This is a genomic window from Prevotella amnii CRIS 21A-A (assembly GCF_000177355.1).
GTDB classification, from domain to species: domain Bacteria; phylum Bacteroidota; class Bacteroidia; order Bacteroidales; family Bacteroidaceae; genus Prevotella; species Prevotella amnii.
Genome location: NZ_ADFQ01000027.1, coordinates 1 through 57,671, shown reverse-complemented (window position 1 = coordinate 57,671; position 57,671 = coordinate 1). Strand labels below are relative to the sequence as shown.

Sequence of the window (57,671 nt, the reverse complement as noted above, 5' to 3'; positions counted from 1 at the left end):
TGAGCAAAACTTGGCATAGTATCTTCCCAGCCAAATGCGCGATAAAGAAGCACATGCAATGGCGCACTGGGCAACCACTCTTCACCACGAATAACATGGGAAATATCCATCAAATGATCATCTACTATATTTGCAAGATGGTAAGTAGGTAATTCATCTGCACTTTTATAAAGAACCTTATCATCTAAGATGTCTGTTTTAATGCAGACATCACCACGAATCATATCTTTAACATGAACCTCTTCACCCGGATCTACCTTAAAACGTACCACATACTGTTTACCGTCATCTATTAAAGCCTTTACTTCTGCCTCTGAAAGGGTAAGAGAATTGCGCATCTTTCCACGAGTATGTGCATCATACTGGAAATTTTCTATCTCAGCACGCTTTGCCTCTAACTCCTCTGGAGTATCAAAAGCTATATACGCTTTACCATTAGAGAGCAATTCATCAACATATTTTTTATATATATCACGACGCTCGCTCTGACGATAAGGGCCTTTATCTCCTCCAAAACTAACGCCCTCATCAAACTGTATTCCAAGCCATTTAAACGACTCTATAATATATTCTTCTGCACCATTTACAAAACGATGTGAATCAGTATCTTCTATACGGAACACTAACTTTCCGCCATTTTGTTTTGCAAAAAGATAATTAAACAAAGCTGTACGCACACCACCAATGTGCAAAGCACCTGTTGGACTAGGTGCAAAACGTACTCTTACTTTTCTTTCAGACATTGTTTTTCTATTAATAGTTTGTGCAAAATTAGTGTTTTTTTTCGATGATACACTATTTTTTTCGTATTTTCGCATATTATTAGAATAACAGCAAACACAAAAATATATGATTCAATTCAACTATAAAAAGAATAACTATTGGCGTAACTTAATTGTAATGATACTACTAATCATAGTAGTTACTGCTATTATTTCTTTCTTTTTACCTAAAAATAAAGGCAAGTTCTTTCACTACGAAGAGGGAAAACCATGGCTTTATGGGCAATTAATTGCTAAATTCGACTTTCCTATATTTAAAACAGAAGAAACTATAAAACAGGAACGCGACTCTATCTTAAACAATTTCCAGCCTTATTATCATAAACAAAAAAATGTAGAAACAAAAAATATAAAGGCTTTTGAAGATGCCTACAAAGCTGGTATTCCTGGTCTACCTACCTATTATAATAATATTATTATAAAACGTTTTCATAAGATTTACTCCGTAGGTATAATGGATCCGCAGCAATATAATAATATTGCAAAAGATACAAATGCACTTATCAGAATAGTAACAGATAAACAAGCTGTAAGCACACCTTTGAAAAATGTATACTCAACAGCTGCGGCTTATGAACAGATTTTCATGGATCCACAGCTATCTCCTTACAGGGCAACACTACAACAATGTAACCTAAATGACTATATAGAGCCAAATCTTATATACGATAAAGACAGAAGTGATGCAGAAGCAAATGATATGTTAAGCCTTTTACCACAAGCTTCGGGCATGGTTTTAGAGGGACAAAGCATAATAGACAGAGGTGATATTATAGATGCCAAAACTTATAGAATACTTAATTCCTTTGAACAAGCTATGGAAAAACGTAATGCTTCACAAAATGAAGTATTATCAACCATTATAGGACAAACACTTTATGTATTCATTTTAATGGTACTTTTCACTTTTTATCTAAACCTTTTTAGGAAAGATTACCTTAAAAAACCTCGTACTTTAGGACTGCTTTATGCTACTATTGCCCTTTTTTCTATCATTACCTCAATAATGATAGAGCATGCTATGCTTAGTATATATATAATACCTTTTGCTATGGCAGCAATATTTACGCGCGTTTTTACCGATTCACGTACAGCCTTTATCACCTACGTTACAATGATATTAATATCTGCTGCAGCCGTAAAATATCAATACGAATTTATTGCTCTACAGCTTACTGCTGGGTTAATAGCCATTTACTCTTTGCGCGAATTGGCTAAGAGAAGTCAGATTTTTGTTACTGCTATAGTCGTTACTCTCGGCTCTGGGGCTATGTATTTAGCACTACAACTTACACAAGTCAGCAACTTCTCTCAACTCAATCATTCCATTTATCTTTACCTTATCATAAATGGTATTTTCCTTTTGTTTACATATCCATTAATGTTAATTATAGAAAAAACTTTCGGCTTCATATCCACCGTTACAATGTTTGAGCTTTCTAACACTAACAACCAGCTTCTTAGACAGCTTAGCGAGACAGCTCCGGGCACCTTTCAGCATTCTATTACTGTAGGAAACCTTGCAGTAGAAATAGCTAATAAAATAGGTGCTAAAGCACAGCTATTACGTACTGGTGCTTTATATCATGACATTGGAAAAATGATAAATCCTGTGTTCTTTACAGAAAATCAAGCAGGCGTTAATCCACACGACAAGCTAACAGACATTGAAAGTGCACGTATCATTATAAGTCATGTTACATATGGATTAAAACTTGCAGAACAAAACAGACTACCCGCTATGATAAAAGATTTTATATCTACACATCATGGTGCAGGAATAGTTAAATATTTCTATATTCATTATCAAAATGAGCACCCTGATGAAGAGGTTGATGTTACACCTTTTCGCTATCCTGGTCCTAACCCTTTTACACGTGAACAAGCTATCTTGATGATGAGCGATAGCGTAGAAGCTGCCTCTCATTCGCTAACAGAATACTCTGAAGAGGCTATAAGTAACCTTGTTAATAGGATTATAGATGAACAAGTAGAACAAGGAAGTTTTAACGATGCTCCTATAACCTTTCTTGATATTACTACTGCAAAAAGTGTTTTAATAGAGCGATTAAAAGCTATTTATCATACACGAATACAATATCCTAAACTTAAAAGTGAAATTTTACAAAGCAAGTAAATATAAAAAACGGTCTTTTTAATTATTTATAAATAAGTTGTTTATAAAGGTTTTAAGAGAAAAAGAAATAACATCTTAATAAAGAAAACGTTATAAAACAATAGAAAAGTTTGGATATTTAGGACAAACAGAATACCTTTGCACCTGTATTTTAGGTAACAACTTAATTAAAAAAGTTAAAAAAATTATGAAGACTAAAGTTTTTGCAACGATTGGTTTATTAGCAACAACGCTTACTGCTAATGCAGGTGGGCTTCTAACAAATACCAATCAGAGCATTCCTTACTTACGTTCTTTGGCAAGAACTGGTGCTATTGGTGTAGATGGAGTTTATTTTAATCCTGCTGGTGTAGCATTTTTATCCGATGGATTTCATCTTAGTTTAGGTGTTCAGAATATATACCAAACTCGTACAGTACTATCAGGTATAAATATAAAAGGCTTAGAAAATACTCCTTTTTATCAGCCTTTCAAACTTAATGGTGGTGATAAAAATGGTGCAAAAGAATATATTGCCAAGGCTTCTGTACCTATTTTCCCAACTATTCAGGCTGCTTATAATAAAGGAAAATGGAGCTTCCAAATGGGCTTTGGCTTAACCGGTGGAGGCGGAAAAGCTACATTTAATAATGGCTTAGGTAGCTTTGAGCGCACTATATCATTGCTACCAATATATCTTAAAAGTAAGGGGTTAGGCTCAAAGACCCCAAGATATAATGCCGATTTGTTTATGCAAGGGCAGCAATATGTCTTTGGTTTACAATTAGGAACATCTTATAAGATAAACAATAAGTTAGCTGTTTACGGTGGTACACGTTTTAATTATATCTACAATGAGTACCAAGGGCACATCAAAAATATCACAGCTAACATCAATGGCACTGATGAAAATCTTCATAATTATTTTAAAGCACAAGCAGATGAATATAGCAACAAAGCTGCACAGCTTAACGGTTTATCTGCTACAGCTACAGAGCCTGCTAAAAAGAAGACATATACCGAAATGGCAAAAAAGGCAGAAATAGCATCTGCTACTTTCAGAAAAGGTCAGGAAATGGTATCTGATAAACAACTTGACTGCACTCAGCGTGGATGGGGTATAACTCCTATTATTGGCATTGACTTCAAATCTGGGAAATGGAATCTTGCTGCACGCTATGAGCTTCCTACCAAAATAAATTTAGAAAACGAAACAAAAGTAGACGATACAGGAAAGTTTAAAAATGGAGTAAACACACCAAACGATCTTCCTGGTTTGCTTTCTGCAGGAGCACAATTTGAAGCAACAAAGAAAGTTCGTTTATTAGGAAGTGTAAATTACTACTTTGATAAGGACGCTAAAATGGATAAGGACAAGCAGAAACTACTTGCAGGTAATACCTTTGAGCTTCTTGGTGGTACTGAATGGGATATAACAAAGGCTGTTACAGTTAGTGCTGGAGCACAATTTACCCACTACTCTCTTGGCAATGGTGAGTATCTACAAGATATGAGTTTTGTAACAAGTAGTGTAAGCTTTGGGTTTGGTGCAAAGATAAAAGTAGCTAAAAATGCCAGTTTAAACATAGCTTACTTCCTAACAAAATACAGTCATTTCAAAAAGAACTCAGAAGAAACTATCAATGTAGGCGAACAAAAAGTACCGGTGAATAATACTGACGACTTTACTCGTTCTAATAAAGTATTCGGTTTAGGATTAGATATTAACTTTTAATCAAACAAATAATTAATAAAAATATTTATACATTTCTTATAAACAAGTATGCGACTTACACTGCTGTGAAGCAGATAAAGTCGCTTTTTTTGTTTTATATATCTTTAATCTATATTTCTACTATTACAAATAAAGCCTAATAAAATATTATTCCCATTTACTTTTTACTGAGGATCTACATCATAATATATTATCAAAGCACCATAACGTTTATCATGTAACATAGAAGTTTGCACCTCCCTAAGTGATTGCTTCACTCTAATAAAGTCTATTCCATTTTCAAGTTTAAGCACTATTTTACGAATACTAAGCGTTTTTATGCGTGATACTGTTGGTTTATCCGGACCTAAAACACGATCTCCAAAAATTTCTCGTAAGCGTGTTCCAAGCTCATATCCTGCTGTTTCTACAATACTTTCTTCACGATGCTTTAAGTATACATAAATTAAGCGATAAAAAGGAGGGTAATGAAAAGCTCTTCTCTCTTCTAAAACATCACGATAAAAACTTTTATAATCGTTATGCACCACTTGCTGAATAACACTTAAATCTTCACTTCCTGTTTGCAAAATAACCAATCCTTGCTTACCTCTTCGCCCCGCGCGTCCACTTACTTGACACATCATCATAAAAGCTTCTTCATAGGCTCTGAAGTCGGGATAGTTTAACATAGAGTCGGCATCTAATATCCCTACAACGGAAACATTGTCAAAGTCGAGTCCTTTTGTCACCATCTGCGTACCAATAAGCAAATTAGTCTTACCTAAAGAGAAATCGGTAATAATACGATCATATGCATTATGTGTTCGCGTAGTATCTAAATCCATTCGTGCTATCTTAGCTTTAGGTAATATTTTACTAATTTCATCTTCTACTTTCTCTGTACCATACCCACGACTACGAATATCTTTTGCATGACAACATGGACACTCTACTGGAATTTTATTAGCATATCCACAATAATGGCAAGTAAGTATATTCATTTTCTTATGTAGTGTTAGCGATACATCGCAATTTGGACACTTTGGTATCCAACCACACTCCCTACACTCTAACATAGGTGCAAATCCACGACGGTTCTGAAAAAGAATAACCTGCTCGCCTCTTTCTAATGAGTCTTGCACTACTCTAAGTAATCGAGGAGAGAAAGGTCCACATAACATTTTACGTCTGCGCAAATCTTTTATATTAACTATTTCCACTTTAGGAAGCTGTATATCCTTATATCTTCGCGACAATTCTACAAAACCAAACTTCCCTTTTTGCGCATTATAATAAGTTTCTATTGATGGAGTAGCTGTCCCTAAAAGTACTTTTGCCTTATGTATACTGGCTAAAATAATAGCTGCTGAACGTGCATGATAACGAGGAGAAGGGTCTTGCTGCTTAAAGCTTTGCTCATGCTCTTCATCTACAATTACTAATCCTAATTGCTGAAATGGTAAAAATATAGCACTCCTCACTCCTAATATCACGCTATATGGACTATTAGAAAGCTGCTTTTTCCATATTTCTACACGCTCTGCATCACTGTATTTGCTATGATAAATACCTAATCTGTTTCCAAAAACAGTCTGCAGTCTGCTCGTCATTTGCACCGTCAAAGCTATCTCTGGTACTAAATAGAGTACCTGCTTATGTTCCTCTATAGCTTTCTGAATAAGGTGTATATATATTTCTGTCTTTCCAGAAGAGGTAACTCCATGTAATAAAGTTACCCTATGCGTCATCATCTGAAGTAAAATATTATTATACGCATTACTTTGTGCTTCATTTAATGTTTTTATCTTTTCATAGTGTGTAGCAAGACCGCTCTGCAAACGCCCCACCTCTTTTTCATATGTACATAACACCTTTCGCTCTACAAGAGCATGAATAATAGATATATTACAATGGCTTTCATTAAGAAGCTCTTCACGCGTAACCTCTTTTAATAATGTACTCGCAGATAGATGCTTTACCTTATCTACTTCGGCTAACTGCAAATATTTTAACAATACTACCTCTTGCTTCTTTGCTCTTCCAAAATTATGTAGCAATTCGCTTAAAGCATTATTGTCTTTATAATAATCAGTAAGAGTTATATAAAGCTCTACTCGTGGTTTATACTTATCTTCCGTTTTTAAGCCTAAAGGGAAAGCTGCCTTATATACATCACCTATTGGAGCCATATAATAACTGCCTATCCATTGCCATAACTCAAGTTGGGTAGGCAAAACAACTGGAGTTGGTTCAAATATAGATAATATTTCTTTAAAAGATATTTTATCACCCTTCTTGTCAGTAATTTCATTAGGAGCAGGGGCAGGAAACAAACTTACAATTCCTATGTATGTCTTTGTTTTACCAAAGGGTACCAATACACGCATTCCTACTGCAATCTTTTCAGAAAGAGATTCTGGAACAATATAAGAAAACTGTGTCTCTAAAGGCACTGGAAGAATAATATTAGCATATAGCATTAGATACTTTCCTTTTTTTATGCTTGTGTTATTATGACCTATTAAAAAATAAAACTATACCTATCTGCCACGAGTTATTATTTTTCTTTGCCTTGATTATATTGTTAGTTATATTTTCAAAAGTAACATCTCTCGACTTACCACAAGCTATATTGTAACTGCCTCTTATCTGAAAATTACTAAAGACATTTATTCCTAAACCTACATTTATACTAAAAGTACTATTATTAAGTAAATAACTTTTAATTTTATTCCACTCAAACTCATTACTTATTATATTAATATTCCACTGTGGACCTGCAAAAAAAGATATACTTGCTATATCACCTAAACCCACTGAATAGTTTAAATTTATAGGAATAGCTATCTGTTGATACTTTATTGTCATATTTTCGCCAATAGTGTTTTTTATATTTACAGAATGGCAGTCATACAATGTAGAAATATCAACACCAAGACCTGTTGGCGGTAAAGAGAACTTCGCTGTAGGACCTACAAACCAGCCCTTATAGCTTTTCTCTTCTATAATATTGCTACTAAAGCTAATCTCACTAACATCTAAACCTGCTCTCACTCCAAATTGTACCTTTTGAGCATTTATCTTGTGTGAATATAATATAGATAAAACGGTGAAAACTAAATATAACAACTTTCTCATAAAAGTAAATTATTGAAAAAGGTTGCTCGCATGAAATGCAAACAACCCCTAATATTATTTTAAATTTTACTTTATCTTATAGAATTAATACTCATCTTCATTCCATAAGAAATCATCTTTTGATGGGTAATCTGGCCAAATGTCTTCTATACTATCATAGACATCGCCTTCATCTTCTATTTCCTGTAAATTTTCTAGTACCTCTAAAGGGGCTCCAGAACGCATAGCATAGTCTATCAACTCATCTTTGGTAGCAGGCCATGGTGCATCTTCTAATTTAGAGGCTAACTCTAATGTCCAATACATAATATTATAAGTTAAATAATTATTTTATAGCTGCAAAAGTAATATTTTTATTTCTATTTACAAGTTATTTGCCACTTTTTTTTATATACTTTTTCTATTATTTATATAGCTATCTTTCTTACAGAAAAAAGTAATTATTACTAACTTTATAATTTCAGATAAAATCAAGGTTTTTACTTTCACAAATAATCTTATATCTTCTTTTTAGCTTTACGATTAAAAGTTGATAATATAATTTTGCTTATACATTTTTGTGTTCAGAAAAAGCACACCACAGTAATAAAGATCGAACGATACTCCTATCCTACTGTCTGCTATAATCTGTTCCCAATAATGTGTAGTATATTTATCTTTATGAATATGCTCAAGTATAATTACAGAAGTTGCTGATAAACTGGATAAAATATTATTTATAAACTCTTCATAATAACCCTCTAAAGTAATACGCACAAGAACTGTTTTGGCTGTTAGCTCTTTTATAAATAAGTGGAGCTGCTCCTTACTTGTTCGGTTACTCACTAATAAATAAGGTTTTTTATGAGAACTTGCCATAAAATAAGCCTTATAAGCTGTACTATCTGGATAAAAATCTATTATATGGTTTGGGTTAATAAACCTTGCCATTCTATAATAAAATCTACACAACTTGCGTTTACGCTTATCTAAACCAAATACTTGTTGCTTCAATGTATCATATTTGTTGTAGTGTGTATGATTATTGATTACCTCACGAACAAACTTATATGCCCATGGAGATTGCACCCCAAAGCCACGTGAGTAACGCATACGGCGTAACCAAACAAAACATCGCTTCAATATATAAAACATAATAAATATAGATTATAAGAATGCAAATATACTATTTTTTGATATTATACATACATTTTATATCTATTTTTTTATGTTTGCTTTGTTTTTAAATATAATTTCTATCATTATACCTTTATTCTTATGTTATATCTTTCACATAACATTAACCTGCTACAAATTTTTATTTTAACCTCACCATAAACACATCTTCCTTTTAGCTATGCTGCTACAGCCTTTAAAGAGCTTATCCTAAACTTTTAAACATTAAATAACACTTATGCCAGAAACACAAGAAAAAACGCCAAAGCTCTCTATCGAGTTTTGGCGTTTTGCGTATGTTTAATACTTTAAAAGTTCTTTTTTAAAAAGGGAGCCTCACGGTTGCCTTTGTTATTCCTGAACAATCTATTAAACATTTACCTAAATAAAATAACTAAAAACCTAAATTTATTATTACTAACCTAAACAATCTATTAACCTTTTGATGATGCAAAGGTATGCAGAACTTTATAGTACAACAAAGAAATTACAAAGTTTTTTATCAAAAAGCCATACTTTCTTGACACAAGTCAAACACCTTTGTGTGCGAAAACACTAAACAGTTACACTCTTATACCCCACTCTATATTATATCAAACATAACTATTAATAAGCTAATTCCATTTTTTATAAAAATTCTTTTTTATACTATTACTCCTTAAAATGAAATACAAACAACCTTTATCTATAAAAAAGAAGTTGCATAGAAACTATTATCTCTATGCAATATCTTTATTTCTGTTATGTTTTTATTAAATACAACACACTTAATTCCTTATTTTTATAAATCTACTCATATTACCACCAGTTGTTTACATGATAAATCACCTTAGGCTGATTCTTTGCCCATGCCGTACCAATAGCTCTTATAGCAGAGATACGATACTTTTCTAATGCATATTCATTACGCTGTTCTTGCAAGGTATATTTCCATTCTCTTGCGTCAATGGCAGCTATCCTTTTCTTTATAGAAGCAAAAAGTATTTTAGCTTTTTCATATGCAGCCGATTGAGGATTAATTTGAGAAAGTAGTTCTCCAGCTTGCATAGCAGCTTCTTTGTCTTGAGAAGCATTCCATATTGCAGTTGCTTTTGCCAACATTCTTTCACCTTCTTGATTCAGCATCTTTTTATATATACTCTGCATAAAATTATTAGCTTGTGTATATAAATCTTCACATACTGAAGGAATAGTTTCTAATTCGCATATTGCAGCTTCAAATTCTTGTCTATCAGCCAGCATTTTAGCATGTTGCAATATAGATGCACCCTTTAATTGATAGTACAATAAAATCTTAGCTTTAGCTTTCTCAACAAAATCTTTCAGCTCTGCATTGCGACCATTTAGCATACTAAAAGCCTGTATAAAAGCTTTACTTTTTGATACTCCAACACCTTTAACCTCTACATTTTTAGATGAGAAAAGTGTGCCAGCAACTCCATCACCAATACACAAATTGATATTTAAAGTATAAGCAAACATCACTGGAGCCGTATCAGTTATATCCTCTGTTACTACACTTACTTTTGGAACAAGTACAAAACGCTGGTTAAATGCATTTGCAAAGCCGCAGGACGTAATTATACTTCCCAACCTACTATACACTACACTTTCAACAGAGTTTGGTATACCACTTGCTTCATCTATATATGGAGATATACTTATCTGCTGCGTATTCTGTGCATGACTTGTTAAAGTAAATACGCCAAGTATCATTAACCCAACACCTTTTATTATATTCATGACTTCCCTCCTAAAATGATATTTATCTCACCTAATCCTACTACGTCAATCTTACACTTTACACCAGTAATTCCTTCTATGTATTTTTTCAACTCCGTACCAAACCAATCTGCAGTAGAACCTCTTGTTTGACCTGTATTAGTAGTATAAATCATTGGTATACGAACCTCATCAAAGAATACTTCGTTCTCGGTTTTATTATCTATATTGTAATTTCCTTTCATGGCATGCGCTGCAACCCAATCTTCTATCAGTTCGCTGAGTTCCTTATCTTGATATTCCTTCTCATAATTAATATCGCAATTGTTGGCTAATGTCAAACGTACAACAATATGCCTACCAGACTCAAACAATCTTTGATAATAGCTATCCATATCAGCAATAAACTTGTCTTTAAAGCTCAATACTGCTTCTTCTAACTGATTAACAAGCTCTGTGCTATTAGCAGAAGTACCTCTACCTATATTACCTTGCGATATAGGTTCACCACTATAAGCATCTGTGGCACCTACATTAAACTCTACATATTTATATGGACCATCTTTCTTAATAGTATAATATAGCTCTACATTGATATCAGCTTTTGCTGTTTTATTGAGCAAATCAAGAGCTGACTGTTGCAAGCCACCACCAGCAGTAGTCATGTTGTCGCGTGCTGATCGAGACTTTATCTTTGCTAATATAGTCTTTAAATCCGCAACCTTATAATTCTCTTTAATCATAAAGTCTTGCATAGCACTGATCACCATACTAATGTCAGGATTCTCATCAAATGCCTTTTGATAGTCTGGCTCTGTTATTTGCTGTCCTTCAAAATTAGTGTAAGTCTTCATAAATTTATTCTGAGTACACCATGATCTTGAAGGTATAATCATTAGTTTAGGCTTTTTAGCTTGACCATAGCTTATTATAGAAACAAAGCACATTAAAAATAAAACATAATACTTTTTCATTATTACTTAATAATTATTTTATTAACACCTATATTTATATATAAAAAGAAAAAGCAACCTACCGCAACTTTCGTATGCGATAGATTGCTTTATATGAAAGAATATTAATAAGAGAATCCTGAAGAGCCTTGCTTTAAAATGCCATCTCTTTTCATCTTTTCTCTTAGATTATCGTACATTACTTGCACATACAGCCCTACCTTATATCCTTTTTTTACTTCTCTACGATCTTGCCCTGAAGGAACACCATCTGTAGTAATATTGATAAAAGACAAATACTCTTTCGCATCCTCAAAGAAATTGTAGAAATACTCAAAGTTATCTATCGCTACCTGTCCGTTACCTTGGTTTGAGAATATTGCAGGAGTAGCCCGAGCATTAGCTGAACCGGGTATTCCTCTGAACAAACAAGCATGCACCGCATTCTTCTTGGCTTGCTCTATTGCCTTGTCGACATTCTTGCCAAATCCCCACACCTTGAGGTGCTTGGTGCCATTCTGTCCCACTGCAACAGTAGAAACCTCATAGTTTGCCCATTCTACAAGATATTTTTTCTTATCTATTTTTTTACATCTCCCTTCTATAGGTATAAATAGTAATGCTACAAGAGAGAGTAATAATATTTTTTTTACTTTACACATATACGTTTATAAATTAACCTTAACACCTGCACCTATAGACAATTTTCCAAATCGGTTAGGTGTGTCAACATACCATTCACCTTGGCTAAACTTGTATGAATAGTCAGCACGCACGAACAACTGTACAGGATAGAACACCTGCAAGCCTACTTTCACGCCACCATGTGCGAAATATGCTATACGCTTACTATAAGAAGAATTGTCATTGTCTGAACTTGTGTCGCCCAACAATCTGCAATAATCGCCACCTATACCAACATTAGGCATAATCTCAAGAATACGGATTGGGTGGATAGCCACAGCACCATTCAATGAGAACGGAATGTAATGAGGACGCAACAACTCATCAGCTGCACCCGAACCTGTTTCTACAATCTTTTTTCCCATATGGTAACCTATAGATATACCTGTAAAATACATCATGCCGAGTGTATTCTTAGTTTTTAAAAGATAGTCTATATCCACTTGAGCATAGTTGTATCCTCCAAGCACACCAGAGACACTGACAGAGAGTTTCAAGTCTTTCTTCTCTTTCAAGAACATACCCTCTTTCATAGTCTTGCCAGATATCTTATAAAACTTACTGCAATCGGTCTCGCCCATTGCGTCGGTTCTGTTATCAAAGACTTCAGTAGCGCGTACGAAACCTACCTTCTTATATTCTAAGTTACCATTCTCGTCCTCAACTACCTTAAACACACGGTAACGGTCAGAGTTGCGCAAACCTTCCTTATATCCTATTTTTGCCGCAACAGGATTAACCTCAAATATAGTACTGGTTACCTGCCACTTGTCTATCTTACGCTCCAAAGCATCTAATGCACTGTTCAATGTAGCCACTGGGTCTATGTCATCAGGAGAAACTTCCTTGTTTCCTTTAGAGAACAAACCTTTAAGCTTAGTGGCTTTATTGTCATTCTTTGATTCGTATGCGTTGTTTACAGCATACACAAACTCTAAATCCACCTTTAGGTTATCATAAAAGCTCTTATTTGCGGCAGAAGCATCTTTATCGAGCCAGTTATTCCATACCTCTGTTAAAACAGTGTCATTAAGAACAGCCTTAAACACATATGTATCTACACTTTTACCATCAGCATTATCACTCAAAACGACAACATAAGAGTTGCCTATCAGTTTTTTGTCTGCTGCATTTAAGGTATTTACCTTATCTACGTTAGCATTCAACACATCAGCGTCTGTTTTGTTGTAACGTGTACGCTTTGCGAGCAAAGATGAATTGAACACGTTGCCATCGTATTGCAACCAATAATCCAACACTTGCTTACCCACATTCTTTGCCAACAGATCTTTACGTATCTCTTCTGCTTTTTCTTTAAGCACCTGCTTCTTCTTGCCAACAATCTCATTACCTACCACGCCGATTTGCGTACATGGTATTTTGTTAATGTCGAATTTGCCCGACATAAACTCACAGCTGTCAATACCTTGTGTAAAAGCTCCACCACCCATAGAGATTACAGAGATGGCACAACGGTTATAGTCAAATGTTTCCTGTGTAGGCACCTTTGACGCTTCTTGTGCATAAGAAACAACACTTCCAAAAAGAAGTGCTACAAAAAGTAACTTTTTTCTCATTTTTACAGAAATTTGATTAATACTATTATATTTAAAATATTTGATTTTCTTTAAGATATTTAGCTAATGCAATTCTATCTACCATAACATTCATAATAACCCCGCGTCGCGCTTGTGGCTTAAACTTGTCTTTTTCTAACCGTAGTTCGTATGCAAATTTCAGATAATCGCCACCAGTAGAGAAAAAAGCATCAAAAAAGTCAGAATACTGCTGCTCTATCAATGGATTAGAAATAATGGGGTGTATCATTTTATGTTCACCATAAGAGCTGCTGACGTTCTTGAAAATGACGTCGTACACAGCCTTGCGTACAGCATCAACCTTAGCTTGATGATATGTTTGCCCAACACCTTGCACACGTAAAACATACTTTCCCATTCCCTTATTAGCTATCGCAGTAGTGGAAAACGTACTATAATAAATATTTTTGGGTGTACAGGCATTAAAAAATACTACAAAAAGTATCAAAAATAAAATATCCTTTACTCTCATTACTCTATGGTTTTATTAAGTAATATTTAAATAAATTTGTTTCTTTTGCAAATTTAAAACAACCAATATAAAGAAAACATTTTTATAGTATTGTTTTTTTTTAACCATATTCGTTGTTTTGAAAACAGTTATTAACGTTTTTAAAAGCTTTTTGCCCTATGCTGCCTCTTTTTTATGATTATTATCTTTAAACATTGTAAGCACTACCTCCTCTATTCTTTCTAAAAATTAAGATAAACAGCCTAACAAAAATGTCTTTTTTTACATTAAACACATATAATAACTTTGTTAGGTTCGCTCTTTTTATGTAAGTTTGCACCTAATTATAATAACATATTAACAGGCAATAGCTACATCAATTAAAACTATATAGCATTATGCGCATTCTTATTGTAAACACAAGCGAACAAACAGGTGGTGCCGCTGTAGCATCTAACCGCCTTCTCAAAGCCTTAAACAAGATGGGTGTGGAAGCAAAAATGCTTGTAAGAGAAAAAGAAACCGATAATGCAAACGTGATAAAACTTCACAAACACTACCTACAAAAAATCTACTTTCTTTTTGAACGACTTTGTATTTTCTTTAACCTACATTTTAGAAAAAAACATCTTTTCGAAATAGATATAGCCAATTCAGGTAATGATATTACTTCCCTTTCTGTATTTAAAAAATCCGATGTAATACACTTAGCTTGGATAAATCAGGGAATGTTATCGCTAAATAGCATAAAAAAAATCATAACTTCGGATAAAGCTGTCGTATGGACAATGCACGACCTCTGGCCTGCTACCTCTATTTGCCACTACCCTAAGAGGTGTAAACGCTACGAAAGTAGCTGCCAACATTGCCCTATACTGCCAGCTAACGGGTCGGAAAAGGATCTTTCTGCAAAGATTTGGGCAAAAAAAAACAAAGTGTACAATTCAGGGCACATATACTTTGTAACCTGTAGCAAGTGGCTATGTAAAGAGGCTAAGCATAGCAGTCTGCTAAAAGAACATACTATACAAAGCATACCTAACCCCATTGACACCCATTTTTTCAAACCATTAGATAAGCATGAAGCTCGAAAGAAACTAAACCTGCCTAACGACAAAAATATTATTCTATTTGTATCACAACGTGTTACTGATAACAGAAAAGGCATGGATCTTTTTATAGAAGCTATAAACCACATAGCTAAAGAGTATCCGGAAATTAAAAAAAACAGCTGCATAGCTATACTCGGTGGACACGCTGAAGAGATAGCCAACCAACTTAGCTTGCCAACATATCCGCTTGGGTATGTATCAGACAAAGAAAATATTAGAGACGTTTACAATGCTGCAAATGTCTTTGTGCTACCTACACGGGAAGACAACCTGCCTAACACTATAATGGAAGCTATGGCGTGTGGTGTGCCATGTGTAAGCTTTAAAGTGGGTGGAATACCTGAAATGATAGACCATTTACATAATGGTTATGTAGCAAAGGAACACAACCCTCAAGATCTTGCACAAGGCATTAAGTGGGTGCTTAACAATGCTAATTACACACAGCTCTCTACTGCTGCAATAGAAAAGGTTATACATACCTATTCGGAACGTAATGTAGCAGAACAGTATATCAACCTATATTATGAAGCTTTAGCTTATAAAAACTATAAATTATGATAACATTCTCTGTTGTAACCATAACATATAATGCTGAGAAAGTTTTGCAACCTACTTTAGACAGTGTTCTTATGCAAAACTATTCACACATAGAACATATCATCATAGATGGTGCTTCTAAGGACAACACCTTACAAATAGCACTCAACTATCAGAAGCTCTCTAACAAAGCCGACAATGGACACACCATAATCATACAGAGCGAACCAGATAAAGGACTTTATGATGCTATGAATAAAGGACTGCAAAAAGCTACAGGCGATTATATCATATTCCTAAACGCTGGCGATAGATTTCCTAAAGTGGAGACACTTAAAAAAGTGGCTATAATTGCTGAGCCGGGAGATGGTGAAGAGATGCCTGCAGTATTATATGGCAATACGGACATCATTGATAAAGATGGCATCTTTCTGTATCATCGTCAGAAAGAACCACCTGAAGACCTTACATGGAAATCGTTTAAAGAAGGTATGCTTGTTTGTCATCAAGCCTTTTATGCACGAACAGATATTGCCAAAGCCCTGCCTTATAATACTAAATATCATTATTCTGCAGATATTGATTGGTGTATTAATGTTATGAAAGAAGGGGAGCGCTGCGGCTTATTGATAAAAAACGTACATACTGTGGTAGCTAATTATCTAAAAGAAGGACAAACAACATTACACCATAGAGCATCATTAATAGAACGATATAAAATAATGTGCAAACACTATGGCACTTTTAAAACATCATTACACCATCTTAGATTCTTAATACATCATTTTATAAAATAAATAAAAACAAATAGATACACATAAATATAAAAAATATACACAATAAAATAATAAAAAAAACATGAACATATTAAAGACTTCCCTCATCATAGCTCTAACTACCATAAGTATGTATACTTATGCACAAAGCCAAAACAATAGTGCTAAAAGCAATGCCACACAAATAGCAAAAAACAATAACAGTACTACAAAATCTGCAAAAAAAGTAACAAACACAGCAACTACTACATACAAAACAGTATGCACAAAAAGATTATCTACACCAAAGCCGGCAAAAACTGATAAGTATAAAGATATTAATACAGGAAAGCAACAAATAAAACGCGGACTAAAAGAGTTTGGGAAAGGTGTAGGTAAAATAGCTAAAAGCGAGTGGAAAGATGCCAGCAAAGCTGGGAAAGAAATAAAAAAAGGAGGGAAAATGTTCTTTAAAAAATTAGGAAAAAGCATTTCAGACTCCTTTAAGGAAGATAGTATCAAAACAAAATAAAATATTTTACTATCACTATCAACTAAAATTAAAATAGATAAAACACCTTGTGGGATAGCCTGTTTAAAAGGCTATCCCACATTTTTTTATTATAAATGACACCAAACTTAACGAAAACAATACAATTGTTAGTAACCTATTTACACAAATAAGAATAATCTTCTATACTATAAAAAGCACACTACACTATATAAAAAAATAATATTTTAGGTGAAAATATATAGTGCAAACATACTAAAAATAACTTATTTTTGATATAAAAATAGATTAAAAAAGGACTAGAAATAACTTATTTTTAGTCCTTATGTCTTATCTTTTACTAAACAAAATACCTTCTTCAAACAATAAAAAGCTATACTTTTAAATTCTTACCAACTACTATTACAGGCTATATTAAAAAAGTATCACTAAATGGAGAGTGGGTAAATAGCATAACAAAAAGCTTTACACACTATCTCTCTTATATAAATAAGGCTTCTTATTTACTAATCTTTAGCAACTCACCTACAGCGATATGAGTAAACTTTTTCAAACCATTAGCACGGCGAATCTGCTCTACTGAAACTCCATGTAGCTCAGCTATAGAAGCTAAAGTTTCTCCCTCTGCTACCTTGTGATAAAACAAGCGCTCACTTGCGTTGCTATAAGTAGCTTGCGGGGTTCTGCTGGCATAATCTGTATTATACTCCTCTGCTTTCGTTTTGGCATAAGCCTTTGGACGAGTGCGGTAATTGCCATTGCCTTGAATGTTCTGTCTGCTATAAGGTAAGCTGGAATTAGTACCACGTAAAGCTGTGGCGCGAGCCGACTCGCTTGAGATATTGCCACGACGGAACACATAATAATCTCCCGTTACATCTTGATTTGCAAAATCGAAAAACAAAGCTGGGTTTAAAGCTACACCACAAAGACGTGTTTCAAAGTGTAAATGAGAACCTGTGGAACGCCCCGTATTCCCTCCTAAACCAATAGGCTGACCAGCTTGCACATACTGGTCTTCACGTACCAACTGGCGCGAAAGGTGCCCATAAATAGTTTCTAAACCGTTATTATGACGAATAACTACATACTTACCATAACCATTAGCATTATATTTTACCATACGAACACGCCCTGAAAAAGCAGAACGGATAGTATCGCCAATATAGACCTTTATATCTAAACCTCTATGATTACGACCCCATCGACGACCAAAGTTACTTGTAATAACACGGCTTGGAGTAGGCATTACAAAACCTCTAAGATCTATCTTATATACTTCAGGCAGAGTAGTAGGACGATGTGCATAGGTATTATCCCAACTATCATAAAGTTCAGAAGCTGGTGCATCAAATTCTTCTGTTTCCTTTAAACGGTTTATAACAAGTGTGTCAAGTGGGTTTACACGACGATCTATAGGTGCTTGCATTGCTAATTTATCTTGTGCCTTTATCGATTGGCTCGAAAAAACCAATAAAAAGCACAAGGATGTGGACTTGATAATATTCTTTATCTTCATAAAAATTGCTTAGTTAAAATACTATTTTTATTTATCAAAGGGTACTGATCCTTCAGTAAAGTTATAAGGTTAATATAAAAAACACACCTATATAAGACATTACCTTGTAAAAGTCAGCTTTGCAAAGATAAAAAAAAATGAATGGATTCTCTTACAGCTTAACAGTTTTTATGATGCTTTTAACACACTACCAACACATTATAAACAGCTTTAAAACATATACAAACATAGGTATTAAAAGCATTTCACAAGAAAAGAACCTATATTTACTAAGATATTGCAGCCCAGTTGATATTATTTTTCCTTAACATTTTTAATCTATCCCACAACATCTTATACTCTTCTTTAGAGCATTCAGGGTCTGATTCTATTATTTTCTGAGCCTCATCACGTGCCAGCTGCACAAGCTGTCCGTCACGAGCTATGTCAGCTATTTTAAGATCAAAGGCAATGCCACTTTGCTGAGTACCTTCCAAATCGCCAGGACCTCTGAGCTTCAAGTCGGCTTCAGATATAGCAAACCCATCATTAGTATCGCAAATAACATTAATGCGCTTCTTGGTTTCCTTGGTCAGCTTACGATTAGTAACAAGAACACAATAGCTTTGATCGGCACCACGCCCTACTCTTCCACGCAACTGATGTAACTGTGAAAGCCCAAAACGCTGCGCATCAAGGATTATCATAACACTCGCATTAGGCACATTTACGCCCACTTCTATCACGGTAGTTGCTACAAGAATCTGAGTTTGTCCAAGAACAAACTTCTGCATTTCCTCCTCCTTCTCTTTATCTTTCATCTTACCATGTATCTTGCTTAGGTGGTAATCAGGAAACACTTCAAGCAAAGTATTAAAGCCTTCTTCTAAGTTTTTAAGATCGCTCTTCTCACTTTCCTTAATAAGAGGAAACACTATATACACCTGCCTGCCTTTACTAACCTGCTGCCTTATGCCATGATAAAGACTTGTCATTTGGTCATCATATCTATGAATAGTCTCTATAGGTTTACGTCCAGGGGGTAATTCGTCAATGACACTAACATCTAAATCTCCATAAATAGTCATAGCCAATGTACGTGGTATAGGGGTAGCTGTCATCACTAATATGTGAGGAGGCTGTTTGCTCTTTGCCCAAAGCTGCGCACGCTGTGCCACTCCAAAGCGGTGCTGCTCATCAATAACAGCTATTCCTAATTTCTGAAAATGTACATTATCCTCAAAGATAGCATGCGTTCCTACAAGTATATTTATAGTTCCGTTTACTAACCCCTCTAAGACCGACTTACGCCTCTTACCCTTTACAATACCTGTGAGCAGCTCCACATTAAGATTCATATCATGTAAAAACTCACGTATAGTCTGTAAATGTTGCTCTGCTAATATCTCTGTAGGAGCCACAAAACAAGCCTGAAAACCATTATCTATACCTATAAGCATTGACATAAAAGCTACAAGCGTTTTACCAGAGCCAACATCTCCCTGTAGAAGACGATTCATCTGCCTACCACTTCCCATATCGGCACGAATCTCTTTAATAACTCTTTTTTGTGCATTGGTTAATGCAAATGGTAAGTTATTATGATAAAACCAATTAAACTGCTCACCTATTCGCCTAAATTCATATCCTCTATATTTACGACGATGCTCACTGGCATAACGCATAATATTAAGCTGTACATAAAACAACTCTTCAAACTTAAGACGCATTCTTGCACGTTGCGTATCGTTTACTGTCTTTGGATAATGTATTTTTCTAAAAGCCTCATCACGAGATATAAGGTTAAGATGGCTTATAATAAAAGGAGGTAAGGTTTCTTCTAACGGAGAAACAAGCTTAGAAATAAGTGTTTTGGTTAGTTTTTCTATAGCTCGCGAACTAAGCGAAGCATTCTTCATTTTCTCTGTTGTAACATAAAAAGGCTGCATACCCATATCGTTTAACTGCAATTGTGATGCATCATCAATATCAGGATGTGTAAACTGAAAACGACCATTATAAAACCCTGGCTTACCAAAAACTATATACTCTTTGCCTATTTTATAATTTTTATATATATACTGTATGCCATTAAACCATACCAAATCGCACACACCATGACCATCAGAAAAGTGTGCTACTATGCGTTTCTTTCGTTTTCCCATATCATACTCTTCAAAACTAAGAATCTTACCTCTGAGCTGCACAAAAGGCATATCTAACGACAACTCCGAAGTAAGATATACCTTTGTACGGTCAATATACTTATATGGATAATATTCTAACAAATCACGATAAGTATTTATACCAAGTTCTTTACTTAGTATATCCTTTCGCCGAGGCCCTACACCGGGCAAATACATAATGTCTTGATCGAGTATGTCTAACAAAATATTTATACTACTTTTATATATTTATTATTTATCGTAGCAAAGCTTTTCAGCTATCTTAAGATCGAAAGGTGTAGTCAACTTAATATTCTCCCTATTTCCTTCTACCATTTTAACCCTTTGCCCAATACTTTCCACTACGCTTGCATCGTCAGTAAACCTGCTATCTTCGTCCTGACAATAGGCCTTCTTAACAACAGATATATCAAAAACCTGTGGGGTCTGCACCAAACAATAGCTACTTCTTGGTACAGTTTCTGAACTACCATCTACCGAAACATATCGTAAAGTATCTGTAACTTTCAACACAGGAATAACTGCTTTATAAGTAAGGGCTGCTTTAAAACATCTCAAAATAGTTTCTTTAGAAACAAAAGGACGCACCCCATCATGAATAGCTACATAGCCTTTAGCAGCATCAGGGATAAGATCTAAACCATTCTTAGACGACTGAAAACGAGTAGATCCACCTGTAGCTAATTCATAATAATCTGAAAAATTATATTTCAAACATAAGTCATGCCAATATTCTTGCTGCTCTTTGGGCAAGACAAGGATTACCTTTATTTGTGGATCATATTCGCGAAAACACCGTATAGTACGCATTAAAACAGGTAAACCTGCCACGGGTAGAAATTGCTTTGGCACTTCCATACCCATGCGCAGACCTTTCCCACCTGCTACTATAATAGCATATTTTTCCATAAAAGCTATTTTGTGCCAGCTAACACTCTGTCATATAACATAGCTTTCTTAACCTTTTCCACCTCTTCTTTGGGTAAAAGATGGCTCAACAGCTCATAGGTATAAGGTAAAACAGCTACAGGACCAGCCCCTGTTATAACATTTCCATCTACCTGAACCAATGTTCTCGTTGGCTCTGCACCATTAATAAGACTATCTTCCATACCTGGGAAGATTGTTGCCTTCTTACCTTTTAATATGCCAATAGAAGCAAATACTAAAGGAGCTGCACACACTGCACCTAAAAATCTTCCACTTTCAAACTGCTTAAGCAATATTTTACGTACCTCCTTATGCTCTTTTAAGTTGTTAGCACCTAAAACACCCCCAGGCAAAAGCAACATATCTACATCATCAAAGCTCGCTATTTCCTCTAACAAAACATCTGCCTCTATACCTACACCACGTGCAGATTTTACCACCTTACTACCTGTAACACTTACCATAGATATCTCAACACCACTACGACGAAAAACATCTACAGGCACAATAGCTTCCATTTCTTCGAAGCCTGTTGCTAAAAACTCATAAACTTTTGCCATAATATTTATTTTTTAATATTAAACTTTCAATAAAAAATTATACTTTTGTACATAATATCTCTTGCAAATATACTAAATATTCATGATTTAGGGGTATTAGCAAGTCTAAAGATTTATAAAATAACAGCTTTTTATGACAGATAAAAAACTTACTTTCGCTATATTCGGCAGCAAGTCTGGAGCTTCTAATCCTACAAGGATAAATCAGTTGATAGAGAAGCTCATTTCCTATAATGCTATCATATACATTGAAAAGCAATACCTTAACTTCATTGATTACAGCTTAAATACAAAAATAAAGAATAAGGTTCTACCTTTCGACTTAATTAACTTTAAAGCTGATTTTATAATATCTTTAGGTGGTGACGGAACCTTCTTAAAAGCTGCTGGACGCGTAGGAAACCTTCAAATACCTATAATTGGAGTAAATATGGGACGCTTAGGGTTTCTTGCTAACATATCACAAGAAAAGCTAAACAGCACTATTGACAGTATTTACGCTAACAACTTTATAATAGAAGAACGGTCTGTAATAAGACTAAAATGCAATGAAAAAGACGTTATCTTTAATCCTTTTGCATTAAACGACATAGCTATATTAAAACGCGATATAGCTTCTATGATATCTATTCATGTAGAAATAAATGGAGAATTTCTTACATCTTACCTCGCTGATGGATTAGTAATTAGCACCCCTACAGGATCTACAGCTTACTCACTATCTATAGGCGGACCTATTATGGTACCACAAACTAACACGCTAAGCATAACTCCCGTAGCACCACATAGCTTAAATATGCGTCCTATAGTAGTTAGTGATGGATCGAAAATAAGATTAGATGTAGAAAGCAGAAGTCATAATTTTTTGGTAGCTGTTGATGGACGATCTGTTAAAATGAAAGAAGGAACAACGCTAACCATACAGAAAGCTAACCATAAAGTAAAAATAATTAAGACCGAAAACAATACTTTCTTTAATACTTTACGTGAAAAACTAATGTGGGGAGCTGATACAAGACAATTATACAGTAAATCTTTAAAAGAAAAAAATATTAATGATTGAACTACGTTTCATTAACTAAAATAGTATCGCACATATTCCTCCAAGATGAAAGAAAAGATAAAAAGTTTGTTTAAAATACCAAAAACAAAATATTCTACCAAAGATATTTACGCATGGTTGTGGGTTGCTTGGAAAGGAAACCGCAAGCAAGCTATTATAAATGCAGCAATAGGATTATCTGAAGTTATTATATCACTATCTATAGTTTGGGCTATGCAACACGCTATAGACGTATCTTCGCATGTAAAAAAAGGTAGCATAGCTTTAGCTGTTATTACCTTAGGACTACTCTTTTTATCTAATTTCGGATTAAACATAGCATCACTTTGGGTAAGAAACCTATTAGGTATAAAAGCACAAAACAAAATGCAGCAACAGTTATTAGATAGAATGTTGCGATCAGAATGGAAAGGAAAAGACTGTCATCATAGTGGAGATGTGCTAAATAGGTTAGAATTTGATGTAACTAACGTCGTTACATTTCTTACTGAAACTATACCTAATTCTTTATCAACACTAACTCTTTTTATCGGAGCTTTTATATATTTAGCACTTATGGACTGGCGTTTAGCAAGCACTATAGTGTTTATGATACCATTATTTGTTTTACTTAGTAGGATATATGTAAGACAGATGCGACTCTTAGTGAGCGATGTTAGAATATCCGATTCTAAGGTTCAAAGCGTTTTACAAGAAAGTGTTCAAAATCGAATATTGATAAAAACATTAGAAGGAGATGATTTTATTATCAATCGCTTAGAAACTACACAAAGCGAATTACGCAATAAAGTTATAAAAAAAACAAAGTTTTCAATATTCTCTAGCACAATTCTACAATTTGGTTTTGTATTAGGTTATCTCTTTGCTTTTGCATGTGCAGCCTTACGTTTGTATGAAGGTACACTCACTTTTGGTGGCATGACAGCATTCTTACAGTTAGTAAACAAAATACAATCTCCTGCAAGACAACTTATGCGCCTTATACCTTCTTTTGTTTCTGTGCTAACTGCTGCTGAACGTTTAATAGAGTTAGAAGAAGTACCTCTTGAAAAACAAGGTAATAGTATTGAGCTAAAAGCCCCTTGCGGTATAAGACTTAACAATATCTCATATCAATTCTTCGATGCTGATACACCTGTTATAAAAAAACTTTCTTTCGATTTTAAACCATGTTCTTGTACTGCCATATTAGGAGAAACAGGAGCAGGAAAGACTACACTCACAAGAATGCTTTTAGCTCTACTAACCCCTACCGAAGGCTCAATAGAACTATATAATAAAAAAGAATGCTTACAACTTAGCCCATTAATGCGCACTAATTTTGTATATGTGCCTCAAGGCAACACACTTATGAGCGGAACAATTCGTGAAAACCTTGAATTGGGCAAAGAAAATGCAACAGAAGAAGAAATTATATATGCATTAAAAACAAGTTGCGCAGACTTTGTTTTCGATCTACCTAAAGGTATTGACACTGTATGCTCCGAAAATGGTGGTGGATTAAGTGAAGGACAAGCACAACGAATAGCTATAGCAAGGTCATTATTAAGGAACAAAAGCATTATGATTTTTGATGAAGCAACATCAGCTCTTGACCCAGAAACCGAACAACAGTTACTTAAAAACATTCTAACTAATCACAATAAAACGATAATTTTTATTACTCACCGACTTGCAGTAGTAGATTATTGTGATCAAACACTTACTATTGAGAAAATATAAAGACGCCTCTTGTTTTATTGGGAATAAGATAGTATATTTGCAAACAATATGATTTTCAAATTATTATATACATATTATAAAACGAAAACAAAGATTTAACAATATGAAACAAAGTTTATTAGCCATAGTAAGTATTCTTATATTATGTTTTGGGAGAACAAACGCACAAACCAATACTAATATACAACATACAAAAAACGATGCTATTTATACAAAAGACCTACTTAAAGTAGGCACAATGGCTCCAAATTTTAGCTTAAAAACATACGATAATCGCACTATAAGATTAAGCGACTTTAGAGGAAGATACCTTGTTATAGACTTTTGGGCTAGCTGGTGTTCTGACTGTAGGAAAGATATACCTGCTATAAAAGAGCTTTACAATAAATATTCCACGCAAGGAGTAGACTTTCTTGGAATATCTTTTGATACTGATAAAGAGCAGTGGGCAAAGACATATTGGAACACTTACCAGATGCCATGGACACAAGTAAGCGAACTAAAGAAATGGAAAAAGAATACACATATTGATAAACTTTATAATGTAAAGTGGATCCCGACAATGTACCTCATTAACCCTCATGGGAAAATTGTTTTCGCTACTACTGATATAAACCATCTAAAAGAAGCATTGGAAAGTATCAATCCCTCTAAAAGACTTAACACTAACACCCCAAAAGCACAATTTAAAGGTGGGCAAAAAGCCTTTGAAGACTTTATAAAGAAAAACCTTATAGGCGTGCATAGCAATAAAAATGCAAATGTAAGGGCTGATGTTGTAGTGCAATTTACAGTGATGTTTGACGGTCAAGTAATAGGTGCGCATGTTATAGAAGTAAATAATATTAAAGCAAACGGTCCAAAATACGACAAAATGTCTATAACAAAACAGCAGGAATTTATACAAAAAAAGATAGCGAAATATAAGGCTGAAGCTGTTAGATTTATGAGTACAAAATCACAATTATATATCAATATAGAGCAAAAACCACTTTCTCAAATGCCTAATTGGGAACCAGCGACTATAGGAGGAAGACCTGTTCAAACAAGTCAAACTGTTACATTAAGTTTTGGTTGCATATAAAACTTAAACCACTTAATATAAATAAAAACATAATAAGGTTGTCTTTTGATATTATAAAGACAACCTTCATTATATGAAAAAGAAGTTCTTTTTTTACTAAAGACATATTATTCTTAGGGATAAATACTGATAACTGCTTATATAAAGAATAACTTCTTAAATATTCTTACTACTTTACTTCTCTATTAAGCACACAGCATAAGCAGCAATACCTTCTTCTCTTCCTACAAAACCCATCTTTTCTGAAGTGGTAGCTTTAATGGATATAACATCAATATCGCAACCTATTACAGAAGCCATACATTCTTTCATTGCAGGAATATACGGATTAATTTTAGGTCGCTCAGCACAAATAGTAGCATCTATATTACCCAAACGGTATCCATGTTGATGAAGTAAACTAATGGTTTTATTAAGGATAATCTTTGAATCCATATCAAGAGTTGCATCAGATGTATCTGGAAAATGATATCCTATGTCACGTAAATTGGCAGCACCAAGCAAAGCATCACAGATAGCATGTATTAAAACATCAGCATCGCTATGACCTAATAAACCTAAGCTATGGTCTATTTGTATTCCTCCTAAGAAAAGTTTGCGTCCCTCTACTAAACGATGGACATCATATCCCATTCCTACCCTTATCATATACAGTAATATTATAATATTTTTTATTAGTTATAAATACCAAAAAAGATTATTTATTTACAATTGAAATCTAATACCTTATTATCTTCTATATACCCTTCTAAATGGTCATTAATAATAGCTACTCTTCCTGTTGACGGACTACCTGTAAAGAGAATATCTCCCGTTTTAAGTGTAAAATACCTACTAATATAACTTATTAATGCATCTATCTTATATAACATTTCATTAGTACTTCCTTCATAAATAGTTTTACCATTAACATCTAAATGGAAATGAAGTCGTTGAACATCAAGAAACTTATCCTTTGGTATCCATTCACCTATTACTGTTGCTCCATCAAAACTCTTAGAAAGCTCCCATGGTAATCCTTTGCTCTTTAATTTTTCTTGCAGTTCTCTGGCTGTAAAATCAACACCAAGAGTTACCGCATCATAATAGCGAGGTGAAAAACGTTCTGGTATAGTCTTGCCTAACTTATTTATTCGTACAACCAATTCTGCCTCATACTCTATGCTTCCAAGATTATCTGGGATAAAAAAAGGCTTATTATCCTTTAATAAAGACGAGTCGGCTTTTAAAAAAATAACAGGACTATCTACCTTTATTATATCATCATGCGATATATTATTATTATGTAAATAATTATCTTCGACTGCAAAAATCTTCATACTTTAAAGTAATAATAAACAAAAAAGGAGCTATAGGAACTTACGATAACGTCCTATAACTCCGTATGTTTTAATCTCAACAGAGATTCTGTTACGTTATTTATGCTATATACTAAAAATTAATCAGCAGCAAGAGAGAAACGTTTATAACCTAAGATCTTCAAGCCCTTAGCTTGTGCTTCAAGCCAATTGCCTACGCTGATCTTATCACCTTCTGCAAACTGAAATTCCTGATCTACCAAACAGTTTTCTTTAAAGAACTTAGCTAAACGCCCCTTAGCAATGTTTTCTATCATCGTAGCATTAAGGTTAGCTGCTTTTTCTGCTCCTACTGTCTTACGAATTTCTATTGCCTTGTCAGCCTCTTCACGTGTTAACCAGCCTTTATTTATATTTGACTCAATGTGATCATCACTATCTACCAAGTTAGCATTAATACCTGCTTTCTTAATAGCAGCTACTACAGCTTTTTCTACCTGCTCTTCCTTAGTTTTCTCTACAGCAATACGATATTCCTCGTCTTTTTGTGCCTGCGAAACAGAAGCCTCATCAAGTGCTACTGGTTTCATTGCAGCTACCTGCATAGCAACCTTGTGCCCAGCCTCTTCATTAGCGTCATTTAGCTGTACCATAGTGGCAAGAGTATGCTTGTTCATATGGTCATAAATAGACACATTAGCACCTTCCATATAGTTATAACCATCAAGCTCCATCTTCTCTCCTGTTACACCAGAACGCTGCTGAACAGCAGTTGCTGCATCTTCGCCATTAGCAAGTTTTAGAGCTTTCACTTCATCAAGGCTCTTAGCTTTTGCAGCTACTGCAGCATCAAGTATTTCTTGTACAAGTGCTACAAAGTCGGCTCCATTAGCAACAAAATCAGTTTCACACTTAACGGCTACCATTGCTGCGAAATCGCCATCTTGCTTAACAAGCACACAACCGTTAGATGTTTCGCGGTCAGAACGCTTAGCTGCTATAGCTAAACCACGCTCACGAAGTAACTCCTTAGCCTTATCAAAATCGCCTTCTGCCTCTGTTAATGCTTTTTTTACATCAGCAAGACCAGCTCCTGTCATTGCACGGAGCTTCTTAATATCATCAATAGATACTGCCATTTTGTATTTTCTCCTTTTTTATATTTTACAAAAATGGGCATTGGTGAATGATAATACAGCTATAATACTTACTGTAAAGCACTCACCAGTACCCATATATATATTATTATTATTCTGCAGCTGGTGCCTCTTCTTCTTTTGTCTTACGAGCAGCACGTTTTGGCTTTGCCTCTGCAGCAAGCTCAGCTTGCTCTGCAGCAGCTTTCTCATCAGCCTTCTCAGCCTTACGCTCTTCAAGCCCTTCTGCTATAGCACTACAGCAAGCTGTTAAGATAACGTCTACAGAATCTTTAGCGTCATCATTAGCAGGGATAACATAATCGATGTTCTTAGGATCAGAATTTGTGTCTACAATAGCAAACACAGGGATACCAAGACGATTAGCTTCCTTAACAGCAATGTGCTCTTTCATTACATCAATAACGAATAATGCAGCAGGTAAACGAGTTAAATCTGATATAGAACCTAAGTTCTTTTCAAGCTTAGCACGCTGACGTGAAATCTGCAAAAGCTCGCGTTTTGACAAATTAGAGAAGGTACCATCGTTCATCAACTTGTCGATATTCGTCATTTTCTTTACGGCCTTACGAATAGTAGGGAAATTAGTTAGCATACCGCCAGCCCAACGCTCATTAACGTATGGCATATTAACAGATGCTGCTTTATCTGCTACTACCTCTTTAGATTGTTTTTTAGTAGCGACGAATAAAATCTTCTTACCGCTCTTAGCAATACCTTTTAGAGCTTCTGCAGCTTCATCTATTTTAGCTACAGTCTTATGAAGATCTATAATATGAATACCGTTACGCTCCATAAATATATAAGGAGCCATAGCTGGATTCCACTTACGACGAAGGTGCCCGAAATGACAACCTGCCTGCAATAGTTGGTCAAAATTTGTTCTTGACATGTTTATTTTTATTTCTTTGTTTACATTCTGTTTAATTCTTTCGTGGTAAATAAGCTTTACCAAGCTTTGTTAGAATCAATCGATGGGTAGTCGCTTAAAAAAGGAATCGCATCGATTTAGATACTAAACCTAAACGTTTTTATTAACAGACTAAAAGCCTGTAAAATATTAACGCTTGCTGAACTGGAAGTGAGCACGAGCCTTTGGCTGACCTGGCTTCTTACGTTCTACCTCACGGCTATCACGAGTTAGGAAGCCCTGATCTTTCAATGCCTTCTTATCCTCTGCATTTACCTTTACTAAAGCACGAGCAATAGCAAGGCGAAGAGCTTGACTCTGACCTGTAAAGCCACCACCGTTAAGGTTTACTTTAATATCATACTGCCCCTCAACACCAAGCAATGCCAATGGCTGCTTTACTACATACTGCAAAATAGCTGATGGGAAGAACTCTGTTATATCTTTCTTATTAATTGTGATCTTACCGGTACCTTCTGAAAGGTAAACTCGAGCTACTGCACTCTTACGGCGACCAATTGCGTTTATTACGTCCATCTTTCTCCTATATTATTTATACTGGTTAATATCGATAGCCTTAGGCTTCTGAGCCTCTAAACCGTTTAATTCAGTACCCTTGATAACATAAAGATTGTTAAGCAAGTGGCGACCTAAAATACCCTTAGGAAGCATACCCTTCACTGCATGACGGAGAATCTTATCAATACCGTTATCACGCTTACGAAGCTGCTCAGGAGTATTAAAACGCTGACCACCTGGATAACCAGTGTAACGTGTGTAAACCTTGTCGGTTTCTTTCTTACCAGTGAAAACCACCTTCTCTGCATTAATGATAATAACATTGTCTCCACAATCTACATGAGGAGTAAAAGTGGGCTTGTACTTACCGCGAAGCAATTTAGCTACCTTAGAGCAAAGGCGACCTACTACCTGATCGGTAGCATCTACTACAACCCACTCTTTCTTAGCTGTTTCCTTATTCACGGAAATAGTCTTGTAACTTAAAGTGTTCATTTTTTTAATTAAATTTACTACTAAAAAACGTTTTTATTAATTCACGCACATGCTTTACCTAACCACACAGCTCGGCCAAAAACCATGCTATTAACATGTTACGTACGGGATTCTAAGAAAATCCCCATAATAATCGGACTACAAAGGTACTAATTTAAATGATGTGAAAACACAACTACAGCACCAATCCTTCCATTTTTTATAATTAATTAACTATTAACATTAAAACTCTACAACGCTTAATACACAAAGAACAACTGTTTTCTTACCTTCCTACCGCCACAAACACTATTGCCACAGATAAATAAATATATAAAATTAAGAAAACTGTTACAAGACTAAACACTGCTTGTTTAATAGCAAAAAACAACATCTAACACAGTATAACATAACAATTTATACATTTATACATAAGTTCCTGTTTTGAAAAATAGATTATTTTTGTTTTATTTTTAATCTATTTTTGCTATAAAAATAGACTATTTTTCAAACTATTCTGTTACTTATTTATATATAAACAATAACCCACTCCTACTATAAAGCATAGCTTTACTTAAAAAAAAGATAACCCAGCTATAAGCCATGTTCCTCTCTATAGCGGATATTACGCGGATGATGATTAAGTATTTCTTGTCGTAAGGAAGTAGTATCAAGGTGAGTATAAAGCTCTGTAGTTACAATACTTTCATGACCTAACATGGCTTGAATAGAACGAAGGTCTGCCCCTCCTTCCAGTAATGCAGTAGCGAAAGAATGACGAAGAGTGTGAGGAGATATTGTTTTTTTTATGCCAGCAGCATAAGCATAACGCTTTAACATTATAAGAATCATTGTGCGTGTAAGGTGGCTACCGCGCCTATTTAGAAAAACATAATCATCTTCTCCTTCCTTTATTTTCATTTGGCTTCGATCTAAAAACCAATAATTAAGTTCTTCTATTGCGCGAGGAGATATTGGAACCAATCGCTCTTTAGAGCCCTTTCCCATTATCCTGACATACTGCTCTTGAAAATATAAATTAGAAATTTTTAAAGATGTTAGTTCCGATACACGCAATCCGCACGAAAACAACACTTCTATAATAGCTTTATTACGCTGCCCTTCCCACTTAGTTAAATCTATACTGTTAAGAATAATATCTACTTCCGCCGTAGAAAGCACCTCAGGAAGATGTTTTGGCTGTTTGGGAGACTCAAGCAATTCTGTAGGATCTATCTCTAAATATCCATCTAAAATAAGGAAACGATAGAAGTGGCGTATTCCACTAAGCACACGTGATAACGACCTTGCCCCTATACCTAACTCAGACATACAGGCTGTAAAACGCTCCAAGTCTTCTAATCTTACATCTAATACATCTATTTTTTCTGCTTCAAGGAAAGAAGATAGCTTCTCAATATCTCGCATATAAGCATCTATAGTATGTTCAGAATATCCCTTTTCCAATTTTAAATAGCGACGAAACTTGCTGGCAATATTGCTTATCTTTTTTTTGTTGATATCCATTTTAATTACTATTTTTGCAAAATATACTATTATTTTTAGTAAATACAAAGATACTATTAAAATGCCAAAAACTACTTTAAATAAAGGTTTCTTCTATTTCTTAACACAACTTATATCTGCCCTTTCTCAATAATATCTACTAAAGAGATAACTCATATATATATGTATAAGAAGAAAAAATACTTTTATAAAACTATTATCAATAAGAAAGATTTACATAAAACACTATGCGCATACTTATAATAAATGGTCCCAACTTAAATTTGATAGGCAAACGAGAGCCAGAAATATATGGCAAAGAGTCGATGGAAGATTTTCTCCCACGACTACAGAAGAGGTTTCCAGAAGTGGATCTATACTATTATCAAAGCAATATAGAGGGCAAACTTATTGACAAATTACAAGAAGTAGGCTTTTCTTTTGACGGAATAATACTTAATGCCGGAGCTTATACACATACAAGTATAGCTCTATCCGACTGTATTAAAGCCATTACCACCCCTGTAATAGAAGTGCATATAAGTAATATAAACAGCCGAGAAGAGTATCGCAGATTATCTATGATAGCACCATCGTGTAAAGGCACTATACAAGGATTTGGCTTAGATAGTTACCGGTTAGCCATAGAAGCATTATTAAAATAAAGATGATAGACGCTTTAGACAAATACATTAATAGGCATATAGACGCTGAGGGCGATTACCTACATAGTCTTTACCGTGCTACAAACATACACACACTGCATGGACGTATGGCAAGCGGGCATCTGCAAGGAAGACTATTAAAGCTACTTGTACGCATGATTCGCCCTAAGAGAATCATAGAAGTGGGAACTTTCAGCGGCTACTCTGCCCTCTGCATGGCAGAAGGTTTAGAAGAAGGAAGCAAGATTATAACATTTGAAATAAACGACGAAATGGAGGATTTTACGCGTCCATGGATAGAAAATTCTGCCTATGCTGATAAAATAGACTTCAGAATAGGAAATGCAATAGCAGAAGCTCCTCTATTAGGCGTAATGTTTGATATGGCTTTTATTGATGGAGATAAACGCACTTATATAGAAACATATCGTGCACTATTCCCTATAATAAATAGTGGTGGATATATCATTGCTGATAATACTCTATGGAATGGACATGTCATTGACCATGCCTACGATCACGATAAGCAAACTATAGGTATACGAGAATTTAACGATATGATAGCAAAAGATGAACGTATAGAAAAGGTTATCCTACCAATAAGAGATGGATTAACAGTGATAAGAAAGAAATAATTTCTAAAATAAATAATAATTAAGTAACTTTGCAATAATGAGTTCCACACTAATATAAATAATAGAAAAGGAACATCTTTATTATAAACAACCTTTTAAAAAATGCAAGAAACAAGACAAAACCGCATATCACGCTTGCTCCAAAAGGAGTTGGCAAGCATATTCCAGTCGCAAACACGCCTTTTGCATGGCGTTTTGGTTAGTGTTACACGTGTAAGAATAAGTCCAGACCTTAGTATATGTACTGCTTATTTAAGTATTTTCCCATCTGAGAAAACAGAAGAACTAATTAAAAATATCAATACAAATGAGAAAACAATTCGATATGAATTAGGTAAACGTACACATAACCAGCTACGTATCATTCCAGAATTGAGATTCTTTGTAGATGATTCTTTAGATTATCTTGAACACATTGAGCATCTATTGAAAGATAAAAAATGAATTTTTCCTTTTACATAGCACGCCGTTATATATTCTCTAAAAAGAGTACTCATGCCATTAACGTCATCAGCCTTATCTCTGTAATTGGTGTAGCAGTGGCAACAATGGCTTTGGTAGTAGTCATGAGTGGCTTTAATGGTTTTGCAGACTTAGTAGCTTCTTTCTTTACAGGGTTTGATCCTCAAATAAAAATAGAGGCAGCCACAGGTAAAGCCATGCCTGCAGACGATCCTTTGCTAAAGAAAGTAAAGCATCTTAAAGAAGTTGCTGTATCCACAGAATGTGTAGAAGATCAGGCTTTAGCTGTTTATCACGGTAATCAAAAAATGATAATGATAAAAGGAATGGAAGCTAACCTCGACTCGCTAACACACATTAGCAATATATGCTATGGTGATGGCGACCTAAACTTAGAAACAGCCAATCTGCAATATGGGCTTTTGGGTGTTCGTGTAGCTCAAGACTTAGGTACTGGAGTGTTTTGGCGCGACTACCTATATATATATGCCCCACAACGTGAAGGACAATACGATCCTACTGACCCCACACAAAGTTTTGTAAAAGACTCCCTAATATCACCAGGATTAGTTTTCCAAGTAAAACAAAATAAATATGATGGTGGATACATTATAACCTCACTTAACTTTGCTAGACGATTGTTCAATAGACAAGGGCAAATAACATCACTAGAGCTTAGAATGAAAGAGGGGGTAGACATCAATAAAATACAAGAAAAAATTAAATCTATTGTTGGGTCAAAATACACAGTAAAAAACAGATATGAACAACAAGCTGATACCTTTAATATCATGAAGATAGAAAAGCTATTTGCATATATTTTCTTAAGTTTCATATTAATGGTAGCTTGCTTTAACATCATCGGTTCACTGTCTATGTTAATGATAGATAAGAAAAATGATGTGCAAACACTTCGATGTCTGGGAGCTTCTGAAAAGCTTATAGTTCGTATTTTCCTTTTTGAAGGACGTATGATTTCACTCTTTGGAGCTATAATAGGTATATCTATAGGGCTATTACTATGCTGGCTACAACAAGTTTATGGAATAGTAAAGTTAGGTGATGCAAATAGCAACTTCGTTGTTAATGCTTACCCTGTCAGTGTACACCCCACTGATATAGTTATCATTTTCTTTACTGTTATTATAGTTGGGTGGGTAGCAGTATGGTATCCTGTAAGACACATGAGCAAGAAACTTATCAAAGAATAGTTAATCTTACTTTGTTATACAGACATAACTAAAATTTAATCTCGTAAATATTAAATTTTGTTTTATCATAAAAGTAAGCCCCTTCCTTTATACATAAAAGCATAAAGAAAGGGGCTTTCTTATGTAAATAATTCTTCTTATTTCAGTTTATAGATATTATCCTATCCATTTAACATACGCAAAGTCTTGACGATGTGGTAATTTACTATTCTTAGGATACATACGAACACCATACTTATAAGACCCTGCAACGTTAGGATTATATTCCACTTCAAAGGTATAACAATTCCCTTCTGACTTCACCATCTTAAATGGTACTACCTCGAATACATTAACATCATCAACAGGAGTGTTATATAATATAACTAACTCTAACCCAACAGCGTTCTTTAAGCCTTGCTCATCAATAGTAAAGCTTAACTTTGCCTTCTTTCCTGTAGTAACATCATGTAGAGCATCAACATTCTTAGCTACAACATTTATTGCGTCCCACTTCTCAGCTACCTGCTCTTTCCATGCAGCAAGCTCCTTTGCAAGTTTATTATCCTTAGAGCATAACTCTGCAAAACGTTTAGCCTGACGGTTATAAAACTTATCAAAGTAATCGTCTAATTGACGCTTCATAGTATAATGAGGAGCTATTGTTGCTATAGAATTCTTTACTACTTGTATCCACTCCTTTGAATAACCTGTCTTAGCGTCCTTATTAAAGAAAAGTGGAGCTATCTCGTTTTCAAGCAAACTATATATTGTAGCAGCATCAAGCTGATCCTGATAATTCTGATCTTTATAGGTGCGCTTCTCTGGTAAAGCCCAACCTGCACCTTTACGATAACCCTCTACATACCAGCCATCAAGAACAGAAAGATTAACAACACCATTCAGCTCTGCCTTTTCACCTGATGTTCCACTTGCCTCAAGTGGACGTGTAGGAGTATTCATCCATATATCTACACCCGAAACCAAACGACGAGCCAACTGCATATCGTAATCTTCCAAGAAGATTATCTTACCCAAGAATTGTGGCATTCTTGATATTTCAAAAATCTTCTTAATAAGTCCTTGACCAGCACCATCAGCTGGATGAGCTTTACCTGAGAAGAAAAATAACACAGGACGTTCAGGGTTATTAACTATCTTATCAAGACGCTCTAAGTCTGTAAATAACAAATGAGCACGCTTATAAGTAGCAAAACGGCGACAGAAACCTATCATCAAAGCATTAGGATTAATCTTTTCTAATACCTGTACCACCTTTGCAGGATCGCCTTGGTTACGCAACCATTGTTGAGTAAACTTATCTTTTATATACTTTATAAGCTTTACTTTCAAAGCCATACGTGTTTCCCAAATCTCTGCATCTGGCACATTATATATAGCATGCCAAATGTCTTCGTTACTTTGGTCGCTCATAAAGCTCTTATCATAATACTTATCATATAGCTTACGCCACTCTGTAGCCGTCCATGTAGGAAGATGTACACCATTAGTAACATAACCTACACTGTTTTCTTCAGCAAAATAACCCTTCCAAAGTGGGGCAAACATTTTCTGACTTACCCAGCCATGCAGTTTAGATACACCATTTATTTCCTGACAAGTGTTACATGCAAAAGTACTCATACAAAAACGTTCTGAGTGATCATCAGGATTGGTACGTCCCATTCCTATAAACTCGTCCCATGATATACCTAACTTATTAGCATATGAACCCATATACTTTCCAAAAAGTTCTTCATCGAAATAGTCGTGACCTGCTGGTACTGGAGTGTGAACTGTGTATAAACCTGATGCACGTACAAGCTCCATTGCTTCATTAAAGCTCAAACCTTCTTCACGATAATCACATAAACGTTGCAAATTACAAAGTGCGGCATGACCTTCATTACAATGGTAAACATCTTTCTTTATACCTAATTTCTTCAATGTAAGCATACCACCTATACCAAGAAGAATCTCCTGTTTTAGACGATTTTCCCAATCACCACCATATAATGCATAAGTTATAGGACGATCATACTCCGAATTAAAATCATTATCTGTATCTAAAAGATAAAGCTTTATACGACCTACATTAACACGCCAAACAAGAGCTTTTACTATATAATCACGATAAGGAACCTCTACTACAAGCTGATTTCCGTCCTTATCGTACTCTCGCTCTATAGGTAAAGAATTGAATTGCTGAGCATCATACTTAGCTATCTGCTGGCCATCCATAGATAAGCTCTGACGGAAATATCCATAACGATAAAGAAAACCTACAGCGCAGAGGTCTACATTAGAATCAGATGCTTCCTTTAAATAATCACCTGCTAACATTCCAAGACCACCAGAATAAATTTTCAACACCTGATTAAGCCCATATTCCATAGAGAAATAAGCCACTGAAGCACGCTTAGCATTAGGCTTAACATCCATATATGCACGAAACATCTTATACACTTCATCTACGTGTTTCATCAATGTCTTATCCTTAACAATAGCTTCCAAACGCTCAAGACTTAAACGTTCAAGGAGCAAAACAGGATTATGTCCAACCTGCTCATACAAGTCCTCATCAAGACTCTTAAATAAATTACGTGCCTGATATGTCCATGCCCACCACATATTATGAGCAATTTCATTAAGACATACTAACTCTTTGGGAAGAGTTGATTTAACGTTTAACTCAGTCCACTGAGGTTCGTTAGTGTAATCTGACTTAATCTTCATTTTAGTTTTTGTTTATTATTTTATTATTCTATTATTTCTAATGCTGCCAAACGATCGTGTCCCTTACGCAAAGCATAATCATAAGCTACATCGTAATACTTTATAAATTTGCTCCAAAGAGCTTTTTTCGACAATTTATAAGCTGCATTCCTGCATTTATTAGCCTCTTTACTATCCATTGCAGCATATTTAACTATCGCTGATTTAATCTCCTCTATAACTTCATTATAGTTATAATCAGTACGATACACTACCTCTACACCGTCTTCTATCGTACTTTTACCATTATTCTCCTTATTTGCCCATAAGCCAAAACCTGCGAGATTAGTGGTTATACAAGGCACTTTAAAAGCAACAGACTCTAACGGTGTATATCCCCACGGCTCATAATAAGATGGATATACACAAAGATCATTACCTATAATAAGGTCGTAATAATCCATATTAAACACGCCATCATTACCTGTTAGATAACACGGTATAAAGATAATCTTCACCTTACTATCTCCTCCATTAGATATATTCAGAGAACGAAACTTGTTTAATATACTATCTTCTTCTCCATTATTCAGCCAATGGGTAATATAAGGAGCATCTAAAGGATTGGTATATTTATCTCCACTTTGCAACCTTTCTATTAGATCTTGTCGAGGACTATTAACCCAAGCAGGTACTTCTATAAATGCCACAACTTCTCTATCGAAATAAGAATCTTTACTAAGACTGTTGAGAGAATCTATAAAAACATCTATTCCTTTATTACGAAACTCATACCTACCCGATGTAGATATTATAAGCGTATCATTCCCAAGACGAGTTCCTAAAAGAGCATTTGCAACTTCCAATAACCTCTTCCGTGCTAAAGAACGATGCTTTACAAAAGCACTTCCCTTTGGTACAAACCCATCTTCAAACCCATTTGGTAGTACCACATCTACAGGTTTATCAAGCAACTCTGCACATTCCTTTGCAGTAATATCGCTCACTGTTGTAAAACAATCTACATTATGAGCTGTACTTTTTTCAATGGAATGCTTACTTTCCATATTCAATTCACGAGCCATTTGGTCGCCATTATAAGCCCAAAGATAATCATAAAGAGGCTTATTATTACCTGCAATACTACGCCCAATACAAGTAGCATGAGTTGTAAAGATGGTCGCTACTTCGGGTAGAGACTGCTGAAGTAATAGAGCAGCAAAACCCGTTTGCCACTCATTAGCATGAAAAACCACCTTATTTTCTTTAGATAAATAAAAACGATAGAAGCTTTCTACTACCTGAGATACTGCCAAAGAAAACAGTGCCGATTCGTCATAATCGCCATAAGCATGCAGACTATCTACCTGATATGTATTCCATAACTGGGTAAAAAAATCGTTTTTTATACTATTTAAATGATTATAAGCTACCAAAAAAGCAACTGGACGACCTGGAATATCCCAACGTCCAACCTTTACTTTAAGCCCTTCTTCCTTAGCTTTCTTCTGCCAAGAAACATAAAGAGTATCATCTTCTTTAAAATATAATGAATTATCTCCTCCACTAAAATCAGGACCTATAAATATCAAATTATCTTTTAATCTTTCTTGCAACGTCTTAGAACGTGTTGAAAGAACAGTATAAATACCGCCTACTTTATTACATACTTCCCAACTAGTTTCAAAGATAAAATCCGGAAATAACATTTTTATAACCTATATTATTACTAAATACTTTGGGGTACAAAGATACCATAAATAAAAAGAAAGCGCAATTTTAAACCTTTTATTTTGTGAAACCTTATATAATTACTTGATTTAAAATAGTATCTTTGCAAAAAATAAGCGAAAAAGTTATGAAAAAAGCAAAAATAATATCTATAATAACACTCATCTCTTTATCATTAACGATAAAAGCACAAACGGTAGATAATAAACAAAACAACCAATCATCAGCACTTACTACTGGAGTAAATCCTTTTAAAGCTCATTTGGTAAACGATGAATATCAGGTATGGCTGGATATTGATTTTATAAAAAACAGCATCAAAATACCTGGTCAGGAGATATTAGGAAACCTACCTGGATATTTTGGTGCAAAGCGTGATACACGCAAATGGATAATTTCAGAAGCCACAATAAAGGGAAATACAGCCAAACTTATCATCATAAACGATTATGGTTCAGAAGATTTAACAGCCGAATTACGTATTAACAAGAATGGCACATACTCTCTAAAGCAGCTTTCTGGCAGTACTATAAAGATAGTAGTAAACAACAAATGGCTAAAAATACCTAAAGAAATAGTATTCATTAGAAAGTAAGCTATACTATTATAGCTATAATATAATAATATGCTTACTTACATTAAGACTATCATATAAACATAGCTTTAATAATGATCTTTTAATAAAGCTCTTATCGTTTCTATATTTTCAGCTTACTGCTTCCTGTTGCTTTCAGGCTCATGTCTAAGCACTTTACGCTATGCGTTAATGCTCCAAAGGAAATGAAATCAACTCCAGCCTTAGCATATGGTATCATATTTTCATAAGTTATACCTCCACTCGACTCTGTTTCACATCTTCCATTTACTATCTTTACCGCTTTTGCAGTTTCTTCTGGTGTGAAATTGTCAAACATTATCCTATCACACCCTTCCAATAGAGCCTCTTCTAATTCTTTAAAATCACGAACTTCACACTCTATCTTTAAGTCTTTCCCTTTATCTTTGCAATATTTCTTTGCTTTTGATATAGCGTTATGTACACCTCCACAGAAGTCTATATGATTATCTTTTAGTAGTATCATATCAAATAAGCCTATTCGGTGATTCATTCCTCCACCTATTTTTACAGCTTCCTTTTCTAACATTCTCATGCCCGGTGTAGTCTTCCTTGTATCCAGAACTCGTGTCTTTGTTCCTGCATCTATCAAAGCTTGTTGATACTTATGCGTCATTGTTGCAATACCACTCATTCTTTGAAGAACATTTAAAAGAAGTCTTTCCGTTTGCAATATACTTTGAACTTTACCTTTTACAGATAGTACAATATCGCCCGGCTTAACTTTTTCGCCATCGTTAATAAAGACTACTACCTCAAGCTCTGGATCAAACATGTGAAATATTTCTTTTGCAATGTTTATACCTGCAAATATTCCTTCTTCTTTTATTAACAACTTGCTTTCACCTATAGCATCTTTGTCTATACAACAAAGGGTGGTATGATCTCCATCACCTATATCCTCGTTAAAAGAAAGTTCTAATAATCTCCTATTACATTCTTTTTTTGAAAACATATATTATACTCCTATATTCTTATAATCTTAATCTTTTTGATATTTCTAACATCTTATTTATAGGTCTTATAGCTTTTTCGGCTATATCTTTATCTACCTCTATATTAGGCCACTCATACTTCAAGCAATTATATAACTTTTCTATAGTTATCAATTTCATAAAATTACACTCATTACATGCACAAGTACTATCATCTGGCGGGGCTGGTATAAATGTTTTTTGCGGTGCCGATTTCTGCATTTCATGTAATATTCCACTTTCTGTTGCAACAATAAATTCTTTAGCACTATCAGTAATACTAAACTTCAATAATGCTGCTGTACTACCCACTTTATCAGCTAATCTTAATATAGGACCTTTACATTCCGGGTGTGCCAGTATCTTAGCCTTTGGAAAATCCTTTTTTAATTCTAATATTCTCTCTACAGAAAATTTTTCATGTACATGACATGCTCCGTTCCAAAGTAACATATTTCTACCTGTTAGCTTGTTAATATAACTACCCAAGTTTTCATCAGGCCCAAAGATTATAGGTGTATCTTTAGGAAACGACTCTACTATTTGCCTTGCATTACTACTTGTTACAACAACATCAGTAACAGCTTTAGTTGCTGCAGTAGTATTAACATAACTAATAACAACATGATGAGGATGGGCTTTTACAAACTTTTTAAATTCATCAGCTGGGCAGCTTTCTGCCAAAGAGCAAGATGCATTCAAATCTGGAACAAGAACTACTTTGTCCGGACAAAGTATTTTATTTGTTTCTCCCATAAAATGCACACCACACATAACTATTATTTTAGCGTCAGTAGCTGCTGCTTTTTGAGCCAAAGCAAGACTATCTCCTACAAAATCAGCTACTTCTTGTATTATACTCTCCGTATAATAATGAGCCATGATGATAGCATCTTTTTCTTTACACAGCTTGCGTATTTCGCTTTTAATGTTTGCTTTATCAGGTATAGGCTCATCGATAAAACCTTTATCTATCCATTCCTGTTTTATCATAACTTTTTTTTTATTCTTACGGCGTTATTTTATTTTAATCATGCCTCGGATAATCTATTGTATAATGAAGCCCTCTACTCTCTTTACGCTCTATAGCCTGACGTGCTATAAGATAACCAACATTTATCATATTTCTTAATTCACAAATGTCTTTTGTTGGTTTTACACGCTTAAACAATTCTTCCGTTTCTTCATATAACAAATCAAGACGTTTTAAAGCTCTTTGCAAACGAAGGTTGCTACGCACTATACCTACATAGTTCGACATTATTTGCCCCACCTCTCGCTCATCTTGAGCTATCAAAACTTTCTCCTCATTAGTCATAGTACCATCATCATTCCAAAGAGGAACAGAATCGTTTATACTATAACCGTCTATTACTTTCATAACATGGTTAAAGGCTGACTTAGCATATACTACAGCCTCTATTAAAGAGTTGCTCGCCAATCTGTTACCGCCATGTAACCCTGTGCAAGAACATTCTCCAATGGCATATAATCTCTTTATAGAGCTTTCCCCGTTTAAATCTACCTTAATTCCTCCGCACATATAATGTGCACTTGGACAAACAGGAATATATTGTTTTGTAATATCAATACCTATTGATAAACATTTTTCATATATATTAGGGAAATGCTTACGTGTTTCATTTGCATCTTTATGCGTTACATCTAAACATACATGATTAAGCCCATGTATTTTCATCTCTCTATCAATGGCTCTTGCAACGATATCTCTTGGTGCTAACGATAAACGTGGGTCGTATTTATGCATAAACTCCTCTCCCGTAGGTAAACGTAAAATAGCCCCATAGCCTCTCATTGCTTCTGTAATAAGATATGCGGGGTGAGTTTCTGCTGGATTAAATAATACTGTTGGGTGAAATTGCACAAACTCCATATCTTTAACTGTGCCTTTAGCTCTATAAACCATAGCTATACCATCACCTGTGGCTATATTAGGATTAGATGTTGTAGCATATATAGCACCTACTCCTCCTGTAGCCATAACCGTTACTTTACTAAGGAATGTGTCCACCTTATTTGTTTCAGGATTTAGCACATACGCTCCAAAACATTCTATGTCTGGTGTCTTACGAGTTACTTTTACTCCTAAATGGTGTTGAGTAATTATTTCTACAGCATAATAGTGTTCAAAAACTGTTATATTCTTATTTTGCTTTACTGCTTCCAATAGTTTTTTCTGAATTTCGTTACCTGTATCATCAGCATGATGAAGAATACGAAACTCGCTATGACCACCTTCTTTATGCAAATCATAGTTTCCTTGAGGAGTTTTGTCGAAATTTACTCCCCACTCTACTAAATCTTTTATAGCTTCAGGAGCATTACGAACAACGTTCTCTACGGCTTTTCTGTCTGAAATAAAGTCGCCAGCTATCATGGTATCTTCTATATGCTTTTCAAAGTCGTCCACCTTAAAATTTGTTACAGAAGCTATACCTCCTTGCGCTTTAGACGTGTTAGATTCTTCAAGTGATGTCTTACATATTAAGGCAACTTTCCCTTTACCACTGTTTGCAGCTTTAAGTGCAAAACTCATTCCTGCTATTCCACTACCGATAACAAGAAAATCAAAATTATGTTTCATTTTAATACATAAGTTATTTTGTATACCGTAATAAATTAATTTTCAGCAGAATAAGTGCCTGAACAACTGTATAATTGCTCATAATCTTAACAAGTCGTGAATTTTACTTAGCGTAGTATCTAAAAAAAATAACAGCAAACTCAACAACTCGTATGGCAAAAATACAAATAATTTCCGACAAACTATTTGTTTTTAAAGATATTTTCTCCATCAAAAAAAACAAATTATAATCATATACCTTATAATAATGATATTTAAACAAGAAAGAAAACACGGTTTCAACTTACTAAAACTAAGCTATTACACAATAATAAGTAATATTTAATGTAAAAACAAGATATATTTGAAAAACAAAAATAGGTTATTTTTAATGGAAAAATAAATTAAAAACACTCAAAAAATAACTTATTTTTCATTCTTATACATTGTCTTTTATCTCTACAAACACCATTTTTTTTGTCTACAAAACTATTCTTTAAGCACTAATAAACTTATTATACATCAACAGTTTAGTTAATATTATATTATTTTTCATGAAAGTAAAAGTTATGAAATAAAGACAGAATAAAAAATAAGAATTTTAATATTTACAATTCACTTATAAAAAGTTATTTTTCAAAAATAGCAAAATACCTATTTTTTGGTATTGTTACATTATAAATCCATTATTATCTTTGCATTGAATTAATTATCCATGCTGATGATAAAAAGTAAACATTACATATCACTGGAAAATAGAATCTCTTTAAACCAGGCGCACCGTTCAAAAAAACGGTGCGCTTTTTTTATGAACATAACGAAACATTGTTCATTATTAACAAACAATTACTTTCCTAATACTTACTCATAGCTTTTATTATTGATTATGCAGATATTAAAAAACGACATAAAGCAACGCATTTTAAACATTGCTCGAGAGGAGTTTCTTGCACACGGCGTAAGAGATACTTCCATTCGCACAGTGGCACGAAAGGCAGGTATTGCCGTTGGCAACATATATAATTACTTTCGTAGTAAAGACAAATTGTTTTGTGAAGTGCTTTCTCCTCTTATCAAAACACTTAACAAACACATACTATCACATAATGATGAAAAATTCCTCTCAATAGATGTTTTCAGTATGAGGCAACGACAAATAGATTATATCTTAGACATGTTATCCATTATAAAGGATTTTCGTCCAGAGTTACGCCTACTTCTATTCAAATCGGAAGGAACATCATTACAAGGGTATAAAGAAAAAATGATAGATAGACAAATGCAAGTGGGTATAGAATACATACGCTTAATGAAGGAACGCTATCCACATCTTAACAGCAACATATCACCGCTGCTAATTCACATCACTTGTTCTACGTGGATAACAGTTTTCTGCGAGATAGTAGAACACGAAGATTACAGCGACGAGGATATCAAAGTTGCCATGGAGCAGTACATGGACTTTAGCATGGCAGGATGGAAAGCATTACTGAAACCATAAAACTATTTTTTTTAACAAGTATATATGATAACAACACTAAAACGTTTAGGAGCTTACATGGGAGGGCGCAAATACTTGCTGCCATGCTCCGTAGGGCTATCGGCAATAAACGGACTGCTATCCCTAATTCCATTTATCCTGTTATGGATAATAGTACGCACACTACTAACAGCTAAAGGCAACCTCTCAAGCACACCACTTATAGACTATGCCTTATGGGCTTTCCTCATATCGGTGGCAAACGTGTTGCTATATTTCATTGCCCTGATGTTCTCACACTTAGCTGCCTTTCGTGTGGAAACCAACATGAGACGTAAGGGTATGAAACAGCTTTTAAAAGCTCCTATAGGCTTCTTCGATACTCAAAACACGGGGCGTATGCGCAAAATCATAGATGAAGATTCTGCACAGACCCACCAGTTTGTAGCACACATATTGCCAGACGTAGCAAGCTCCATAGTAGCCCCCATTGGAGTAATAATACTTCTTCTCGTAATAGACTGGCAACTTGGATTAGCGTCAATGGTGCCCATAGTATGCGCATTTGGCATAATGGGATTTATGATGGGCGGCAAAAACTACCAATTCCAGCGACAATATCTCGACGCACAAGAAAAGATGAGTGCAGAGGCTGTGGAATATGTAAGAGGTATTCCTGTAGTAAAAGTATTTCAACAAACAGTATTCTCTTTCAAAAAATTCTACAACAGCATTATTAGCTACCGCGACCTTAGTACTAAATTTGTTCTTATGTGGCGCACACCAATGTCTGCTTACACCACCATTATAAACGCTTTGGCATTCTTTCTTATACCCGTTGGAATCATACTCATAGGGCATGGAAAACAAGCAGGGATAGTAATATCGGATATTATATTATATGTCCTCATATCACCTGTCATAGCGTTAAACATAATGCGGGCAATGTACCTCGGACAACATCTATTTATGGCTAAAGAAGCATTAAGCAGACTGGAAGGGCTTGTATGTGTAAAACCACTTTCAGAAAGCACAAAAGCACAAACATCTAAAAAGTTTGACATTAGTCTTCACGATGTATCTTTCCGTTACGAAGGAGCTAACAAAGACGCAGTGAGCCACATCAATCTTACCATTCCCGAAGGAAAAACCGTTGCGCTTGTAGGAGCATCGGGTAGCGGAAAGACCACCATAGCAAGATTGATACCCCGCTTTTGGGACGTATGTCATGGCAGCATTACCATAGGCGGCATAGATGTAAGAAATATGAGCAAGGACGAGCTTATGCGCAACGTGTCGTTCGTATTCCAAAACATACGACTATTTAAAACATCTATATTAGAAAACATACGATACGGTAATCCAAATGCTACAACAGATGATATTAACCGAGCTATTGATTTATCACAGAGCCGCGAAATTATTAACAATCTGCCACAAGGCATAAACACTATAATAGGTAGCGAGGGTACTTATCTCTCAGGAGGAGAACAACAGCGCATAACACTTGCCCGAGCCATACTTAAAGACGCACCTATCATAGTGCTCGACGAAGCTACTGCCTTTGCCGACCCTGAAAACGAACATCTCATTCGTAAAGCACTATCACATCTTACGCATGGCAAAACAGTATTAATGATAGCACATAGACTAACCACCGTGCAAGAAGCCGACAACATTGTCGTAATAGATAACGGAAAAATAGCCGAGCAAGGTACACACAGCGACCTTATAGCTAAAAAAACACTATATTATAACATGTGGAATGAATACAAAAAGTCAGTTACTTGGAAATTATAACCCATCACTAAAAAACATATATCACTATGATAAAATATCTTCAACAACGCTTTGCTCTTACCAATAAAGGAGCAAAAGACATGATACGAGGCATCATATTTTCTACATTGCTCAACTTTGCTTTAATGCTGCCACCATGCTACTTGTTTTTCTTCCTAACAGAACGCATTGACAATAATTCGCTATCACAACATCACCAACTGGTATTCTACCTGATATTAGCTGTTGTCTTAGCTGTAATAATGTTTATTATTACACGATGGCAATACGATAGTACCTACACCACCATTTATGCTGAAAGCGCACGAAGACGCATAAGCATGGCTGAAAAGCTACGCCGCCTACCTTTGGCATTCTTTGGAGAACGTAACTTGTCAGATCTAACCTCTACGGTAATGGAAGACTGCACCATGCTGGAACAAATCTTTTCACACTCCATTCCACAGATATTTGCGTCTATGACAAGCATAACACTCATAGCTATAGGCTTATTCTGTTACGACTGGCGATTAGCCATTACCCTATTCTATGTAGTTCCGTTAAGTATAGTAACATTATTTTTTGCACGCCAAAGATTAGAGAAAGCCTATGACAAGTTATATCATATTAAAAGAGGTGTAACAGAACAAATACAAGAGGGCTTAGAATGTGTACAAGAAATAAAATCATACAATGGAGAGGAAGCATATAACAATAGTTTTGATAAAAGACTGAAAGAATATGAGAAAAATTTAATTAAACATGAGTCGATAGCAGGTGTTATAGTAAACTTTTCTTTTGTACTAATAAAGTTAGGTATGCCATCAGTTATCCTTGTGGGAGCATGGCTTTTACAACGTGGAGAAGTATCTATATTCCACTACTTTGCTTTCCTCATCGCCTCGGCTATGGTGTACAACCCCATAATGGAGGTATGTACCAATATTGTTACACTCAACTTTTTAGATGTTCGCATCAAACGCATGAAAGAAATAAATGCTATGCCCACACAAGAGGGAAAGAAAGATGTAAGCATTACCAATTATGACATTGAGTTTCACAATGTATGTTTTGCATACGAAAGTAACAAACAAGTATTACAAAACGTTTCGTTCACAGCACGACAAGGAGAAATAACAGCACTTGTAGGATCATCTGGAGGAGGAAAAAGCACTGCTGCCAAGCTCGCTGCACGCTTTTGGGACACAAATAGTGGTAAGATAACACTGGGCGGACACGACATCTCTGACATAGAACCAGAGACATTACTCGAAAACTATGCCGTAGTGTTCCAAGACGTTATGCTATTTAATGCCTCCGTTGCCGACAACATACGCATAGGAAAACGCAACGCCACCGATGAAGAAATAAAGCACGCCGCTCAGTTAGCACAGTGCGATGACTTTATCAGTCGTATGCCACAAGGTTATAACACCATAATAGGCGAAAACGGAGAAACGCTCTCTGGAGGTGAACGGCAACGCATATCAATAGCACGAGCCTTACTGAAAAACGCTCCTATAATACTTTTAGACGAAGCAACTGCAAGTTTAGATGCCGAAAACGAAACAAAAATACAAGCTGGAATATCCGAACTTGTACGTAACAAGACCGTCATCATCATTGCCCACCGTATGCGCACCGTCAGAAATGCCGATCATGTAGTAGTGCTATCTGGCGGAAAAGTAGTAGAACAGGGCACACCCGACGAACTAATGGCACAAAGTGGAGTATTCTGCAAAATGGTAAAAATGCAACAAGATACTACTTCTACAAACATCTCATAATAAACAAAAGTAGAAACAACGTAAAAGGAATAAATCATGAAAATAGAAAAAATAAACAACCTTTTCAGGCTGTTGGCCAGCTTGATTTTGCGCCATCGGCTTGTTGTGGGTGCGCTGTTTGTAGTAGTCATCACCTTTTCGCTCGTTGGAGCGAAGCGCATCGTTATGAAAACCTCGTTCGACGACTATTTCCTAAGCGACGACCCCATGCTGCTAAAGACCAACGAATTCAAGTCTATTTTTGGTAACGACTACTATGTAGCAGTGCTTGTGAAGAACAAGGATATCTTCTCCAAACACAGTCTAACGCTCATTCGTGAGCTGAGCAACGAACTGAAAGATAGCTTATCGTATGCCGACAAGGTAACATCGCTCACCGATATTGAGTTTGCCTCTGGTACAGAAGAAGGTATGACCATAGAGCAGATTGTACCAGAGCAGATTCCATCGGATGCAGCTGGACTGAAAAAAATCAAGCAAAAGGCTTACAGCAAACCCTATCTGGCGAAGAAAATGGTATCGACAGATGGAACAATGACATGGATAATGGTAAAGCTGCGTCCCTTTCCAGCAGACAGTGTTTGGAAAAAGACAAGCGACATGGCTCCCGACATGATTACTGGCAGGGAAACTGGACATATCATAGGCAAGGAAAAATATGCAGAACTATCGCCCGCTGCCGCAGGAATGCCTTATCTGAGCTATGAAAAGGTGGTCTATCTCAAGGGCGAAATGGGACGATTGTTCCTCTTCGCATTTATCATCTCTATTGTGGTAATGCTCATCGTAACTCGTTCGCTACGCGGAGTAATAGCACCATTGCTAACATCTATCTTAGGACTGCTCATCAGCTTTGGCATCATCGGCTGGACAGGCATCTACATAGACATGACAACCATGATGATAGCCGTCATTCTCACCTTTGCTTGCTCCATTGCATACAACATACACCTATACAACTTCTTCAAGACTCGCTTCGTAGAAACAGGTAAGCGCAGGCTATCCATCATCGATGCTATGGGAGAGACTGGTTGGGGCGTATCGCTCTCGGCACTCACCACCGTAGCTGCCATGATGACTTTCCTTTCTATGAACATCGTACCCATGCAGGCTATTGGCCTCAATACATCAATCTGTCTGCTCGCTGTATTAATTACCTGCCTCTTCATCACTCCCATTCTGCTATCGTTTGGCAAGGATAGAAGACCAGCCGCCAACATGTCGAAAAGTTTTGAGGGCTATATTGGCAATCGGTTTGAGCGATTCGGGAGCTTTGTCATACGCAATCATCGAGGCATTGTCGCTTTGTCGGTGGTGCTGACTATTTTCTGTGGTATCGGGCTATTCTTCATAGAACCAGCGTTCGACATTGAGAAGACAATGGGTAGAAAAGTGCCTTACGTCAACAAATTCCTCAATCTTTGCGAAACGGAACTCGGCTCCATGTATGCCTACGATTTGATGATTACGCTGCCGCACGACAACGATGCCAAGAAACCAGAAAATCTGCAGAAGCTCGACCTATTATCAAAAATTGCTGATGGCTACAAGCTAACTAAACGCCACAACTCCATCACTGACATTGTGAAAGACATGAATTGCACTCTAAACGGAAACAAGCAACAATTTTACACCATTCCCAACAATGCCGATATGGTAGCGCAACTGCTGTTACTATACGAAAACGCTGGAGGAACGGAGTCGGAATACTGGATGGACTACAACTATAAACGGCTAAGGCTACAAATAGAACTTAAAGACTACAACTCCAACGAAGCGGAAAAGGAAATGAACAACCTTCAGACAGAGGCAAGCCGTCTCTTCCCCGATGCACACGTTTCAGTAGTGGGAAATGTTCCACAATTCACCGTCATGCAACAGTATGTGGAGCGAGGGCAAATGTGGTCTATGATACTATCGGTACTGGTTATTGGCATTATCCTCGTTCTGATTTTTGGAAACTGGAAAGTGGGACTCGTAGGTATGATACCCAACATAGCCCCTGCCATTATCGTAGGTGGAATGATGGGCTGGCTCGGCTACCCACTCGACATGATGACCGCTTCGCTAATCCCGATGATATTGGGTATCGCTGTCGATGACACCATTCATTTCATTAACCACAGTCATGTGGCATACGACAAATATGGCAACTACAAAACAGCCATCAACCGCACCTTCCGCACCGAAGGACTTGCCATTGTAATGTCCACTGTCGTCATCTCGGCTACATTCATGGGATTCGTCTTCTCCGATGCCACACAAATGTGCAATTGGGGCATACTGGCAGTGGCTGGAATGGTATCGGCTTTATTGGCTGACCTCTTCCTTACCCCTATCCTCATAGACTATCTCCACATATTCAAGCAAGAGAAAGCAAACATAAACAACACTCAAAATAACAATTAAAACAAAAAATATGAAAACAAGAAATTTTATATTGCTGCTCATCGCCCTTTTGGCAATTGGCAGCGCACAGGCAGCAGGACTGTCTGGTAGAGATATTATGCAAAAAGTAAAAAACAGACCTGATGGCAACACACGCTACGCTAACGTAGAGATGACACTCATTCAGCGAAGTGGACACAAGCGCATCAGAAAACTCGAATCATGGGCAATGGACATAGGCAAGGACACTAAGAAAATTATGTTTTTCACTTATCCCGGAGATGTGAAGGGAACAGGATTCCTCACATGGGAGTACGACAATCCTCGTAAGGTGGACGACAAGTGGCTCTATCTGCCTGCCATGAAAAAGACAAGACGCATCAGCGGTAAGTCGTCGAAGACCGACTACTTTATGGGTAGCGACTTTACCTACAACGACATGAGTATGCGCAGTGTAGACGAGGAACGACACCAGCTCCTGCGAGAAGAAAACTTAGGCGGACACAGATGCTGGGTGGTGCAGTCGATTCCTAACGACAAGGACGAAATCTATGCACGTCGAGTAACGTGGATAAGACAGGACTGTTTGATGGCTGTCAAGGCAGAATATTACGACAAACTAAACAAGCTACACCGCCGACTCTCTATCTCCAATATCGACAAAGTACAGGGATTCTGGACGATGCACCTCATGCTAATGGAAAATGTGCAGACGGGTCACAAGACCATCATTCGCATGGATAACCAGCGATTCAACATCAAGGTGGCACCCAACCTCTTCACCGTTTCCAAATTGGAGAAAGGACTCTGATATGAAAACACTCTGGTTATGTATGCTATTGCTTGTGCCTATGTTCTCGGCACAAGCATCAGCCCAAATAGACACACTGCAAACAGAGAACGACACTATTGTTTGTAAAGATAGCATTAACAATTTAGAAAACACTGTCTATAGTTCGGAAAGAGTTTCGCAAGAAGCGGCCGAAACTACCAATGATAATAATTTACAGTTACAGCTGAAAGGTTTTCTTGATACCTATCACGCCATAAGGACAGAGGGAACAGCCGAGTGGATGGCATCGAGGACTCGAGTACGAGGAGAGCTGAAACTTGAAAAAGGGGCAGCTTCACTCTTTGTGTCACTGAACGCTATCTACAACGGTATACTCAAAGCACACACGCAACTGGAGCTGCGCGAGGCTTATCTTACATACGAAAAGGGTAATCTTGACCTGCGTGTAGGAAGGCAGATTGTAGTATGGGGGGTAGCAGATGCACTGCGACTTACCGACTGTGTGTCGCCGTTCGACTATACCGAATTTCTCGCACAGGACTATGACGACATTCGTATGCCTGTCAATTCCCTACGTGCTAAGTATACAATAAAAATGGTTACGATTGAGGCTGTATGCAATCCTGTAACCGATTTCTTCATACTGCCCACTGATAAGCGCAATCCATGGGCTATACGCCTGTCGTCCTCACAATTGCCCTATACAATAGATTTAGAAAGCGGAAAACCCAAAAAACAACTAAAGAATATGGAGTTTGGCGGACGCATAAGCGTAAACCTAAGTGGAATAGATTTCTCTGTGAGTGGCTTGCGGACGTGGAACAAGCAGCCTGCCTTTTGCACTAAACTGACGGCTGACGGAAAATCACTTCTCATAACCGGTCAGTACCACCGTATGACTATGCTCGGTGCCGACTGCTCTATGCCCATAGGTAAGTGTGTTGTCCGTGCCGAAATAGCCGACTATATAGGCGAGGCGCAGAGTGTAATCTTGGGGCAAAATGCTGTGCAACGCAACTCCCTCAACGCCCTTGCAGGACTTGATTTGTATCTGAGCAACAACTGGAACATAAGCCTTCAGTACTGCCACAAATACACTTCGGGCAACCTTGACGGACTTTCTGCCTATCACAATGCAGGACTTGCCACCGCACGGCTTGCAAAAGAACTGCTACACAACACGCTGAAAATATCTACCTTTGCCTACATTGATGTAACAGACGGTGGTATCTTCAATCGTTGCTCGGCTTCCTATTCACTTAACGACCAAATAGAGCTTACCGCTGGCTACGACTATTTCCATGCCGACAAAGGTAAGTTCGCTATGTACAATAAAAACTCTGAAACATGGGTAAAAGTTAAATACAGTTTCTAAAAATAGGTTAGTCAGAGCCGATTTCACAAAAAAGATATTGTCTGATACTACCACCGAAGATAAAACAGAAATAGCAGGAACAACAATTCGTATTCTTTCGCCAGTCTTACAGCAAGGACATGGAAAAGTTTGGAAAGGAAACTATTCAGGAAAAACAATTGATTTCAAAGTCTTAGACAAGGAGTTCTTGGAACAAGTTTATAATAATGAAATTAAATTTGGGACAAATACAGTGATAACTTGTACTCTTATTACTATTACAAAAAAGAAAGTAGAGAATGGAGAACACACAAACTTAAAACCTGAATATGCTGTGAAAGATATTCTCCAGTGGGAAGATGACAATACCTTTAAGAACAGTACCAAACAATATAAGAAAATTAAGGCTAACGAGCAACAGTTAGATTTATTTAATCAAGATCAAATCCAATATAAATAAGAGTTTTACTAAAAACGTATAAAGAAAGATTATAAACTAAGCTTACTGAAATTTGATTCCATGCTAATACTCTTGAAATTGTCTTATAAGACAATTTTTGCTATCTAATAGCTATTGATAATTAGATCGCTACCGAGATGGCTTTTTGAGTAAGAAAAACCATAATCGGGTAGGAGGTAAATGTTATTCATAAAAGGCATTTACCTCCTACTTTCACATTTACCGACCTCCCACACCACCGTACATGCCGTTCGGCATACGGCGGTTTTTCATACTTTTACACCTCACGGTATGTGGCAAGTTATTTTCAGCTATCCATTTGAGTAACGTCACTTCCATTCTATTGTCGGATTCCGTTCTATCGCCTTAGATAGAGAACTCCTTTCGGATATCTGACGAAGAGATTCGTAGAGTAACATTCATTTACTATTACACTGAACGTGTAGGCACACGTACCTTGGGGACTATGACCTCTGCTAACCTCTAACGGCAACCTTTACTCCGCTTCTTTCGTAAAAACAACTATTAGAAACGTCCGTGAGACCTCCTCGGATAAGAACATTATCTTTCCATCTTATACCTACTTCATTTAGACCAGCCGTTCCGAATAGCTATAGGGCTTTGGTTTGTTTTGCAATCTTATCCACGGTTATATGCCTTATATGAAGTTCCTGTTCGTTAGGTCAGATGTTTGCCGCCAGCTTCCTTTAGATTTCACCTCACAATGAACACCCTTGCTCTTGGCTATATAATTCCCGCTATTAGGGCTAACTCGGACTTCCACCCGAGATAGATAATGCTCATGCCGAGCGTACAAACAGAAACCTGCATCAATAATGATGCGGGTTTTCTTTTTCTCTTCTCTTGAAAAATCTTTGTTGCTTTTCATCAAAAATATTAGTTTCCTCCAGAATATCTCAAAAAATTTATATCTTTGCAGTCGAGCGTATTATATACTCATATTTTTTGATAAAAAAGAGGCGTTATGTCTTCTTCTTGTATGTGAAAAGCGTCGGAAACTATTCACTTATATAGACAAGAGATGGCTTAATGGTCTCCACGCATATAGCGTGGGGCTGTTATTCTCACATCTGTCTATAGAGGTATTCCGACCACCTTCACATTAAGATGTGGATATACAGTTCCACGCTTCTTGCATGAATACTCTAATACCCCAATAGGAACTGTAAGGGAATAACAGTTGCGCCCGACACGAATTAGGGAAGATAAAATGATAGCAGATGTAATTCTAAAAAATGGATGGTATCAATCATTAAATGAGTCTGGCAAAAGGATTCAAGAGAAGTCCCAGAGTTCAATGGGTGAGCTTCAGGGCTTTACAGACAGATTTATGGTTTTTTACGAGAATGGCTGGTTTAAAACAGTTGATGAAACATTCCAAAAGATAGCAGAAAAATCCGAAAGCAGTGTTGGAATGTTCAAAAATGCGACAGGGACATATATGGTTTTTGTCAAAAACGGTTGGGCCGTTACCTACGACATGAAATTCAAGAAAATTAGTGAAAGACACGTTTAAACAATATTAACCAGCAGAGTGGCATGTGCGAGCTTTACTGGTTCTACCTAATTTACAATGGAATCATTAACTAATATTTCTGCAATGCTCTCGGGCAAGAGTATTGCAGTGCCTAACTATCAACGTGCTTATTCATGGGACACAGATAGTGCAAACAAAAGTGCGAAGCAAGTCAATATATTCTTATCAGATTTACAGGATTATGTAAACAGTCATACTTCTACGCCATACTATTTAGGACATTTTCTTTTTGAGGAAAAAGGAGAGAATGAGTATGCTATTATAGATGGACAACAGCGATTGACAACTACTGTTATATTTCTATCTACTCTCTATAAACGATTGAAAGAAATTAGAAATATAGACAAGGTGGAAGATTTCGATGATGACTTGTATATATCCTATTGCAACACAATTAAACAGCGAAGTCAATATCGTTTTTCTACTGTGGATTACGACAATCAGATGTTCCGAGACTATGTTATAGAACAAACATCCAATAATCATAGCGATATAGATACGCTTTCAAAGGCGAGAATTGTGGCTGCATTCGATTATTTTACAGCACAGCTTGCAGATATTGAAGAAAAAGATCTTCTAGCTCTTCTCAACGCCATTACCCATGCTTCATGCACTACACACGTAGTTAAAGATGCCGCAGAGGCTGTACAGATGTTTATTTTCCAAAACAACCGTGGGAAAAAACCCACCAAATTGGAAATCATTAAGGCTCAGTTTATGTATCATATACATTTACATGCGCCATCAGAGGAGACAGATCCTATATTATCAGAAATAACAGAAAGATTTGAGCATATCTATAAATCAATTTCACAAATAGAGAGCTATCTCGATGAAGATAATATCCTGAATTATACCGTCAAGATTTTCAGAAACAATTTGGAAGATATCAGCTCCACAGACTTTGTAAATGAACATTTAGGTAAAGGAATCAATAGCATTGCTTTTATACGTGACTTTACACGCTTATTGGCCTCATGCTTTGCCCAAGCTGCCAAATTTCTCCAGCAAGAAAAAAGAAATATGGCTTATCATGCCTTGTTGGTTTCGGCAGACAAAGGTATCATGTTCCCCTTTATCATCAAAGCCATGCGTAATGGTATGGAACAGGATGGACTAAACCTATTGGCAAAATCTTTAGAACAAATATTCTTACGCAATCGTGTTATCGGCACTCGTGCTAATTTACTGTGGCGCCTCAATAAATGCTATCAAGAAATGAAATCTGATGCAATGACAGTTGTCAATCATATTGAATGGATAAAAAATCGAAATGATTGGTGGGGATTTTGGAATAACGGAGAGCTTGCTCGTTGTCTCAATATGGGGATGAATCATCAAACAGCAAAAATTCTCTTATGGAAATACGAAAACCATCTGATAGTAAGTGGAAAATCAGGTTATAACCCTGTTAGATATGACAGCATTGAGACTCCGCACCTTGAACACATCGCACCACAGACCGAAAACACAGAAGCAGATAATGGTTATTGCTCTTATGATGAAGATTTCTATAACCGATATTTGGAAAATTTGGGCAACTATTTGCTGCTGTCTGGCAGTCATAATATGTCATTGAGCAATGGCAGATTCCAGATAAAGCGTGATAGCTATACACACTTACAGCAACAGTTAGAAGTTCAGAGAATGACGGAGAATGACCTACTTTGGGACAAAGAGAAAATTCATCAGCGTCACTTAAAGATAGTCAACTTTTTGATACAAGCACTTTAAAAATAATAGCATGAGTAATAAATTAGAAAAGGCGATAGAGTGGTGTGTCTTTCAAAGTAGATGGCTTCAAGTTCCTGTATATCTTGGCATGTGCGTCGTGATGGGAATGTATTCTTACGTTTTTTGTAAAGAAGTCATACATAGCCTGATAAACATAGAGACTTTCACAGAAGAAACGATGCTTATGCTGGCCATAGGTATTGTGGATGTTTCAATGGTTTTGAATTTAATCATTGTGTGCGTAATTGGAGGATACTGGTCGTTTGTCAGCAGACTGGAGATTATTGAGAAAGACAAGGATAGTTGTCAGTTCGGTTATCTTGGTAAGATAAATCCAAATGCATTAAAGCACAAATTGATGATTTCGCTAATTAGTATTTCTGCCGTTCATTTATTGGAAACATTTGTAGCTGAGAATATTGACACACAACACACAATTATGCAAATTAGTATTCATATTGTGTTCGTTTTGTCCGCTTTGGGCATTACATACATGGATAAAATCGGGCATACACAACATTAAAACAGAATAGAGAATAAATGTTCGAGTGAAGGAAACGTCTATACAGTATTTCCTTCACTCGTTTTTTATCTCACATTTTCTCCATCAGCCTGTCCATATCTC

49 protein-coding genes (1 of these 49 running past the window's edge) are annotated in these 57,671 nt (G+C 35.9%); 23 read left to right on the top strand and 26 right to left on the bottom strand.

From position 1 onward, the window contains the following. Positions 1-743 carry the beginning of a glutamate--tRNA ligase gene (gltX, locus tag HMPREF9018_RS03010; protein ID WP_039864180.1) on the bottom strand. The gene continues 775 nt to the left of window position 1, outside the view, so only the first 743 of its 1,518 coding nucleotides appear in the window; its start codon is at positions 741-743; its stop codon lies off the left edge, out of view. A gap of 106 nt (positions 744-849) precedes the next feature. On the opposite strand from gltX, the gene HMPREF9018_RS03005 reads away from it, so the two are divergent. Continuing rightward, the gene (locus HMPREF9018_RS03005) at positions 850-2,919 is read left to right on the top strand and encodes an HD family phosphohydrolase (protein WP_008447966.1); all 2,070 of its coding nucleotides are present in this window, start codon (positions 850-852) and stop codon (positions 2,917-2,919) included. Positions 2,920-3,106: 187 nt separating this feature from the next. Then, positions 3,107-4,633: a membrane protein gene (locus HMPREF9018_RS03000; RefSeq protein ID WP_008447881.1), complete on the top strand. Its 1,527-nt coding sequence runs from the start codon at positions 3,107-3,109 to the stop codon at positions 4,631-4,633. Between the two features lie 164 nt (positions 4,634-4,797). Here the strand turns inward: HMPREF9018_RS03000 and priA are convergent, their stop codons facing one another. From priA to HMPREF9018_RS02955, 9 genes are all read right to left on the bottom strand, one after another. After that, complete coding sequence (priA, locus tag HMPREF9018_RS02995; protein ID WP_008447919.1) at positions 4,798-7,095, bottom strand: replication restart helicase PriA; 2,298 nt, start codon at positions 7,093-7,095, stop codon at positions 4,798-4,800. Between the two features lie 31 nt (positions 7,096-7,126). After that, a complete protein-coding gene (locus tag HMPREF9018_RS02990; protein ID WP_036855061.1) occupies positions 7,127-7,753 on the bottom strand; it encodes an outer membrane beta-barrel protein in 627 nt (208 codons plus the stop codon). Between the two features lie 84 nt (positions 7,754-7,837). Further along, on the bottom strand, positions 7,838-8,059 hold the full coding sequence (locus HMPREF9018_RS02985; RefSeq protein WP_004337463.1) for a DUF2795 domain-containing protein: 222 nt from the start codon (positions 8,057-8,059) through the stop codon (positions 7,838-7,840). A gap of 216 nt (positions 8,060-8,275) precedes the next feature. Next, positions 8,276-8,887, bottom strand: a complete 612-nt coding sequence (locus HMPREF9018_RS02980) for a hypothetical protein (RefSeq protein WP_008448019.1) — start codon at positions 8,885-8,887, stop codon at positions 8,276-8,278. Between the two features lie 819 nt (positions 8,888-9,706). Continuing rightward, complete coding sequence (locus HMPREF9018_RS02975; RefSeq protein ID WP_008447917.1) at positions 9,707-10,651, bottom strand: hypothetical protein; 945 nt, start codon at positions 10,649-10,651, stop codon at positions 9,707-9,709. Beyond that, complete coding sequence (locus tag HMPREF9018_RS02970) at positions 10,648-11,604, bottom strand: DUF6175 family protein (RefSeq protein WP_008447886.1); 957 nt, start codon at positions 11,602-11,604, stop codon at positions 10,648-10,650. Before HMPREF9018_RS02970 ends, HMPREF9018_RS02975 begins: the two co-directional genes overlap by 4 nt. Positions 11,605-11,708: 104 nt before the next feature. Beyond that, positions 11,709-12,245 (bottom strand): hypothetical protein, encoded by a 537-nt coding sequence (locus tag HMPREF9018_RS02965; protein ID WP_039864175.1) that lies wholly within the window; start codon positions 12,243-12,245, stop codon positions 11,709-11,711. Between the two features lie 6 nt (positions 12,246-12,251). Then, complete coding sequence (locus HMPREF9018_RS02960; RefSeq protein ID WP_008448049.1) at positions 12,252-13,844, bottom strand: hypothetical protein; 1,593 nt, start codon at positions 13,842-13,844, stop codon at positions 12,252-12,254. A 31-nt stretch (positions 13,845-13,875) separates the two neighbouring features. Further along, entirely contained in the window at positions 13,876-14,337 is a 462-nt protein-coding gene (locus tag HMPREF9018_RS02955; protein ID WP_036855067.1) for a hypothetical protein, read from the bottom strand. Positions 14,338-14,714: 377 nt separating this feature from the next. Here HMPREF9018_RS02955 and HMPREF9018_RS02950 point away from each other — a divergent pair, with 377 nt between their 5' ends. From HMPREF9018_RS02950 to HMPREF9018_RS02940, 3 genes are all read left to right on the top strand, one after another. Then, positions 14,715-15,989, top strand: a complete 1,275-nt coding sequence (locus tag HMPREF9018_RS02950; protein ID WP_008447940.1) for a glycosyltransferase family 4 protein — start codon at positions 14,715-14,717, stop codon at positions 15,987-15,989. Beyond that, entirely contained in the window at positions 15,986-16,765 is a 780-nt protein-coding gene (locus tag HMPREF9018_RS02945; protein ID WP_008448002.1) for a glycosyltransferase family 2 protein, read from the top strand. The genes HMPREF9018_RS02950 and HMPREF9018_RS02945 overlap by 4 nt, the downstream gene beginning before the upstream one ends. A 61-nt stretch (positions 16,766-16,826) precedes the next feature. Then, complete coding sequence (locus tag HMPREF9018_RS02940; protein ID WP_039864170.1) at positions 16,827-17,255, top strand: hypothetical protein; 429 nt, start codon at positions 16,827-16,829, stop codon at positions 17,253-17,255. A 478-nt stretch (positions 17,256-17,733) separates the two neighbouring features. On the opposite strand, the gene HMPREF9018_RS02935 is transcribed toward HMPREF9018_RS02940, so the two are convergent. The 4 genes from HMPREF9018_RS02935 to HMPREF9018_RS02920 all read right to left on the bottom strand — a co-directional run bounded on the left by HMPREF9018_RS02935 (position 17,734) and on the right by HMPREF9018_RS02920 (position 22,408). Beyond that, complete coding sequence (locus HMPREF9018_RS02935) at positions 17,734-18,753, bottom strand: M23 family metallopeptidase (RefSeq protein WP_008448016.1); 1,020 nt, start codon at positions 18,751-18,753, stop codon at positions 17,734-17,736. Between the two features lie 269 nt (positions 18,754-19,022). Next, positions 19,023-21,122, bottom strand: coding sequence for an ATP-dependent DNA helicase RecG (gene recG, locus HMPREF9018_RS02930; protein ID WP_008447972.1), 2,100 nt, complete (start codon positions 21,120-21,122; stop codon positions 19,023-19,025). A 27-nt stretch (positions 21,123-21,149) separates the two neighbouring features. Next, positions 21,150-21,827 (bottom strand): 2-C-methyl-D-erythritol 4-phosphate cytidylyltransferase, encoded by a 678-nt coding sequence (locus tag HMPREF9018_RS02925; protein ID WP_008447925.1) that lies wholly within the window; start codon positions 21,825-21,827, stop codon positions 21,150-21,152. A 5-nt stretch (positions 21,828-21,832) separates the two neighbouring features. After that, on the bottom strand, positions 21,833-22,408 hold the full coding sequence (locus tag HMPREF9018_RS02920) for a DJ-1 family glyoxalase III (protein WP_008447890.1): 576 nt from the start codon (positions 22,406-22,408) through the stop codon (positions 21,833-21,835). A gap of 133 nt (positions 22,409-22,541) precedes the next feature. On the opposite strand from HMPREF9018_RS02920, the gene HMPREF9018_RS02915 reads away from it, so the two are divergent. From HMPREF9018_RS02915 to HMPREF9018_RS02905, 3 genes are all read left to right on the top strand, one after another. Continuing rightward, complete coding sequence (locus HMPREF9018_RS02915) at positions 22,542-23,471, top strand: NAD kinase (RefSeq protein ID WP_008447995.1); 930 nt, start codon at positions 22,542-22,544, stop codon at positions 23,469-23,471. Between the two features lie 45 nt (positions 23,472-23,516). Beyond that, entirely contained in the window at positions 23,517-25,193 is a 1,677-nt protein-coding gene (locus HMPREF9018_RS02910; protein WP_008447994.1) for an ABC transporter ATP-binding protein, read from the top strand. Between the two features lie 103 nt (positions 25,194-25,296). Continuing rightward, the gene (locus HMPREF9018_RS02905) at positions 25,297-26,277 is read left to right on the top strand and encodes a peroxiredoxin family protein (protein WP_008448046.1); all 981 of its coding nucleotides are present in this window, start codon (positions 25,297-25,299) and stop codon (positions 26,275-26,277) included. A 174-nt stretch (positions 26,278-26,451) separates the two neighbouring features. Here the strand turns inward: HMPREF9018_RS02905 and ispF are convergent, their stop codons facing one another. The 7 genes from ispF to xerA all read right to left on the bottom strand — a co-directional run bounded on the left by ispF (position 26,452) and on the right by xerA (position 32,162). Continuing rightward, on the bottom strand, positions 26,452-26,925 hold the full coding sequence (gene ispF / locus HMPREF9018_RS02900) for a 2-C-methyl-D-erythritol 2,4-cyclodiphosphate synthase (RefSeq protein ID WP_008448038.1): 474 nt from the start codon (positions 26,923-26,925) through the stop codon (positions 26,452-26,454). Between the two features lie 53 nt (positions 26,926-26,978). Then, positions 26,979-27,596 carry a fumarylacetoacetate hydrolase family protein gene (locus HMPREF9018_RS02895; protein WP_008447990.1) on the bottom strand — a complete coding sequence of 206 codons (618 nt, stop codon included), beginning with the start codon at positions 27,594-27,596 and terminating at the stop codon, positions 26,979-26,981. A gap of 119 nt (positions 27,597-27,715) precedes the next feature. After that, entirely contained in the window at positions 27,716-28,714 is a 999-nt protein-coding gene (tsf, locus tag HMPREF9018_RS02890; RefSeq protein WP_008447944.1) for a translation elongation factor Ts, read from the bottom strand. A 109-nt stretch (positions 28,715-28,823) separates the two neighbouring features. Continuing rightward, complete coding sequence (rpsB, locus tag HMPREF9018_RS02885) at positions 28,824-29,624, bottom strand: 30S ribosomal protein S2 (protein WP_008447997.1); 801 nt, start codon at positions 29,622-29,624, stop codon at positions 28,824-28,826. A 168-nt stretch (positions 29,625-29,792) separates the two neighbouring features. Next, positions 29,793-30,179, bottom strand: a complete 387-nt coding sequence (rpsI, locus tag HMPREF9018_RS02880) for a 30S ribosomal protein S9 (RefSeq protein WP_008447953.1) — start codon at positions 30,177-30,179, stop codon at positions 29,793-29,795. Positions 30,180-30,191: 12 nt separating this feature from the next. Next, complete coding sequence (gene rplM, locus HMPREF9018_RS02875; RefSeq protein ID WP_008447915.1) at positions 30,192-30,656, bottom strand: 50S ribosomal protein L13; 465 nt, start codon at positions 30,654-30,656, stop codon at positions 30,192-30,194. Between the two features lie 573 nt (positions 30,657-31,229). Next, on the bottom strand, positions 31,230-32,162 hold the full coding sequence (xerA, locus tag HMPREF9018_RS02870; protein WP_008448014.1) for a site-specific tyrosine recombinase/integron integrase: 933 nt from the start codon (positions 32,160-32,162) through the stop codon (positions 31,230-31,232). 227 nt (positions 32,163-32,389) lie between these two features. Here xerA and aroQ point away from each other — a divergent pair, with 227 nt between their 5' ends. From aroQ to HMPREF9018_RS02850, 4 genes are all read left to right on the top strand, one after another. Beyond that, positions 32,390-32,806 carry a type II 3-dehydroquinate dehydratase gene (gene aroQ, locus HMPREF9018_RS02865; protein WP_008447983.1) on the top strand — a complete coding sequence of 139 codons (417 nt, stop codon included), beginning with the start codon at positions 32,390-32,392 and terminating at the stop codon, positions 32,804-32,806. Between the two features lie 2 nt (positions 32,807-32,808). Continuing rightward, complete coding sequence (locus tag HMPREF9018_RS02860; RefSeq protein ID WP_008447920.1) at positions 32,809-33,441, top strand: O-methyltransferase; 633 nt, start codon at positions 32,809-32,811, stop codon at positions 33,439-33,441. A 102-nt stretch (positions 33,442-33,543) separates the two neighbouring features. Next, entirely contained in the window at positions 33,544-33,885 is a 342-nt protein-coding gene (rbfA, locus tag HMPREF9018_RS02855; RefSeq protein WP_008447930.1) for a 30S ribosome-binding factor RbfA, read from the top strand. After that, positions 33,882-35,114, top strand: coding sequence for an FtsX-like permease family protein (locus HMPREF9018_RS02850; protein WP_008448033.1), 1,233 nt, complete (start codon positions 33,882-33,884; stop codon positions 35,112-35,114). The genes rbfA and HMPREF9018_RS02850 overlap by 4 nt, the downstream gene beginning before the upstream one ends. Before the next feature lie 156 nt (positions 35,115-35,270). On the opposite strand, the gene glgP is transcribed toward HMPREF9018_RS02850, so the two are convergent. Then, positions 35,271-37,829 (bottom strand): alpha-glucan family phosphorylase, encoded by a 2,559-nt coding sequence (gene glgP / locus HMPREF9018_RS02845; RefSeq protein WP_008448051.1) that lies wholly within the window; start codon positions 37,827-37,829, stop codon positions 35,271-35,273. A 23-nt stretch (positions 37,830-37,852) separates the two neighbouring features. After that, positions 37,853-39,517 carry a glycogen/starch synthase gene (locus HMPREF9018_RS02840; protein ID WP_008447970.1) on the bottom strand — a complete coding sequence of 555 codons (1,665 nt, stop codon included), beginning with the start codon at positions 39,515-39,517 and terminating at the stop codon, positions 37,853-37,855. Positions 39,518-39,666: 149 nt separating this feature from the next. Between HMPREF9018_RS02840 and HMPREF9018_RS02835 the strand changes: the two genes are divergently transcribed. Continuing rightward, positions 39,667-40,134 carry a hypothetical protein gene (locus tag HMPREF9018_RS02835; protein WP_039864164.1) on the top strand — a complete coding sequence of 156 codons (468 nt, stop codon included), beginning with the start codon at positions 39,667-39,669 and terminating at the stop codon, positions 40,132-40,134. Positions 40,135-40,237: 103 nt separating this feature from the next. On the opposite strand, the gene nadC is transcribed toward HMPREF9018_RS02835, so the two are convergent. Genes nadC through nadB form a run of 3 tightly spaced genes read right to left on the bottom strand, consistent with a single transcriptional unit; the run spans position 40,238 to position 43,734 of the window. Beyond that, entirely contained in the window at positions 40,238-41,110 is an 873-nt protein-coding gene (nadC, locus tag HMPREF9018_RS02830; RefSeq protein ID WP_008448000.1) for a carboxylating nicotinate-nucleotide diphosphorylase, read from the bottom strand. 19 nt (positions 41,111-41,129) lie between these two features. Beyond that, complete coding sequence (gene nadA / locus HMPREF9018_RS02825) at positions 41,130-42,122, bottom strand: quinolinate synthase NadA (RefSeq protein ID WP_008447992.1); 993 nt, start codon at positions 42,120-42,122, stop codon at positions 41,130-41,132. A 34-nt stretch (positions 42,123-42,156) separates the two neighbouring features. Further along, on the bottom strand, positions 42,157-43,734 hold the full coding sequence (gene nadB / locus HMPREF9018_RS02820) for an L-aspartate oxidase (RefSeq protein ID WP_008448044.1): 1,578 nt from the start codon (positions 43,732-43,734) through the stop codon (positions 42,157-42,159). A gap of 865 nt (positions 43,735-44,599) precedes the next feature. Between nadB and HMPREF9018_RS02815 the strand changes: the two genes are divergently transcribed. From HMPREF9018_RS02815 to HMPREF9018_RS02770, 10 genes are all read left to right on the top strand, one after another. Further along, entirely contained in the window at positions 44,600-45,214 is a 615-nt protein-coding gene (locus HMPREF9018_RS02815; protein WP_008448030.1) for a TetR/AcrR family transcriptional regulator, read from the top strand. A gap of 24 nt (positions 45,215-45,238) precedes the next feature. Continuing rightward, entirely contained in the window at positions 45,239-46,993 is a 1,755-nt protein-coding gene (locus HMPREF9018_RS02810; RefSeq protein ID WP_008447932.1) for an ABC transporter ATP-binding protein, read from the top strand. Between the two features lie 26 nt (positions 46,994-47,019). Continuing rightward, positions 47,020-48,759, top strand: coding sequence for an ABC transporter ATP-binding protein (locus HMPREF9018_RS02805; protein ID WP_008447950.1), 1,740 nt, complete (start codon positions 47,020-47,022; stop codon positions 48,757-48,759). A gap of 36 nt (positions 48,760-48,795) precedes the next feature. Next, positions 48,796-51,168: an efflux RND transporter permease subunit gene (locus tag HMPREF9018_RS02800; RefSeq protein ID WP_008447974.1), complete on the top strand. Its 2,373-nt coding sequence runs from the start codon at positions 48,796-48,798 to the stop codon at positions 51,166-51,168. Between the two features lie 10 nt (positions 51,169-51,178). Continuing rightward, positions 51,179-51,958, top strand: coding sequence for an outer membrane lipoprotein-sorting protein (locus HMPREF9018_RS02795; RefSeq protein ID WP_008448064.1), 780 nt, complete (start codon positions 51,179-51,181; stop codon positions 51,956-51,958). A gap of 1 nt (position 51,959) precedes the next feature. Beyond that, entirely contained in the window at positions 51,960-53,315 is a 1,356-nt protein-coding gene (locus tag HMPREF9018_RS02790) for a DUF1302 family protein (protein WP_039864162.1), read from the top strand. A 37-nt stretch (positions 53,316-53,352) separates the two neighbouring features. Then, positions 53,353-53,754, top strand: a complete 402-nt coding sequence (locus HMPREF9018_RS02785) for a hypothetical protein (RefSeq protein WP_008447935.1) — start codon at positions 53,353-53,355, stop codon at positions 53,752-53,754. Between the two features lie 1,231 nt (positions 53,755-54,985). Beyond that, on the top strand, positions 54,986-55,291 hold the full coding sequence (locus tag HMPREF9018_RS02780; protein ID WP_019035815.1) for a hypothetical protein: 306 nt from the start codon (positions 54,986-54,988) through the stop codon (positions 55,289-55,291). Positions 55,292-55,348: 57 nt separating this feature from the next. After that, positions 55,349-57,046, top strand: coding sequence for a DUF262 domain-containing protein (locus HMPREF9018_RS02775; protein WP_008447942.1), 1,698 nt, complete (start codon positions 55,349-55,351; stop codon positions 57,044-57,046). Between the two features lie 10 nt (positions 57,047-57,056). Further along, the gene (locus tag HMPREF9018_RS02770) at positions 57,057-57,569 is read left to right on the top strand and encodes a TIGR00645 family protein (RefSeq protein ID WP_008448034.1); all 513 of its coding nucleotides are present in this window, start codon (positions 57,057-57,059) and stop codon (positions 57,567-57,569) included. Positions 57,570-57,671: the final 102 nt, after the last annotated feature.

Coding starts and splice junctions, on each gene's coding strand:
- HMPREF9018_RS03005 (WP_008447966.1), top strand. CDS start 850: ATGATTCAATTCAACTATAAAAAGAATAACTATTGGCGTAACTTAATT.
- HMPREF9018_RS03000 (WP_008447881.1), top strand. CDS start 3,107: ATGAAGACTAAAGTTTTTGCAACGATTGGTTTATTAGCAACAACGCTT.
- priA (WP_008447919.1), bottom strand. CDS start 7,095: ATGCTATATGCTAATATTATTCTTCCAGTGCCTTTAGAGACACAGTTT.
- HMPREF9018_RS02990 (WP_036855061.1), bottom strand. CDS start 7,753: ATGAGAAAGTTGTTATATTTAGTTTTCACCGTTTTATCTATATTATAT.
- HMPREF9018_RS02985 (WP_004337463.1), bottom strand. CDS start 8,059: ATGTATTGGACATTAGAGTTAGCCTCTAAATTAGAAGATGCACCATGG.
- HMPREF9018_RS02980 (WP_008448019.1), bottom strand. CDS start 8,887: ATGTTTTATATATTGAAGCGATGTTTTGTTTGGTTACGCCGTATGCGT.
- HMPREF9018_RS02975 (WP_008447917.1), bottom strand. CDS start 10,651: ATGAATATAATAAAAGGTGTTGGGTTAATGATACTTGGCGTATTTACT.
- HMPREF9018_RS02970 (WP_008447886.1), bottom strand. CDS start 11,604: ATGAAAAAGTATTATGTTTTATTTTTAATGTGCTTTGTTTCTATAATA.
- HMPREF9018_RS02965 (WP_039864175.1), bottom strand. CDS start 12,245: ATGTGTAAAGTAAAAAAAATATTATTACTCTCTCTTGTAGCATTACTA.
- HMPREF9018_RS02960 (WP_008448049.1), bottom strand. CDS start 13,844: ATGAGAAAAAAGTTACTTTTTGTAGCACTTCTTTTTGGAAGTGTTGTT.
- HMPREF9018_RS02955 (WP_036855067.1), bottom strand. CDS start 14,337: ATGAGAGTAAAGGATATTTTATTTTTGATACTTTTTGTAGTATTTTTT.
- HMPREF9018_RS02950 (WP_008447940.1), top strand. CDS start 14,715: ATGCGCATTCTTATTGTAAACACAAGCGAACAAACAGGTGGTGCCGCT.
- HMPREF9018_RS02945 (WP_008448002.1), top strand. CDS start 15,986: ATGATAACATTCTCTGTTGTAACCATAACATATAATGCTGAGAAAGTT.
- HMPREF9018_RS02940 (WP_039864170.1), top strand. CDS start 16,827: ATGAACATATTAAAGACTTCCCTCATCATAGCTCTAACTACCATAAGT.
- HMPREF9018_RS02935 (WP_008448016.1), bottom strand. CDS start 18,753: ATGAAGATAAAGAATATTATCAAGTCCACATCCTTGTGCTTTTTATTG.
- HMPREF9018_RS02925 (WP_008447925.1), bottom strand. CDS start 21,827: ATGGAAAAATATGCTATTATAGTAGCAGGTGGGAAAGGTCTGCGCATG.
- HMPREF9018_RS02920 (WP_008447890.1), bottom strand. CDS start 22,408: ATGGCAAAAGTTTATGAGTTTTTAGCAACAGGCTTCGAAGAAATGGAA.
- HMPREF9018_RS02915 (WP_008447995.1), top strand. CDS start 22,542: ATGACAGATAAAAAACTTACTTTCGCTATATTCGGCAGCAAGTCTGGA.
- HMPREF9018_RS02910 (WP_008447994.1), top strand. CDS start 23,517: ATGAAAGAAAAGATAAAAAGTTTGTTTAAAATACCAAAAACAAAATAT.
- HMPREF9018_RS02905 (WP_008448046.1), top strand. CDS start 25,297: ATGAAACAAAGTTTATTAGCCATAGTAAGTATTCTTATATTATGTTTT.
- ispF (WP_008448038.1), bottom strand. CDS start 26,925: ATGATAAGGGTAGGAATGGGATATGATGTCCATCGTTTAGTAGAGGGA.
- HMPREF9018_RS02895 (WP_008447990.1), bottom strand. CDS start 27,596: ATGAAGATTTTTGCAGTCGAAGATAATTATTTACATAATAATAATATA.
- tsf (WP_008447944.1), bottom strand. CDS start 28,714: ATGGCAGTATCTATTGATGATATTAAGAAGCTCCGTGCAATGACAGGA.
- rpsB (WP_008447997.1), bottom strand. CDS start 29,624: ATGTCAAGAACAAATTTTGACCAACTATTGCAGGCAGGTTGTCATTTC.
- rpsI (WP_008447953.1), bottom strand. CDS start 30,179: ATGGACGTAATAAACGCAATTGGTCGCCGTAAGAGTGCAGTAGCTCGA.
- rplM (WP_008447915.1), bottom strand. CDS start 30,656: ATGAACACTTTAAGTTACAAGACTATTTCCGTGAATAAGGAAACAGCT.
- xerA (WP_008448014.1), bottom strand. CDS start 32,162: ATGGATATCAACAAAAAAAAGATAAGCAATATTGCCAGCAAGTTTCGT.
- aroQ (WP_008447983.1), top strand. CDS start 32,390: ATGCGCATACTTATAATAAATGGTCCCAACTTAAATTTGATAGGCAAA.
- HMPREF9018_RS02860 (WP_008447920.1), top strand. CDS start 32,809: ATGATAGACGCTTTAGACAAATACATTAATAGGCATATAGACGCTGAG.
- rbfA (WP_008447930.1), top strand. CDS start 33,544: ATGCAAGAAACAAGACAAAACCGCATATCACGCTTGCTCCAAAAGGAG.
- HMPREF9018_RS02850 (WP_008448033.1), top strand. CDS start 33,882: ATGAATTTTTCCTTTTACATAGCACGCCGTTATATATTCTCTAAAAAG.
- glgP (WP_008448051.1), bottom strand. CDS start 37,829: ATGAAGATTAAGTCAGATTACACTAACGAACCTCAGTGGACTGAGTTA.
- HMPREF9018_RS02840 (WP_008447970.1), bottom strand. CDS start 39,517: ATGTTATTTCCGGATTTTATCTTTGAAACTAGTTGGGAAGTATGTAAT.
- HMPREF9018_RS02835 (WP_039864164.1), top strand. CDS start 39,667: ATGAAAAAAGCAAAAATAATATCTATAATAACACTCATCTCTTTATCA.
- nadC (WP_008448000.1), bottom strand. CDS start 41,110: ATGTTTTCAAAAAAAGAATGTAATAGGAGATTATTAGAACTTTCTTTT.
- nadA (WP_008447992.1), bottom strand. CDS start 42,122: ATGATAAAACAGGAATGGATAGATAAAGGTTTTATCGATGAGCCTATA.
- nadB (WP_008448044.1), bottom strand. CDS start 43,734: ATGAAACATAATTTTGATTTTCTTGTTATCGGTAGTGGAATAGCAGGA.
- HMPREF9018_RS02815 (WP_008448030.1), top strand. CDS start 44,600: ATGCAGATATTAAAAAACGACATAAAGCAACGCATTTTAAACATTGCT.
- HMPREF9018_RS02810 (WP_008447932.1), top strand. CDS start 45,239: ATGATAACAACACTAAAACGTTTAGGAGCTTACATGGGAGGGCGCAAA.
- HMPREF9018_RS02805 (WP_008447950.1), top strand. CDS start 47,020: ATGATAAAATATCTTCAACAACGCTTTGCTCTTACCAATAAAGGAGCA.
- HMPREF9018_RS02800 (WP_008447974.1), top strand. CDS start 48,796: ATGAAAATAGAAAAAATAAACAACCTTTTCAGGCTGTTGGCCAGCTTG.
- HMPREF9018_RS02795 (WP_008448064.1), top strand. CDS start 51,179: ATGAAAACAAGAAATTTTATATTGCTGCTCATCGCCCTTTTGGCAATT.
- HMPREF9018_RS02790 (WP_039864162.1), top strand. CDS start 51,960: ATGAAAACACTCTGGTTATGTATGCTATTGCTTGTGCCTATGTTCTCG.
- HMPREF9018_RS02780 (WP_019035815.1), top strand. CDS start 54,986: ATGATAGCAGATGTAATTCTAAAAAATGGATGGTATCAATCATTAAAT.
- HMPREF9018_RS02775 (WP_008447942.1), top strand. CDS start 55,349: ATGGAATCATTAACTAATATTTCTGCAATGCTCTCGGGCAAGAGTATT.
- HMPREF9018_RS02770 (WP_008448034.1), top strand. CDS start 57,057: ATGAGTAATAAATTAGAAAAGGCGATAGAGTGGTGTGTCTTTCAAAGT.